59 protein-coding genes (1 of these 59 running past the window's edge) are annotated in these 56,700 nt (G+C 39.7%); 30 read left to right on the top strand and 29 right to left on the bottom strand.

The genetic code is table 11. From position 1 onward, the window contains the following. The first annotated feature begins 79 nt into the window (after nucleotides 1-79). The 5 genes from B1C82_RS02820 (at nucleotide 80) to B1C82_RS02800 (ending at nucleotide 4,965) form a co-directional block, all read left to right on the top strand. Nucleotides 80-1,267 (top strand): NAD(P)/FAD-dependent oxidoreductase, encoded by a 1,188-nt coding sequence (locus B1C82_RS02820; protein ID WP_086446101.1) that lies wholly within the window; start codon nucleotides 80-82, stop codon nucleotides 1,265-1,267. Next, entirely contained in the window at nucleotides 1,264-2,259 is a 996-nt protein-coding gene (gene sigJ / locus B1C82_RS02815) for an RNA polymerase sigma factor SigJ (RefSeq protein ID WP_086446100.1), read from the top strand. Before B1C82_RS02820 ends, sigJ begins: the two co-directional genes overlap by 4 nt. Before the next feature lie 218 nt (nucleotides 2,260-2,477). Continuing rightward, the gene (locus B1C82_RS02810; RefSeq protein WP_086446332.1) at nucleotides 2,478-3,314 is read left to right on the top strand and encodes an alpha/beta fold hydrolase; all 837 of its coding nucleotides are present in this window, start codon (nucleotides 2,478-2,480) and stop codon (nucleotides 3,312-3,314) included. Between the two features lie 103 nt (nucleotides 3,315-3,417). Next, entirely contained in the window at nucleotides 3,418-4,014 is a 597-nt protein-coding gene (locus tag B1C82_RS02805) for a Crp/Fnr family transcriptional regulator (protein ID WP_086446099.1), read from the top strand. Nucleotides 4,015-4,314: 300 nt separating this feature from the next. Continuing rightward, complete coding sequence (locus tag B1C82_RS02800) at nucleotides 4,315-4,965, top strand: SH3 domain-containing protein (RefSeq protein WP_157894092.1); 651 nt, start codon at nucleotides 4,315-4,317, stop codon at nucleotides 4,963-4,965. A 220-nt stretch (nucleotides 4,966-5,185) separates the two neighbouring features. Here the strand turns inward: B1C82_RS02800 and B1C82_RS02795 are convergent, their stop codons facing one another. The 3 genes from B1C82_RS02795 to B1C82_RS02785 all read right to left on the bottom strand — a co-directional run bounded on the left by B1C82_RS02795 (nucleotide 5,186) and on the right by B1C82_RS02785 (nucleotide 8,632). After that, nucleotides 5,186-6,349, bottom strand: a complete 1,164-nt coding sequence (locus B1C82_RS02795) for an acyl-CoA dehydrogenase family protein (protein ID WP_086446097.1) — start codon at nucleotides 6,347-6,349, stop codon at nucleotides 5,186-5,188. A 193-nt stretch (nucleotides 6,350-6,542) separates the two neighbouring features. Beyond that, complete coding sequence (locus tag B1C82_RS02790) at nucleotides 6,543-8,081, bottom strand: FAD-dependent monooxygenase (protein WP_086446096.1); 1,539 nt, start codon at nucleotides 8,079-8,081, stop codon at nucleotides 6,543-6,545. Next, nucleotides 8,078-8,632 (bottom strand): TetR/AcrR family transcriptional regulator, encoded by a 555-nt coding sequence (locus B1C82_RS02785; protein ID WP_086446095.1) that lies wholly within the window; start codon nucleotides 8,630-8,632, stop codon nucleotides 8,078-8,080. The genes B1C82_RS02790 and B1C82_RS02785 overlap by 4 nt, the downstream gene beginning before the upstream one ends. A gap of 376 nt (nucleotides 8,633-9,008) precedes the next feature. Here B1C82_RS02785 and B1C82_RS02780 point away from each other — a divergent pair, with 376 nt between their 5' ends. Both B1C82_RS02780 and B1C82_RS02775 read left to right on the top strand, forming a co-directional pair. Next, on the top strand, nucleotides 9,009-9,404 hold the full coding sequence (locus tag B1C82_RS02780) for a DUF1761 family protein (RefSeq protein WP_086446094.1): 396 nt from the start codon (nucleotides 9,009-9,011) through the stop codon (nucleotides 9,402-9,404). After that, nucleotides 9,401-9,817 carry a hypothetical protein gene (locus B1C82_RS02775; protein WP_086446093.1) on the top strand — a complete coding sequence of 139 codons (417 nt, stop codon included), beginning with the start codon at nucleotides 9,401-9,403 and terminating at the stop codon, nucleotides 9,815-9,817. Before B1C82_RS02780 ends, B1C82_RS02775 begins: the two co-directional genes overlap by 4 nt. Here the strand turns inward: B1C82_RS02775 and B1C82_RS02770 are convergent. The 4 genes from B1C82_RS02770 to B1C82_RS02755 form a co-directional block, all read right to left on the bottom strand. Beyond that, nucleotides 9,810-10,751, bottom strand: coding sequence for an MBL fold metallo-hydrolase (locus B1C82_RS02770; RefSeq protein ID WP_086446092.1), 942 nt, complete (start codon nucleotides 10,749-10,751; stop codon nucleotides 9,810-9,812). The genes B1C82_RS02775 and B1C82_RS02770 overlap by 8 nt on opposite strands. Nucleotides 10,752-10,816: 65 nt before the next feature. Then, nucleotides 10,817-11,989: a CaiB/BaiF CoA transferase family protein gene (locus tag B1C82_RS02765; RefSeq protein WP_086446091.1), complete on the bottom strand. Its 1,173-nt coding sequence runs from the start codon at nucleotides 11,987-11,989 to the stop codon at nucleotides 10,817-10,819. A gap of 87 nt (nucleotides 11,990-12,076) precedes the next feature. Beyond that, nucleotides 12,077-12,940 carry a polysaccharide deacetylase family protein gene (locus B1C82_RS02760; RefSeq protein ID WP_086446090.1) on the bottom strand — a complete coding sequence of 288 codons (864 nt, stop codon included), beginning with the start codon at nucleotides 12,938-12,940 and terminating at the stop codon, nucleotides 12,077-12,079. A gap of 197 nt (nucleotides 12,941-13,137) precedes the next feature. Beyond that, nucleotides 13,138-13,515, bottom strand: a complete 378-nt coding sequence (locus tag B1C82_RS02755) for a DMT family transporter (RefSeq protein ID WP_086446089.1) — start codon at nucleotides 13,513-13,515, stop codon at nucleotides 13,138-13,140. Nucleotides 13,516-13,659: 144 nt separating this feature from the next. Between B1C82_RS02755 and B1C82_RS02750 the strand changes: the two genes are divergently transcribed. Continuing rightward, nucleotides 13,660-14,487 (top strand): alpha/beta fold hydrolase, encoded by an 828-nt coding sequence (locus tag B1C82_RS02750; RefSeq protein ID WP_086446088.1) that lies wholly within the window; start codon nucleotides 13,660-13,662, stop codon nucleotides 14,485-14,487. Nucleotides 14,488-14,502: 15 nt separating this feature from the next. Next, nucleotides 14,503-15,285 (top strand): helix-turn-helix transcriptional regulator, encoded by a 783-nt coding sequence (locus tag B1C82_RS02745; protein WP_086446087.1) that lies wholly within the window; start codon nucleotides 14,503-14,505, stop codon nucleotides 15,283-15,285. Between the two features lie 72 nt (nucleotides 15,286-15,357). On the opposite strand, the gene B1C82_RS02740 is transcribed toward B1C82_RS02745, so the two are convergent. After that, nucleotides 15,358-15,894, bottom strand: a complete 537-nt coding sequence (locus B1C82_RS02740) for an Mpo1 family 2-hydroxy fatty acid dioxygenase (RefSeq protein ID WP_086446086.1) — start codon at nucleotides 15,892-15,894, stop codon at nucleotides 15,358-15,360. A gap of 155 nt (nucleotides 15,895-16,049) precedes the next feature. On the opposite strand from B1C82_RS02740, the gene B1C82_RS02735 reads away from it, so the two are divergent. Genes B1C82_RS02735 through B1C82_RS02710 form a run of 6 tightly spaced genes read left to right on the top strand, consistent with a single transcriptional unit; the run spans nucleotide 16,050 to nucleotide 20,629 of the window. Then, on the top strand, nucleotides 16,050-16,229 hold the full coding sequence (locus tag B1C82_RS02735; protein WP_020771166.1) for a tautomerase family protein: 180 nt from the start codon (nucleotides 16,050-16,052) through the stop codon (nucleotides 16,227-16,229). Between the two features lie 2 nt (nucleotides 16,230-16,231). Then, nucleotides 16,232-17,056 carry a YdcF family protein gene (locus B1C82_RS02730; protein ID WP_086446085.1) on the top strand — a complete coding sequence of 275 codons (825 nt, stop codon included), beginning with the start codon at nucleotides 16,232-16,234 and terminating at the stop codon, nucleotides 17,054-17,056. 6 nt (nucleotides 17,057-17,062) lie between these two features. After that, nucleotides 17,063-17,461, top strand: a complete 399-nt coding sequence (locus B1C82_RS02725; protein WP_086446084.1) for a cytochrome c maturation protein CcmE domain-containing protein — start codon at nucleotides 17,063-17,065, stop codon at nucleotides 17,459-17,461. Continuing rightward, nucleotides 17,458-19,641, top strand: coding sequence for a heme lyase CcmF/NrfE family subunit (locus tag B1C82_RS02720; protein WP_086446083.1), 2,184 nt, complete (start codon nucleotides 17,458-17,460; stop codon nucleotides 19,639-19,641). The genes B1C82_RS02725 and B1C82_RS02720 overlap by 4 nt, the downstream gene beginning before the upstream one ends. Beyond that, on the top strand, nucleotides 19,638-20,222 hold the full coding sequence (locus B1C82_RS02715) for a cytochrome c-type biogenesis protein CcmH (RefSeq protein WP_086446082.1): 585 nt from the start codon (nucleotides 19,638-19,640) through the stop codon (nucleotides 20,220-20,222). The genes B1C82_RS02720 and B1C82_RS02715 overlap by 4 nt, the downstream gene beginning before the upstream one ends. After that, nucleotides 20,222-20,629: a zinc ribbon domain-containing protein gene (locus tag B1C82_RS02710; RefSeq protein ID WP_086446081.1), complete on the top strand. Its 408-nt coding sequence runs from the start codon at nucleotides 20,222-20,224 to the stop codon at nucleotides 20,627-20,629. Before B1C82_RS02715 ends, B1C82_RS02710 begins: the two co-directional genes overlap by 1 nt. An 8-nt stretch (nucleotides 20,630-20,637) precedes the next feature. Here B1C82_RS02710 and hisE read toward each other — a convergent pair whose 3' ends face one another. Beyond that, on the bottom strand, nucleotides 20,638-20,916 hold the full coding sequence (gene hisE / locus B1C82_RS02705; protein ID WP_008593771.1) for a phosphoribosyl-ATP diphosphatase: 279 nt from the start codon (nucleotides 20,914-20,916) through the stop codon (nucleotides 20,638-20,640). Nucleotides 20,917-21,036: 120 nt separating this feature from the next. Between hisE and B1C82_RS02700 the strand changes: the two genes are divergently transcribed. After that, nucleotides 21,037-21,858, top strand: coding sequence for a thioredoxin family protein (locus tag B1C82_RS02700; RefSeq protein WP_086446080.1), 822 nt, complete (start codon nucleotides 21,037-21,039; stop codon nucleotides 21,856-21,858). 1 nt (nucleotide 21,859) lies between these two features. Here B1C82_RS02700 and B1C82_RS02695 read toward each other — a convergent pair whose 3' ends face one another. Genes B1C82_RS02695 through B1C82_RS02675 form a run of 5 tightly spaced genes read right to left on the bottom strand, consistent with a single transcriptional unit; the run spans nucleotide 21,860 to nucleotide 26,119 of the window. Continuing rightward, entirely contained in the window at nucleotides 21,860-23,170 is a 1,311-nt protein-coding gene (locus B1C82_RS02695; RefSeq protein WP_086446079.1) for a UDP-glucose dehydrogenase family protein, read from the bottom strand. A 42-nt stretch (nucleotides 23,171-23,212) separates the two neighbouring features. Beyond that, nucleotides 23,213-24,415: an ABC transporter ATP-binding protein gene (locus B1C82_RS02690; protein WP_086446078.1), complete on the bottom strand. Its 1,203-nt coding sequence runs from the start codon at nucleotides 24,413-24,415 to the stop codon at nucleotides 23,213-23,215. After that, nucleotides 24,412-25,182, bottom strand: a complete 771-nt coding sequence (locus B1C82_RS02685) for an ABC transporter permease (RefSeq protein ID WP_086446077.1) — start codon at nucleotides 25,180-25,182, stop codon at nucleotides 24,412-24,414. Before B1C82_RS02685 ends, B1C82_RS02690 begins: the two co-directional genes overlap by 4 nt. 38 nt (nucleotides 25,183-25,220) lie before the next feature. After that, entirely contained in the window at nucleotides 25,221-25,892 is a 672-nt protein-coding gene (locus B1C82_RS02680) for a JAB domain-containing protein (protein WP_086446076.1), read from the bottom strand. Nucleotides 25,893-25,894: 2 nt separating this feature from the next. Then, on the bottom strand, nucleotides 25,895-26,119 hold the full coding sequence (locus tag B1C82_RS02675; RefSeq protein WP_086446075.1) for an LIC12298 family protein: 225 nt from the start codon (nucleotides 26,117-26,119) through the stop codon (nucleotides 25,895-25,897). Between the two features lie 287 nt (nucleotides 26,120-26,406). On the opposite strand from B1C82_RS02675, the gene B1C82_RS02670 reads away from it, so the two are divergent. After that, nucleotides 26,407-27,273: a hypothetical protein gene (locus B1C82_RS02670; RefSeq protein WP_086446074.1), complete on the top strand. Its 867-nt coding sequence runs from the start codon at nucleotides 26,407-26,409 to the stop codon at nucleotides 27,271-27,273. Then, nucleotides 27,274-28,572 carry a hypothetical protein gene (locus B1C82_RS02665; RefSeq protein WP_086446073.1) on the top strand — a complete coding sequence of 433 codons (1,299 nt, stop codon included), beginning with the start codon at nucleotides 27,274-27,276 and terminating at the stop codon, nucleotides 28,570-28,572. A 78-nt stretch (nucleotides 28,573-28,650) separates the two neighbouring features. Here the strand turns inward: B1C82_RS02665 and pssA are convergent, their stop codons facing one another. The 9 genes from pssA to B1C82_RS02620 form a co-directional block, all read right to left on the bottom strand. Then, the gene (gene pssA, locus B1C82_RS02660; protein WP_086446072.1) at nucleotides 28,651-29,409 is read right to left on the bottom strand and encodes a CDP-diacylglycerol--serine O-phosphatidyltransferase; all 759 of its coding nucleotides are present in this window, start codon (nucleotides 29,407-29,409) and stop codon (nucleotides 28,651-28,653) included. Further along, nucleotides 29,406-30,422: a tRNA (adenosine(37)-N6)-threonylcarbamoyltransferase complex transferase subunit TsaD gene (gene tsaD, locus B1C82_RS02655; protein ID WP_086446071.1), complete on the bottom strand. Its 1,017-nt coding sequence runs from the start codon at nucleotides 30,420-30,422 to the stop codon at nucleotides 29,406-29,408. Before tsaD ends, pssA begins: the two co-directional genes overlap by 4 nt. Before the next feature lie 2 nt (nucleotides 30,423-30,424). Continuing rightward, nucleotides 30,425-31,792: a S41 family peptidase gene (locus tag B1C82_RS02650; protein WP_086446070.1), complete on the bottom strand. Its 1,368-nt coding sequence runs from the start codon at nucleotides 31,790-31,792 to the stop codon at nucleotides 30,425-30,427. Beyond that, the gene (locus B1C82_RS02645) at nucleotides 31,782-32,084 is read right to left on the bottom strand and encodes an LA_1448 family UV-C exposure upregulated protein (protein WP_086446069.1); all 303 of its coding nucleotides are present in this window, start codon (nucleotides 32,082-32,084) and stop codon (nucleotides 31,782-31,784) included. Before B1C82_RS02645 ends, B1C82_RS02650 begins: the two co-directional genes overlap by 11 nt. Before the next feature lie 59 nt (nucleotides 32,085-32,143). Continuing rightward, the gene (gene lexA / locus B1C82_RS02640; protein WP_086446331.1) at nucleotides 32,144-32,752 is read right to left on the bottom strand and encodes a transcriptional repressor LexA; all 609 of its coding nucleotides are present in this window, start codon (nucleotides 32,750-32,752) and stop codon (nucleotides 32,144-32,146) included. Between the two features lie 64 nt (nucleotides 32,753-32,816). Further along, complete coding sequence (locus B1C82_RS02635; RefSeq protein ID WP_086446068.1) at nucleotides 32,817-33,998, bottom strand: efflux RND transporter periplasmic adaptor subunit; 1,182 nt, start codon at nucleotides 33,996-33,998, stop codon at nucleotides 32,817-32,819. Between the two features lie 2 nt (nucleotides 33,999-34,000). After that, the gene (locus B1C82_RS02630; protein ID WP_086446067.1) at nucleotides 34,001-35,461 is read right to left on the bottom strand and encodes a TolC family protein; all 1,461 of its coding nucleotides are present in this window, start codon (nucleotides 35,459-35,461) and stop codon (nucleotides 34,001-34,003) included. A gap of 74 nt (nucleotides 35,462-35,535) precedes the next feature. Then, on the bottom strand, nucleotides 35,536-36,129 hold the full coding sequence (locus B1C82_RS02625; RefSeq protein ID WP_086446066.1) for a hypothetical protein: 594 nt from the start codon (nucleotides 36,127-36,129) through the stop codon (nucleotides 35,536-35,538). Nucleotides 36,130-36,162: 33 nt separating this feature from the next. Continuing rightward, entirely contained in the window at nucleotides 36,163-37,725 is a 1,563-nt protein-coding gene (locus B1C82_RS02620; protein ID WP_086446065.1) for a tetratricopeptide repeat protein, read from the bottom strand. Between the two features lie 292 nt (nucleotides 37,726-38,017). Here B1C82_RS02620 and B1C82_RS20785 point away from each other — a divergent pair, with 292 nt between their 5' ends. Genes B1C82_RS20785 through B1C82_RS02595 form a run of 5 tightly spaced genes read left to right on the top strand, consistent with a single transcriptional unit; the run spans nucleotide 38,018 to nucleotide 41,189 of the window. Beyond that, nucleotides 38,018-38,320: a hypothetical protein gene (locus B1C82_RS20785; RefSeq protein WP_234008453.1), complete on the top strand. Its 303-nt coding sequence runs from the start codon at nucleotides 38,018-38,020 to the stop codon at nucleotides 38,318-38,320. Further along, nucleotides 38,317-38,982: an ABC transporter ATP-binding protein gene (locus tag B1C82_RS02610; protein ID WP_086446064.1), complete on the top strand. Its 666-nt coding sequence runs from the start codon at nucleotides 38,317-38,319 to the stop codon at nucleotides 38,980-38,982. Before B1C82_RS20785 ends, B1C82_RS02610 begins: the two co-directional genes overlap by 4 nt. Then, a complete protein-coding gene (locus tag B1C82_RS02605; RefSeq protein WP_086446063.1) occupies nucleotides 38,979-39,884 on the top strand; it encodes an ROK family protein in 906 nt (301 codons plus the stop codon). Before B1C82_RS02610 ends, B1C82_RS02605 begins: the two co-directional genes overlap by 4 nt. Then, nucleotides 39,881-40,228, top strand: a complete 348-nt coding sequence (locus B1C82_RS02600; RefSeq protein WP_086446062.1) for a histidine triad nucleotide-binding protein — start codon at nucleotides 39,881-39,883, stop codon at nucleotides 40,226-40,228. The genes B1C82_RS02605 and B1C82_RS02600 overlap by 4 nt, the downstream gene beginning before the upstream one ends. A 19-nt stretch (nucleotides 40,229-40,247) precedes the next feature. After that, nucleotides 40,248-41,189, top strand: coding sequence for a lysylphosphatidylglycerol synthase transmembrane domain-containing protein (locus B1C82_RS02595; RefSeq protein WP_086446061.1), 942 nt, complete (start codon nucleotides 40,248-40,250; stop codon nucleotides 41,187-41,189). Nucleotides 41,190-41,193: 4 nt separating this feature from the next. Here the strand turns inward: B1C82_RS02595 and B1C82_RS02590 are convergent, their stop codons facing one another. Beyond that, nucleotides 41,194-41,712, bottom strand: a complete 519-nt coding sequence (locus B1C82_RS02590; protein ID WP_086446060.1) for an OsmC family protein — start codon at nucleotides 41,710-41,712, stop codon at nucleotides 41,194-41,196. Nucleotides 41,713-41,785: 73 nt separating this feature from the next. Next, nucleotides 41,786-42,214, bottom strand: coding sequence for an LA_2478/LA_2722/LA_4182 family protein (locus tag B1C82_RS02585; RefSeq protein WP_086446059.1), 429 nt, complete (start codon nucleotides 42,212-42,214; stop codon nucleotides 41,786-41,788). Between the two features lie 268 nt (nucleotides 42,215-42,482). Here B1C82_RS02585 and B1C82_RS02580 point away from each other — a divergent pair, with 268 nt between their 5' ends. Beyond that, complete coding sequence (locus tag B1C82_RS02580; protein WP_086446058.1) at nucleotides 42,483-43,769, top strand: beta-ketoacyl-[acyl-carrier-protein] synthase family protein; 1,287 nt, start codon at nucleotides 42,483-42,485, stop codon at nucleotides 43,767-43,769. A gap of 7 nt (nucleotides 43,770-43,776) precedes the next feature. Further along, nucleotides 43,777-44,316, top strand: a complete 540-nt coding sequence (locus B1C82_RS02575) for a SiaB family protein kinase (RefSeq protein WP_086446057.1) — start codon at nucleotides 43,777-43,779, stop codon at nucleotides 44,314-44,316. Nucleotides 44,317-44,326: 10 nt separating this feature from the next. Here B1C82_RS02575 and B1C82_RS02570 read toward each other — a convergent pair whose 3' ends face one another. The 4 genes from B1C82_RS02570 to B1C82_RS02555 form a co-directional block, all read right to left on the bottom strand. Then, the gene (locus B1C82_RS02570; RefSeq protein ID WP_086446056.1) at nucleotides 44,327-45,091 is read right to left on the bottom strand and encodes a PP2C family protein-serine/threonine phosphatase; all 765 of its coding nucleotides are present in this window, start codon (nucleotides 45,089-45,091) and stop codon (nucleotides 44,327-44,329) included. Nucleotides 45,092-45,187: 96 nt separating this feature from the next. Beyond that, on the bottom strand, nucleotides 45,188-45,949 hold the full coding sequence (locus tag B1C82_RS02565) for an SDR family NAD(P)-dependent oxidoreductase (protein WP_086446055.1): 762 nt from the start codon (nucleotides 45,947-45,949) through the stop codon (nucleotides 45,188-45,190). Continuing rightward, nucleotides 45,946-46,824, bottom strand: coding sequence for a four helix bundle protein (locus B1C82_RS02560; RefSeq protein ID WP_086446054.1), 879 nt, complete (start codon nucleotides 46,822-46,824; stop codon nucleotides 45,946-45,948). The genes B1C82_RS02565 and B1C82_RS02560 overlap by 4 nt, the downstream gene beginning before the upstream one ends. Then, nucleotides 46,821-47,291 carry an acyl-CoA thioesterase gene (locus B1C82_RS02555; RefSeq protein WP_234008452.1) on the bottom strand — a complete coding sequence of 157 codons (471 nt, stop codon included), beginning with the start codon at nucleotides 47,289-47,291 and terminating at the stop codon, nucleotides 46,821-46,823. The genes B1C82_RS02560 and B1C82_RS02555 overlap by 4 nt, the downstream gene beginning before the upstream one ends. Before the next feature lie 301 nt (nucleotides 47,292-47,592). On the opposite strand from B1C82_RS02555, the gene B1C82_RS02550 reads away from it, so the two are divergent. From B1C82_RS02550 to B1C82_RS02530, 5 genes are all read left to right on the top strand, one after another. Beyond that, nucleotides 47,593-49,404, top strand: a complete 1,812-nt coding sequence (locus B1C82_RS02550; RefSeq protein ID WP_086446053.1) for a CoA-transferase — start codon at nucleotides 47,593-47,595, stop codon at nucleotides 49,402-49,404. Between the two features lie 72 nt (nucleotides 49,405-49,476). Further along, nucleotides 49,477-50,454: a ketoacyl-ACP synthase III gene (locus tag B1C82_RS02545; protein WP_086446052.1), complete on the top strand. Its 978-nt coding sequence runs from the start codon at nucleotides 49,477-49,479 to the stop codon at nucleotides 50,452-50,454. 130 nt (nucleotides 50,455-50,584) lie between these two features. Next, the gene (locus B1C82_RS02540) at nucleotides 50,585-55,963 is read left to right on the top strand and encodes a protein kinase domain-containing protein (protein WP_086446051.1); all 5,379 of its coding nucleotides are present in this window, start codon (nucleotides 50,585-50,587) and stop codon (nucleotides 55,961-55,963) included. Between the two features lie 32 nt (nucleotides 55,964-55,995). After that, nucleotides 55,996-56,547, top strand: a complete 552-nt coding sequence (locus B1C82_RS02535; protein WP_086446328.1) for a SiaB family protein kinase — start codon at nucleotides 55,996-55,998, stop codon at nucleotides 56,545-56,547. A gap of 2 nt (nucleotides 56,548-56,549) precedes the next feature. Next, nucleotides 56,550-56,700, top strand: the 5' end (the start) of a protein-coding gene (locus tag B1C82_RS02530; protein ID WP_086446050.1) for a DUF1987 domain-containing protein. The gene runs 224 nt beyond the window's last position; only the first 151 of its 375 coding nucleotides appear in the window; it begins with the start codon at nucleotides 56,550-56,552; its stop codon lies off the right edge, out of view.

Here is a 56,700-nt window from a genome sequence, read left to right as displayed (position 1 = left end):
ACCATATCTCAAAGAAAATTCAAAACAATGTCACAAGCTATGCCTAAGGCGCGTCTTCCTTTTAGAACCGGAGGCAAGAATGTCAAAGAAGAAGGTATTGATCGTAGGTGGAGGTTATGCAGGGATTGCTGCGGCAAACAGATTAGCGCGCAAAAGCTCCGAGGTAGAAATTACCCTAATTACTGCAGAACCGATCTTTAGAGAAAAGATCAGAAATCACCAGGTGATCGCAGGAACCAAAGGAAAAGATTTTAAGATCCGAAATTTATTAAACTCTAAGGTAGATCTGATCATCCAAAGAGTAGAAAATATATTTCCAAATGAGAACAAAGTTCTCTTAAACGACGGGACTTATTTTGAATACGACTACCTGGGTTATACTGCAGGAATGAGGGCTGGAGATCCAGGCACAAAAGGAATCAATTATTTCTCAGTCGCAAGTTTCCAAGATTCGGAACGATTGAGAAGAGAATTAAACAATCATCCTGACGCAAAAATTACTGTATTAGGCGGAGGACTTTCCGGAATAGAAGTAGCAACGGAACTCGCAGAAAATTATCCAAAAGCAAAAATTACACTTTTGGATTCGGATAAGATCGGAAAAAATTTCTCTTCAGGAGCTGTTCTTTATATGAAAGAAGTTCTGAAAAATCTGCATGTGAATCTTATCGAAGGAGAAAGAGGAGAATATCTATTAGAAGATAAGATCAAAACCACAAGCGGAACTCAGGTTCTTCACGATTATTGTGTGCTTTCTGCTGGGTTAGTTGCTTCTGATCTGGGAAAAAACTCAGGATTAGAATCCAATAAGATCGGCCAAGTATATTTGAATGAATATATGCAAGTTCCTGAATATTCAAATATCATAGGAGCGGGAGACGCAGTAAAAATTCCGGGTGAAGAATTTTCTTATTTGCGGATGGCATGTGCCACAGCTCTTCCAATGGGAATTTATTTAGGAGAAAGAATTTCTACCCTAATAGGAAATAAATCTGAAATAGGACAAAAACCTTTCGAACTAGCGTATGTAGGACGTTGTGTAAGTTTAGGAAGAAAAGAAGGATTATTCCAATTCCTGAACTACGATGACAGCCCTAAGGAAAAATTTTGGACGGGAAGAATAGGAGCTTTCGTGAAAGAGCTTATTTGCAAATTTACTGTCTTCTCCTTTAAAGCAGAAAAATATTTCGATTTTTATGCGATCCCTAAACCTAAAGAAAAAACTTTAGTTAAACAAAACGAAAGATTAGCGACGGCTGAAAAATGAACACCCAAGAAAGACTAGATCAATTTATACAAAACAAAGGTTTGGTCTTTGGGATCGCCTATAAGATGACAGGGAGTGTGGTAGAAGCCGAAGATATAGTGCAGGAAACTTTTCTAAGATGGGAAAAATCCAAAGAAGAGAAGATAAGATCTCCAAAGGCATTTCTATCTACGGTTGCGGCAAGACTCTCCTTGGATTCTTTAAGAAAGGCAAAAAGAAAAAGAGAAACCTATATAGGTCCTTGGTTACCGGAGCCTTTGGCTCCGGGACCTATGGAAGAAGAGCCTGACCAAGAAACATTAGACCTCGCATTTCTGCATTTATTAGAAAAACTGAATCCGATTGAAAGGGCAGTGTTTTTACTCAGAGAAAGTTTTGAGATGGATTATGACTCAATATCCAAAGTGGTCGGAAAAAATCAGGAGAATTGCAGACAAATCCTAAAAAGAGCCAAAGAATCACTCAAATCTGATCGTAAAAAATACGATGCACCTTCCGAAAAAAGAAAAAAGATCTTCCGTGATTTTTTACTCGCTTCTTCCAAAGGAAAACCGGAACTGCTTGTCCCTTTTCTAAAAGAAGAGATAGTCCTTTGGTCAGATGGCGGTGGAAAAGTAAATGCTGCTAGAATTCCGATCATCGGAAAAGAAAGGGCTTCTCATTTTTTCATCCGGACTGGAAGCAACAAACTCAAATATACTCTGGATTTTTATTTTGGAATGGTAAATGGTGCAGAAACATTAATCGGCTATTATAATGATCAACCTGCATACTTACAAAATTTCCTCATAGACGAAGACGGTATTTCCAAAATTTATTCTGTTCTCAATCCGGATAAATTAAAATCGATGGAGAACAAAGATAAGCTGGTAGAAGAAGGACTGATCTTTCCGCTCGAGAACTTCTTATTATTCCCGCATACATATCGGAAGAAGGTAGCAAAATGGTTAAATCCAGTGGCTAAATTAGTAAAATGGGCAATCGTAAGATAATCGCTTCACTCCTGAAACCCGCATAGGGGGCTATAGTCGCCCGGCTCTTGTAGCCCGCATTTAAAACGATTAACATAGGATAATTCACTTATCTATGATACCCTTCTCCCTTTCTTGACTTTGGATCTTTCCTAAGAGAAGATTCGAGTATGAAACGAATATTAACAGCAAACTTACTTTTAGGTTTGTTACTCATTCAATGCAGTGGAGGAGAGAAGATGGAAGCAGTTTTAGAAAACAAAACCACATCACCGAAGTTACCAAGCGGATATTATACTTCTAAGTTAGGAAAGATCGCATATTGGATAGAAGGAAAAGGAAAGCCGATTTTTTTACTACATTCGGCAGGCCATGACCATAACGATTTTGAATCTATTTTGCCGAGTTTATCAGAAAAATATAAAGTGATCTCCTTGGATTGGCCGGGGCACGGATTATCTGAAAACCCACAGCCTGCGACTTCTGCTTCTGCGGTAGAATATGCGGAAATATTACCTGACCTGGTTACGCAGCTTTCCCCGGAAGGCGGGATCTTTATAGGGAACTCTCTCGGAGGTTTTGCCTCTATGGATCTTGCTCTAAAAAAACCGGAACTAGTAAAAGGTCTCGTGATTGTGGACTCAGGCGGACTAAACGATCCGGATTGGATTACTAAAAGTTTTGCCGGATTAAAATCCAAGGTTTGGTTTACTAGCTTTGTTTGGAATTTCTTTCCGAATCATTATATAAAGGTCAGGAATAAATATACAGAGTCTATTCTATCCCGTATCAAAGAAAGAGAAAATGTAGAAGGTGCGAAAGAAGTGAATGCTTCCATCTGGAAAAGTTTTTTGGATGAAAGACATGATCTAAGAGAAAAAGTCTCCCAAATCCAAGTGCCAACATTGATCGTATGGGGAGAATATGACCCAGTCATAGATCCTAAACTTGCTCTCAGACTTCATGAAAAAGTAAAAGGTTCCAAGTTGGCCTATCTAAAAACAGGTCATGTGCCCTTTGCGGAAAACCCAAAGGAATTCTTAAAAGTCACATTGCCATTTCTAAATTCTATATAGGAACCGAGTCGCAGACTTAGAATGTTTTTGGATTTTTCCAATAATTAGATTTGTAAAATTTCCGTTTGCGGACTTTCTTTAGAAATCCGCTAACGGGAATTGTATGGATCAAAAAGACCGTCCCTGGGAAAAAATTTATCAAACCGTGAACCAGGTCTCTCCCATCCCAAAAGAAGTCTGGAAAAAATCGGAAGCACTATATACTCTTCGCAAGTTAGAATATGGGGATTTTCTGATCAAACAAGGGGCCCAACCAACTGAGTTTGCATTCGTATTCTCAGGTGTGTTGAGAGAATATTATCTAACAGACCAAGGAAACGAATATATCAAAAGTTTCAATTTCCCGGGAGACTTTACCGGATCTTATTTTGATCTACTTACGGAACAACCTTCTACCTGTAATATCAGAGCAATTACAGATTGCGAACTTGCAGTAGCAAAATTCTCAGAATTCAGAAAACTATTCTCACAAGACATTGCCTGGGAGAGATTAGGTAGAATATTTGCAGAGAACTTATTCTTAAAAAAGGCCAGAAGAGAATATGAGCTCTTAGCCTTAAGCGCAGAAGAAAGATACGATTTATTATTAGAATCAAGACCTGATATAGAAGAACTTATTCCTCAATATCATATCGCATCTTATTTGGGGATTACGCCTGTTTCCTTAAGTAGGATCCGAGCGAAGAGAAAAAAAGATTAGAGAATTGCAATGTAGGAGTTCCTACATCACCTTCAAAAGTCCGCCCCCACCCTGCATTGGGATTGGGGGGAGTGGCCTGTGGGAAAGCTGCACTCTCCTACCTCAAAATTCCTCTTTTAGCAAATCATTTTCTAACAGTGAATTTTGTTGGAACTCCTACAGAATATTAGTGAATAAATAAAAAAGCGCCGAAGAAACCAGGTTTTGAGCAAGTGCACTAAGAATACTTTAGATTGTCCTTAATGAATCATTTCGAGATACAATAAAAGAAAGAGTTATATGCAATTTAGGAATAAATCAATGAACCAGATTTTGAAAATATCTTTAATAAGTATTTTTCTCATTATAAATATCTCCTTATATTCTGATCCGAGTGAGGGTCTAATTTCTGGGACAAATGTTCGGCTTAGATCCGAGCCATCCTCATCTGGCAAGGTTATCAAATCCTTGAACACAGGACAAAAGATCAAATTTATTTCCTATAAATCTGAGTACATGTTTGAAGATATCTATTTAGGAAGATGGATTGAAGTCGTAACGGATGATTCCGTTAAAGGATATATGTTCGACGCGTTTGTTACTTACGGAAAGGATGAGGAAAAATTTCACGTATTCTTCAAAAGATTTTATAGTTCCGTTTACAATAATCGACAAAAGAAGATCGAAAATTTGAGTGATGATTTCTTTCTCGAATACTGCTACCCAAGTTCAGAAGAGGGTAAAGAGATTGATTGCTCTAGAAAAAATAGTAAGTCCGGTAAATTAACAAATAATGATATAATAGCTTCGGATGGAGGGAGCAATAGCGATTTTTTTCCGGATAAGTTTAAATTGCAGGATATGACTGCGATAGTGATTATCGATTCAGGAGGATCATCTACTTATAAATGGCATTTCAAATTCATCGAAGGAAAGTGGAAACTCATACGCGTAGATGCCTTTTCCTGTTAATTTCAATTAGAACGACAAATTATTAATCCTAATTACAAACCGGGAATCATCACACTTTCTCGCGGCAGCGATGCGTAGATCTTTAGTCCGGGCTTGCCCGGATGAGCGCTAGCGAAATTGAAGCAGCGCGGCCCGAACGAAGAGAGGGAGCCGCCCAGAAAATAAAAAAGGCGCCGGGGAAACCGACGCCTTCTCCAGGCTTTGCAATATTAGAAAATTCTTATTTTGCGGAAGCTGCTTCACGGATCACATAAGCTGCGATCTCGTTTTTCTGAATTTGAGTAGTTCCTTCGAAGATACAAAGGATTTTCGCGTCTCTCATCAGTTTTTCAACAGGATACTCTTTAGTGTAACCGTATCCACCGAAAATTTGAACCGCGTCAGTAGCTGCTTTCATTGCAGTTTCAGAGCAATAAGCTTTAGCGATAGCGGAATATTTCGGAAGACGAGGATCCTCAGCATCAGACATACGAGCAGAAAGGTAGCAGATCTGACGTGCAGTTTCTACACCGATAGACATATCAGCAAGCATGTGTTGAACAGCTTGGAAGCTGGAGATTTTAGAACCGAATTGCTCTCTTTGACGAGCGTATTTAGATGCGTGATCTAAAGCAGCTTGAGCAACACCTACTCCCATAGCAGCAACGTATGGACGAGAAGCGTTCAAAGTTTGAAGAGCGTAAATGAATCCAAGGTTTTCTTTCCCGATCATGTTCACTTCTTCAACTGCACAGTCTTCGAAGATGATTTGGCGAGTGTCAGATGCACGAATACCAAGTTTATCTTCTTTTTTACCAACGATCAGACCTGGAGTGTCGCGTTTAACATAAAAGCAGGAAACTCCACGAGTTCCACGGCCTTTGTCAGTATAAGCAAAAACTGTATAAGCTCCTGCGCTACCACCGCCGGTGATCCATTGTTTGGTTCCGTTGATGACCCATTTGTCACCTTTTTTAACTGCAGTAGTGCTCATACCAGGAACGTCTGAACCTGCGCCAGGCTCGGAAAGACAGAAAGAAACTCCGTATTCTCCGTCGATAACTGGTTGTAGCCATTTTTTCTTTTGTTCGTGGCTTGCACCTTTCATGATCGGAAGGATACCAAGACCGGTATATCCGAAACAAAGGCTGATACCGAGACATCCTCTAGAAAGTTCTTCGGTAACTAAACACTGCTCTACGGAACCAAGACCCCATCCGCCGTATTCTTCGGGGATAGTGAGTCCGTTGACTCCTAACTCAGTTCTCATTCTATTGATAAGTTCTTCTGGATGTTTGTTTTCTTCGTCCCAGTGGATAGCAACTTCATGCGTGATTTCTTTTTTAACGAAAGCACGAATCGTGTCCCTGATCTCGATCTGCTGCTCAGTCAGTTCCTGATACATTTTTTCCCTTCTTGCGAGAGTTTCTAGTCCTAATTTTTCGCCATAGTCGATTCGATCAAGAAAAACATGGCTGATTAAACGTTCATTTTAGCCCTAATGGGACAGAATTCCTGGAAATCTCGTTATTTTCCTAGATTTTGGCAATCCTAAAGCATATAAAAAACAGAACGTTCGTTCTGTTGCGATTTCTAATTCACAAAGTCCAGGAAATAAATTGAGTAAACCAAAGAGAGGCTGCTTTTCTGATAGATTGTTCATCGGGTTCGTCATCCGTAGCCCAAGCGATAATTCCGTCCGGACGTACTAATAAAGTGTTCAAACCTAGCTGCTCTTTTGCTCTGCCTGTAACATACTTCACTTGATCTTTGTATTCGTCTGCCAAGGTTTTAAGAGAAGGTTTACCCCCAAAATCAAGAAGTATCCCTTGGCCATCTTGCATAAGTTCACCGATCCTTCTGCCATCCTCAAACTCAAAGTTCGGAACACTATAACCTACTAATGGATGAGCTTTACCTAAATTATAATGAGTAAAAATTCCCCATACTCTTGAGGCCATATAGGTAGAAGTATCACGAGTCTCCATAAGATCTCGAATAATTGAGTTCAACGCACGAGCCTCTGGACTAGGTTTCATGATCATCACCTGAGCTCGGGACCAATCTAGAACCTGGGCCCCAATTGGATGTCTCTCCATATAATAACTATCCAATAACCCTTCAGGCGCCTTTTTATGAATAGTTGCAGCAAGCTTCCATCCTAGGTTCATAGCATCACCCAATCCAAGATTTAGACCTTGCCCTCCCAAAGGAGAATGAATATGTGCTGCATCTCCAGCTAAAAGAATCCTTCCGTTTCGATAGTTCGTTGCTTGCCTTGCACGATCAGTCCAAGTGGTTGCATAATGAAGAGCATTGATAGTAATATCTGTATTCGAGATGCGGCGTAGAACTGACTGCACATGTTCTAAAGTGACTGGCTTCTCTGAATTATGAAATTCTCCACCATCAAAATCCTGAATTACGATGAATCCAGGTTGAGATTGTAAGTACATTCCTCTTTCAGTTAGATTCCGCCCCGGACTTAACTTTTCCGGATCAGCAAGATCAACCTTAGTAGAATAACCTGTAAATTCAGGTTCGGTACCTGCAAATTCGAAACCTCCAGATTTACGAACTACACTACGAGCACCATCACAACCCACAAGCCATTGCCCTTGAAAAGATTGATCACCAGATTGAACTATTACCCCATCATCCGTTTGATTAAAAGAAGTTAATGCACACCCTCTTTTAATCTCCACTCCTAAATATTCTGCACGACGAGTCAGAATGGTTTCCATCTCCTCCATTTCAGAGATCAAATTAGTCACTGTAGAACTTTCTAAACGATGTTTCCATTGCGAAGTATCAATATTACCTTCCAAGAATGGAATGCCTGCGAAATGGCCTACCTGACGACGAGGCCCTTCTTGAATCGAATTTGCATGAGGATTTTTAAGACGTTTATGTATTTCAAGTTCTTCTAATAATCCTCTGCGATAAAGAGCTTCAATGCTGGGAGCAGAGAGTCCACGTACACCAAAAGGAAGTCGCTTGAATGGAGACTGAGGATTTTCATATTTTTCTAATATAAGAATTTTACATTTAGATAAAGCAAGTTCGCTGGCTAAAAAAAGTCCTACTGGGCCTGCTCCAGAAATAATAACATCATAAGTCGGTTGGTTTTCTTTCATTTATTCCACCCATTCTTCAAAACTTTAAAAGTAAGATTTAATACATCTTTAGGAGAAGTTGAATTACACGCAAAACTTACCCCCTCCAAGATCAACTTTGCGACACATTCCGCTTCTATTTTACTCACACCAGAATCGTTTTGGATTTCTTTAGCCAAAGAATTTTCGTAACGAGCCCATAACCCGCGTAAATAGGAAGTAAGTTCAGGCGAAGACCTGATCAGCTTTCCGAATCCTGAGAAAATCTTTTTATCAGGTGGATTGAATAACTTGCTCGAAAAAAAATACTGGTAGAGAGCATCCAGAATGGATTGACCCTTTTTTCTCTCTTTAATGGCCTTCAAGATATCTGCATCGATCTCATCTTCAAGATCGAAAATGAGCGACTCTTTAGTCGGGAAATAATTAAAAAGTGTAGTAACAGCAACTTCCGCTTTTTCGGCTATTTCAACAATTGTAACAGCGTCATACCCCTTTTCTATGAATAGATCACGAGCAATATCTGAGATAATTTTTCGAGTTTTAGCCTTCTTAGTTTCACGTAATCCCATTATTGAACCTTTCCTCTGATCTATATCTGTATTGAGCGTGAGTGATCATAAAACAATATCAAGTATAATTTTGTAGTAACTACATTTTTATATTAAGTGCAAGAATGTGAAATGACACGAAATTAGGCCTTCAAGGGATATTGGGCGACTCTTCGCTCACGCTCAGACCGCGCTGCTACGGGCTACGCTAACGCTTCGGTCTCTTCGAGACTAAACCCTGCGCATCGCTGTCGCAGGAGGGAGGTTTGTTGCAAAAGGGTATGCCACTCTGTTTGTTGGAATTCTTACAACGGAATTTAGATTAAGAAATTCCTTTACTTCCACCCGTATAGATGAATAAATATTTGTCTAAGTCGGTTTCATCAGGAGAAACTTCATGATACAAAGTATCGTAGCGCCGATTATTGCAGGAGTTGCTGGATTTATCTGCGCTTTTCTTTTCAGTGGTCCTCTTTATTTCGGCCTTTCCAAATTTCTAAATTTGCCTTCACAAGAAGAAAAGAAAAATCTTGGGATCCGAATATTTTTGAATTTCTGCGTTTTCGTTGCTACTGCGTTTTCTATTTCATTGATCTTACAATATATGAGCCTTCAAAATAAAGCTCATGGTCAATCCATTGCTTTCATTTTATGGTTCGGATTTATATTTACTTCCAGTTCTATCGATGTGATTTGGAAGGGTAAACATCTGAAGTTATGGATTTTTGAATCTATATCTTCCTTAATTACAATCCAAGTTTTGATGTTCGTTTTATTACTATTTTATAAATGAAACAAGCTCGATTCTTTCTCACATTAGATTCTTCCGGTGCGTTAATCGTAGGACTATTCGTCCTTCTTTTTTCTTCTTTCATCTCAAACTTAACCGGCTGGACCGAAAGTTTCACTCGCATGGAAGGTTTTGCAAATTTAATCTATGGTTCTTATTCCGGAACACTTCTATTACGTTTCAAAAAAGGAAATCTTAAGCGTGGATTTGTTTTTATACTAATTATAGCAAATTCATTTTGGGGTTTGCAATGTTTTGCACAAGCATGGAGATTAAAGGAAGATGCCACTAGCATCGGGACAGTGCTACTATTACTTGAAGGTGTTTATTTAGTAGCGCTATCCTATTTTGAAGCGAGATTCGTTTTACCTCAATGCGTTTCTCGCTCTTCTCAAATATCGAAAAAATCTATTTAGTGGGAGCAGGAATACTTTGATGCCCTGGATGGACCTGAATTTTTGGGAATTTAGCCGCAACGGATTGTAGCAAGTCTAGACTCACTTTATTCCTTTCAATATCCTTAGTAAAATCTCCTGGAGTTACATTATTCAGCCAACCCCAGCTTGTATGACAAGTATCTCCAGTAATCAGCTGAACCCCGTTAGTAGATTTTATTAAAAATGCAATACTACCTTCCGTATGTCCAGGAACCGAGACTACATAAAGTGATTGGTCTCCGAAAAAATCTAGAAATCTAATTGGAGCAGCTTCTTTTCTAAAGAAGTTTAATTCAGAAAGAATAGTATCTAGTCCGAGTATCTTGTCCGTACTTCCTTGAACAAAAAGATGAAGGAATCGAGTATCCCCCGGTTCGTTCTGACCAGTATAAACTGAAGTCCCAATTGGAAAATCTTGAGTACCCAAAATATGATCTAAATGCAAATGAGTAATAAAGATACCTTCTACTTTCTTTGGTTCTTTTTGCAGCCACTCTTTAATCGTTGTATGAATCTTCAAAGCTCCCAAATTCATCTGAGAAGTAACTATTCCGGACACAGGCCATTCTTTTGTGTCCTTACGAAATACGTCCCCGAGCCCGGTATCCACCACATATCTTCCAAATTTAGGATGATCTATTACGTAAAAATAAATTTGAATCGGTTCCTGACCGGACTGCAAACCTGCAGTAATTGCTTTTTGATCCTTTAAATTGATCAGACCAGCACGTTCCGTTGCCCAGTCCGCAGCGATAATCTTTTTAAAAACAATCGGGCCTTTATCTGAAGGATTGATATCCTTGATATCGACTGGAGTTCCTTTATTCACTAGGACTGAGCGATTGGAAGTAACTGCACAATTGGTTAAAATTCCGATCGCGACTAATAAAATAATGATTCGTTGGATTTTCACGAAGAATAGACCTTATACCTTTAAGATAATTCGAAAAGAATTCTGAATTCTAAATAATCTTTCAATTAAATTACTTTATCTTTCTTCAACTCTTCTATCTCTGAATCGCTATAACCCAAAGATTTTAAGATTTCCTGGTTATGCTCCCCATGATTAGGAGGATCCATTCTATAAGTCACTTTACTTTCCGAAAAAGGAAAAGGTGAACCGAATTGTATATAATCCCCATATTGTTTGTGGGTGCGATCCAGGATCATTCCCTTCTCTTTTAATACCGGGTCTTTGGATACCTCATCCAGAGTTTTGACAGGAGTAAGACAAGAATCAGGATTTTGGAATATAGGCTCTAAGTCCGCAAGAGTTTTAGAGGAGAAGTATTCCGTGAGGATCTTTTTCCATTCTGCAAAATGTGTCTCTGCAATCGGAACTGTTTCCAAATGTGTATCAAGACCGGATTGTCTTAAAAATGTTTTAAAAAACATTTCTTCCAGAGCACCTAATGCAACCCAACGACCCTCTTTTGTTTTGTAAGTGGAATAATTAGGAAGTTTTCCGGATAATAATTCATTTCCACCTTCCGGATTTTGACCTGTTGCGGAATATATTCCTCCATATAGGGAAATAAATTGCAGAGAAGCCTCCATCATGGATATCGCGATTTTCTGTCCACGTCCCGTTTTTTCCCTATAGTACAAAGCTGCCAAAATAGAAGAAAGAGCAGTTAACGTTCCACCCCCGATATCCGCCAATTGGAATCCCGGAGCCTGGGGATTTTTTCCCGTTTGGTCCAATACTCCCGATAGAGAAAGATAATTTAAGTCATGTCCTGCAAAATCTTTATATGCACCTGAATCTCCATAACCGTAGATACCACAATAGATCAATCTCGGGAATTTTTCTTTTAGGTCATCATAGCCAAGTCCCATTTTGGAAAGTCCGTCAGGACGAAATCCTTCCAATAGTATATCAGCATCTTCTAATAGTTTGAATAATATCTCTTTGGATTTTTCTCTCTTGAGATTGAGTGTGATCGCTTTTTTATTTCTATTTAACATCAGATATAAAGAAGGAGCACCATTTGCTTTTTTGAACATTACTCTGGTTGCATCCATCGCTCTTGGATTTTCTATCTTGATGATCTCGGCTCCCATATCTCCCAAATACATGGAGCATAAAGGACCAGGTAACAATAAGCTTAAATCTACTACCTTAACTCCTGAAAGTGGACCTTTGTTCATTTTTATAATTTCCTGATAATAAACTTCCGACCTGTTTAGATCCAGAAGGTAGGAAGAAAAGTGTTTTTTGTTTATAAAAAACGCCGTTCAATCTGAGGCTTCGTCACTTAACACTTCGCTAGTTTTTCCCCAACGCCATTTAGTATAATCTTCCGCTGTAGCAAAAGAATATCCTTCTGATTTCAATTTTTCTATTACGAATGGTAAGACTTCTTTTGTAGTAGGATGTGTATCATGGAATAGGATCACCACTCCTTGCCCTTCCGTTTTATATATGAGTGAGTTATAGATTCGATCCATCTTTCTTCTGAATTTCTCGTCGTCAGGGTTGATCTTCGGTCCCTTTTCATACCATTCTCCTTTCACCCATTCCTTGGAATCCGTAGAATCGAACTCTTTGGTCCACATGAACACAAGGCCTTTACCTTGGAGGGCAGAACTTACTTTCTTTCTAATTGTTGCATTCTTGGTTTTTATATATGGAGAACCGAAAGGGGGGCGAATCCATATTAACTTTCCAGAATATTCTCCGAGTTCATTCTCATACAATTTTTGGTTTTCGTCCAATTGTCTTTCGATTCTTTTCGGAGACATATATGCGAAGTTTTGATGACCAAGCGTGTGATTTCCGATCGTATGACCTTCTTCTTTCATTCGGATGAGTGTTGTTCTGTATTTTCGGAAACTATTTCCTCTTGTGCTTGCCTTTGGCAACCAAGCTCCGCATACGAAGAACGTAGCTTTTACATTCTCTTTTTTGAGCACATCTAATACATCTGAGGTCCAGTCGGAAGGTCCGTCATCGAATGTTAGAAATGCAGTTTTAGGAGGAAGCGGATCTCCTTCATAGTATCCGATTGGATTACGGGGATCTGTTTGGATATTTGGAGAAGTCCCGAAGCTGGAACAATGGGTTAGAAATACTAAAGATACTAGAAAGGTGGTTTTCATAAAACTCATACCATCCTATAAAGTTAAAAAACTTTAAGCTTGGACCGGTTTGAATTTTAGCTTATAGTCCGGCTACCCGGGCTTCAGGAGCGAAGCGACTATCCTCTTGTAGTTAGACTCCAGGAGTAATGATCTCAGTCACAAAATGAATTCGAGACCACTACTCTATTCGGTTTATTAATTCTTAACTTAATGGCTTAAACAAACATTTCTGCAGAGGTCAACCATACTCCAGCGAGTATCAAACCTATTCCTGTCCATTGAGTCCAGTTTAGTTCTTCTTTAAAAAATATCGCGGAAGCTACGAGTACTATAATAAATCCAGCAGATGTGAAGAGTGGATAAGCCAACGATAATTTTAATCCGTTACCTAATACCCATCTATAACCCAATAACGCGATCCCGAAAGAAGCAAGTCCTGCAAAGAAAACCGGATGTAAAAATGCTTTAATCAATCCTTCGATTCCGGAAGCCGTATTTGTTTTATCTCCTAAAGAACTTGCCTTAATCAAAATGTTTGCTAAGGCATTGAAGAATAATGCGACTACGAAAATGATTATCACCGTAAATTTCATCTATCTCTCTCAAGAATTCGATTATTGTTTTCTTGTAATCTCCCCTTAGGAAGAGTGTATTATCCCTCTTTCGGGAATCGGTCGAAACTCCGAATTCCTGTCCATCGAAAGCAAAGGGAAAGAAATAGCAAGGGCAAATCTTGAATGGATAGAAAAACATTTAACTTCCGTGGGATCAAACTATCTTATATAGATTCTGGAAATAAATCCTCGGAACCAATCTTGATTGCTCACGCTAATGGATTTTCTGCGGGTTGTTATTCTTATTTAATACAAAAACTTTCTGAAACGCATAGAGTTCTTGCTTTAGATTTTTGTGGTCATGGTCAATCAGAACCAAACTTAGAATGGAAAGATTGGTTTTTCTTTAGAGATCAAATTTTAGCACTGATAGAAACAGAAAATCTGAAAAATGTTGTGGGGATTGGACATTCTTTGGGAGGAGCAAGCATCCTTCTTTCTTCCTACAAAAGGCCGGACCACTTTCGGAAAATTTTTGCAATGGATCCTGTGATATTAAATTTTGCTTACCTTCTTCTAGCCTTAGCTTTCGATACTCCTTTAGCAAAAGGTGCTATAAAAAGAAGAAGAGAATTTAAAAATCTGGAGTTTGTCAAAAAAGCATTCAGAAAGACTCCCACATTTGCAAATTGGTCCGACAAGGTATTTGAAGATTATTTAAAGTCTTGTTTCAAAAAAGAAGAAGATAAATGGGTCTTATGTTGTCCTCCTGAACTAGAGGCCAAAATTTTTAATTCAGTCAGTTTTTTAAGTTTGCTGCAATATAGAAGGATCAAAACAGAAACTCATATTACAATTCCCAGAAAATACGAAGTATGTTCTCCTTCTGCTGCTAAAAAGATTATCAAAGGAAATCCAAACTCAAGCTTGGAGCAATGGGATGATGTTTCCCATTTTTTTCCATTCGAACGTCCTGAAAAAACCCTGGAAAGAATCATTCAAAAATTATAATCCGGTATTCGGGAAATGGAAGAATCTCAAATAGGAACATTATTTTATTTCGGAGCCAGGGTATTCTTGGCCCAAAAAGGACTAACCACGGATCCCCACTCTCACTATGCAGTTTCCATTCTAATCTCGTTAACCTCTAAATTCAAAGTGATCGAAGAATCTGGCCATGTACTCGAATTCCAAGCGGTAGTTTTGGCTCCGAATACTTACCATACTCTTTCTGCAGAAAATTCAGATATGATCGTTTTACAAATCGATCCTTATGGTATCGATTACGCTTCCGTTGCTGCCAGGTTCGGAAGAAAGGGAATCTCTGAGATCCCTTTTGAGAACTTAGAACCCGTTCTTTCCAGATGCAAAAACCTATTTCATGAAAATATAAACTGCCAAGCTGCTAAGGAACTTTTCGAAGATATACTTGCTTGTGTTGGAACGGAAAAACCTTCCAGAGTTTCTTTGGATCCCAGAATCCTATCAGCTACTCTTCGAATGAAATCCGCTCTTCCAGGCTCTATCTCTGTTCCAGAACTCGCAAAGGAAGCGGGATTTTCAGAAACAAGATTCATGCATGTTTTCAAATTGCAGATGGGATTACCTGTAAGACAATACCAACTTTGGCTAAGACTTCATGAAGCTGCTAAACTTTTGAAAGAAGGTGGGAATCTAACTGAGGCTTCTCATGCTGCCGGTTTTGCAGATCAAGCGCATCTAAGTAGGACTTTTAAAAGAATGTTTGGCGTGCAACCTTCTAAGTTTTTAGGTGCAAACACAAACGTAGTTGTCCATTTTTGCGTTTAATAATTACTTAATATTATAAAAAGAAAATCGCCCGCTTGATAGCGGGCGTTTGCGTAAAAGCAAGAGAGAATGTTAATGAGCAGTGCTGAAGTTTTTGAGTTTGCCTTGTGCTGCTAATTCTTTACGAACTGCTTCTTGCACATCTTTTCTATATCCCAATTCGAAGAATACATCTGCAATTACGAATATCGGAGCAGATACTATTGCTTGGAATAAATTGTCGAATAAAGCAGGACGGCTTTTTTCAAAAATAAAATGTCCGTAGAATTGAGCTCCCCAACCTATTAGTTGAGCAACAGCAAAGATACTCCATGCAGTTGTGGCAGTCAGTGACAGCGTAATGTACTGAGCTAGGAACATCAAAGATCCAAAGACCACAGTAGTTGCAGCTGCAAAAATAAAATCCAGGGTGAAGTAGTAAGCAAGCACAGCGATCCCGAATACGGTCGCAGCTGTTACTGTATAACCGAAAACATTAACTAACTCTAATCTATTAAGCACCAAAAATAAGGTGAAGGTGATGGTAGGAACTCCTAATACGTGAATCCACACGTTTCTTTTTTCTTGGTGGTACGCAGAATAGAAGGCCATTTCCTTAGCGAATTTCATGGATAAAACTCCTCACAATTTCAGGTCCAGTATATACCCGAATCCATGATTCCGGCTTGAACGAACCTGCCATTTTTAGAAAAAAATCCGTTGCATAATACCCGTTCGAAATAAACCATTGAGTCACCTCAAAAACCTATTTACACCAGGAACTTATGCCTTACATCAATCTCAAAGTTGCCGGACCACTTACAAAAGAGCAAAAACAACAGATAACAAAAGAATTTACCGAAACTCTTACGAAAGTTGCCGCAAAACCTCCTGAATCCACCTATATCGTAATCGATGAAGTCTCCAGAGAAAATTGGGCGGTAGGTGGAAAACTTCTAGAATAAAGATGGATACGATCTTCTTTGCGGCCTCCAAACTTGCGGGGGCCTTCTTATTCCCTTTACCTGCTTGCCTACTTTTGCTGGTATTTTTCGGTCTTCGACTTCCGAAATTCAAACAGAAGCTCTGGGTTTTACTTCCTACTCTCATTATCTGGGTAGCGTCCACGGACAGTTTTTCCCAATGGATCATCAGAGGATTGGAAGAAAAACATCCTCCAGTTCATTTGGAAACTTTGGAGAATGCAGATGCAATTTTAGTATTGGGGGGCGCTGTTGACAACCTTGCTTTATATGAACAACAGGTACAGTTGACTTCTGCCGCAGAACGAATGACTGACGCTGTTCTATTATTTCAAAAAAGAAAGGCACCTCGTATTGTTTTCACCGGAGGTTCCGGGAACTTATTCTTCCAAACTAGAAAGGAATCGGACTTTGCACTCCAATTTTTCCAATCTTTAGGTGTTCCAAGTAAGTCGGTTTTTCTGGAGAATGAAAGCAGGAACACTAAGGAGAATGCAGAAAAAACGGCAGAACTTTTCCATAAAAACAAATGGAAGTCCGCGATCCTAATTACTTCTGCATTTCATATGGAAAGATCTCTCTTGGTATTTGCGAACACGGGAATCAAGATCCATCCTTGGCCAACAGACTATAGATCCAGGGTCAAAATTCTGACCATAGACGATTTTATACCTTCCTCCCAAAGTCTGGAAAATACAAGCATCGCCTGGAAAGAGAGAATAGGCCTATTCGTTTACAGGTTTAGAGAGAGTATTTCCACTTTTCTTCCCCTCCGTATCCGATATCCTTGGTCTAAGGACTGGAATTAAACACAAATGAACGTGAAATTTACCGTGCTTGCGAGTATCATCGCACTTTCCTTAGGAACAATTGCATTCTTCTCCTCTAAAGAAACTTCTTACACATTATTGGATGCTTCTGATTTAGCTGCGAATACTACAAAATACGAAGCAGATGATCTCTTAAGAGTAAGAGGATTCGTAAAATTAGGTTCTCTTATCCGGGAAGGAAAAACTGCCAAGTTTGTCCTTCAACTAAACGAAAAAGAAGTTCCTGTTTTTTTTACGGGAGCTACATTATTACCCGACGCATTTAAAGAAGGTGCTAGAGCCAGAGTGGACGGAGTTTGGAAAAACGGAGTCCTAGTCGCTGATAAGGTAGAAGCAAAATGTGCATCCAAATACGAAGCCGGTTATAAAGAAGAAGAACAATGAATGATTTAGGCGCAGTTTGTCTCATCACCTCCTTCTCCATATTATTATTTTCCATAATCCAAACCAGTTACGGAATTTTTAAAAACGATTCTAGAGCTTTAGAATTAGGCCGTTATACTTTGATGGCCAATTTTGCTGTTGTTCTACTCGCTTTTATAGTGTTGGTTGTCCAACTTATGAGAACGGATCTATCCAACTATTATGTTGCGATGCATTCCAGTGAACATCTTCCTTTATTCTATAAGATGACATCTGTTTGGTCTGGATCTTCTGGTTCACTCTTATTCTGGAATTTATTACTCTCCGGATTTACTTTCATTGTTCTTTGGCAAACAAAAGATCTTTTGAACGAAAGAATCCCAGTAATGCATCTTTCCTTAGCAGTGATCACCTGCTTCTTCTCTTTTTTAGCGATCTTCTTTCCGGATGCTCAACCTTTCAGAGAATTCCAACCAGCTGCAGTCGCAGGTAGAGGATTAAATCCACTCTTACAACATTGGGCAATGATCATCCACCCTCCGATTCTATATATTGGTTATGTGAGTTTTGCGATCCCATTTGCAATTGCTTCTTCCGCATTGATCACGGGGCAACTTTCAGAGAACTGGTTTAGGTTTGTAAGAAGATGGAGTATCTTCTCCTGGTTCTTCTTGGGAACCGGAATACTTTTAGGATCAAAATGGGCTTATGAAGAACTAGGTTGGGGCGGTTATTGGGCATGGGATCCAGTAGAAAATGCAAGCTTGATGCCTTGGCTTCTGTCTACAGCATTCTTACATTCCATGATCATCCAAGAAAGAAGAGGAATGTTAAAATTTTGGAATATGCTTTTGATCATTTTAGCATTCCATTTTTGTTTACTCGGGACCTGGATCACTCGAAGCGGAGTTTTAGAAGGACCACATTCTTTTTCCAAATCAAGTATAGGAACCCCATTTATAGTTTTTATAGGAGTAAGTTTCCTATTCTATCTCGGAATTTTAATATATAGAAAAGACAGACTCAAACCGGAAAGAAACCTAGAAGCAATTACTTCCAAAGAAGGTAGTTTTCTTCTAAACAATTTTCTTTTGGTGATCGCGACACTCTCTATTCTTTTGGGAGTATTCTCTCCTTTATTATCGGGAGTAGAGTATAAGGCTCCTTGGTTCAATTCTTGGGGAGTTCCTGCAGGAATTCTACTCATTCTACTCATGGGAGCAGCGCCATTACTCGCTTGGAGAAAAGGTGCGGATCAGATATTTTTCACCACATTATTAAAACCTTTGATCGCTGGATTTATTGGAGCAGGGATCTATATCCTGTATTACAGAAGCAATTTCTCCATCAGCGATTATAGTTTAGGCGATGTATTGGGAGAAGTTTACAGTGTCCTAACAGTAGGACTTGGGATCTTTACCATAGCAGGTATCGCGCAAGAATATCATAACGGTATAAAGGCGAGAAGAGCCGCTATCCACGGAGAGAACTATCTTCAAGCTGGATTCAGAATGCTTCTTAAAAACAAAAGAAGATACGGCGGATATTTAGTTCACCTGTCCATGGTGATCTTATTTATTGGATTAGCTGGAAACGCGTTCAAGCAGAACACCTCAGTTAAGTTTTTCTACTTCCTGAGATTTTCTCCAACAAATGAGCTTATATATACAAGTGATGATACTGCGATCTTAGGTGACTATACTATAGGTGCGACCACTCTTAAGATCAAACCGATTGTGAACGGAGACCCGGAGTCCGGAGTCAACCATAGAAACGTAATCGTTTCTCACGAGGCTACCTTCGAAGTCAAAAAACAACTCAAAAGTTTTGATACTATGGTGACGGAGAGAAGATATTACCCTCAAATCTCTCATTTGAGCGGGGACTTCGAGACACATATCCCTACAAGTGAACCTTCTATCTCTTCTACTCCTAAAGAAGATCTTTATATACAATTGGGAGCAATAGAACATGCGGATCTTTCTGACGAGAATCCGGATCTGCCTGGAATGTTCTTGGACTTCTTCTTTACAAGAGATCCGGCGATCAAGGCAGGAAAATACTTAAAATTCCCGAACCAGATCGTAGCAAATTTAGAAGTCTGGGTAAACCCAATGGTGAAATTTATCTGGGCAGGATCTTTGATGTTCTTCTTATCCGGATTGCTGATCCTATTACCAATAGGAGAAGATAAAAAATGAAGTTTTTTGTCTCTTCTGATCTACATAAGAAAATTCTAATTCTACTTTTTGGATTTTTCATTTGGGCCAGTGCGGCAAACGCAGATTCCACTTTTACAAATTTGACTGATCCCGAGCATATTCGCACATTCCATAATGTAACCGAAAGGATCCGCTGTATTTGTATCCCTTCTATTGCGATCAAAAGTTGTTCCTTCAATAATTGTACTGTTTCCGCAAAACTCAAAGTGTTCATAGAGAACAGGATAAGAGCTGGAGAATCAGCTGATGTGATCGTAGACAAAATGATCCACGGGTTCGGTCAAGACGTGGTTTCCGATCCTGTAATTGCTAAGTTTATAGAAAATGGAAACCAGGGAATGGCTCAAGGAGTCATCATGGGTTTTGGTCCTGATATTCTGGCGAAACCAGATTCTTCCTGGATCGATTTTAGTATCGCAGCTGCTGCAGCATTCGGAATACTTCTGATCTATTTGTATCTAAAAAGAAGAACCGCTCCCAAAGCGGCAATCGCAACAGAATCTGAAAACCATTCCTCATTTGATAAATACATCTCCGAAATTGAGGAGAAACAGAAATAATGGATTTTTTATTAATTTTCTTTTATATAGTTTTAGTCGCCATCATAGGGGCACCCTTCGTTTACGTGAGTATGTTTGCCAAACATATTCCTTACGAAACGGATCCCAAAAGTTCCGAGTTATTTGATAGAAGGGACGTTCTTCTGGATAACCTGAAAGATCTGAAAATCGAATTCGATACCGGAAAATTGACCGAGACTGAATTCAAATCCATCTCTTCTGGTTTAGTAAAAGAATTAGAAGAGCAGGATAAAAGGATCAGTCAAGGTGCGGCTGCAACTCTTTCCAAAATGGGAACTTCTGCAAAACCACAGTTAGGTGGAAAGTTCTGTCATAACTGTGGATTTAAGATAGAAATTTTCGGAGCGAAATTTTGTCCTGAATGCGGGACAAAACTCCAAGTCTGAACTGATTATTAAGAATGTCTTTTTTTAAGTTCTTCTACAATGTCGGAAAGGGAAAGACCTCTTTCCACAAGAAGAACCTGCAGATGAAAGAGTAAATCCGCGGATTCGTGAGTGAGTTCTTTTTTGTCCGCGTTTTTTGCCGCGATAATCACTTCTCCTGCCTCTTCCCCTACTTTCTTAAGGATACGATCTACGCCGCCTCGGAAGAGGTCCGCAGTATAGGATTTTTCGGGAAGTTCTTCTTTTCTTTTTTTAAGGATTTGCTCTAACTGAAGCAGGAAGTCCATCATTACCACCGGAGATACTTCGAATATCCGGACCTATTCTTGACGGTAAACAAAAAATTCCGTATTTCTGCGTTTCCTTAAAAACGAAACGGAGAAAAAAAGGTCGAAGAGATGAGACCAATGCTTCCCTTTTCAAAAATCCAATCCATCCTTCTCTTGATCTGCCTCGTATTCACATCCGAAGTTCACTCCGAGGTTTGGGAGACTTCCGTTGAGACAGCTTTTAATAAAGCGAAGAAGGACGGGAAGCCCATCTTTATAGATGTATACGCGGATTGGTGCGGTTACTGTAAGACTCTCAAAAAGGAAATTTACCCTAAAAAAGAGGTTAAGGCAGAATTATCTAAATTCGTACTTCTTTCGCTGGACGGAGATAGATTTCCAAACTTAAAGAAAAAGTATGATGTAACAGGCTACCCTACACTTCTATTTTTAGATAAAAATGGAAGCCTAACAGAGAAGATCGCTGGAATGCCGGATCACAAAATGGTAATCAAAACCTTAAGATCAGCATATTCAAAAAGGGACAAAGAAGTTAGTCTTCTAGCAGAATTAACAAAAGATCCGGATAATAATCTTCTTCTTTTAAAAGTGGGAGAGTATTATTTCGAAGCAAAAGAATATAAAAAGGCAGCCGACTATTTTTATAAATCATTCGCATCTGAAGACCCAAGAATGCCGGAGAACAAACATAAGGCATTATTCAATTTAGGACTTAGTTTTTCAGAATTAAAAAATTGGGAGAAAACAATCAAAACGTTTTCTTTATATTTGGACAAATTCCCGACGGGACATTCGAAAGCAGCTTTGTATTATAGAGGAGGAGCTTATTCTTCTCTCGGCCAAAAAACAGAAGCGAAAGAAGATCTAAAAAAAGCCCTGGAACTCAGTTCTGATCCGGACGAAAAGAAAGAGATCCAGGACTTATTGAATCGACTTTGATTTAAACGGATTGTTTACCGATGGAGAAGTATTTGAATCCTTCTTTTTTCATATGATCCGGACGATATTGGTTTCTACCGTCAAAGATCACATGACCTTTCATTAATTTTTTAATTCTAGAAAAATCAGGTTCTCTGAATTCTCTCCATTCTGTAAGTAGAAGTAGAGCATCCGCACCTTCTAATGCATCATACGCATCTTTTGCATATTCTATCTTATCTTTGAAATAGTATTCAGAAGTTTCTTTAGAGACAGGATCGAAAGCCTTGATCTTTGCTCCTTCTTCATGCAATTTTAATAATAAAGGAATAGAAGGTGCCTCTCTCATATCGTCTGTGCCCGGCTTGAATGCCAGTCCCCAAACTGCCAGAGTTTTTCCTTTGATTTGGCCTTTCCCAAAAAAGTTCTCTATCTTAGTGTACAAACGAACTTTTTGATCCTCGTTCACTCTCTCCACTTCTCTAATGATACGGAGAGAAGAAGAAAAATTCTCAGAAGTGCGGATCAATGCACGAACGTCTTTAGGGAAACAAGAACCACCGTAGCCGATACCGGCATACAAGAATTGACGGCCGATCCTGGAATCGGTTCCCATTCCTTTTCTTACGTCTTCGTAATCTGCACCAACGGTTTCGCATAAGTTTGCAATCTCGTTCGCAAATGAGATCTTAGTAGCTAAAAATGCATTACATGCGTATTTAGTTAACTCCGCAGAAACAGTTCCCATTTTAATGATAGGGTTTCCATTTAATACGAATGGAGCGTAAAGTTGAGCAACAAGTTCTCCTGCTCTTTCACTATCTGCACCGATCACAACTCTTTCTGGTTTCATGAAATCATCAATCGCGGCTCCTTCTTTCAGGAACTCTGGATTGGATACCACGTCGAATTCGTGTTTGGTGTTTTTAGAAATGATTTCTTTTACTTTAGCCGCAGTTCCTACTGGAACAGTGGATTTATCTACGATAACTTTATAACCGTTAATTGATTTCCCGATCTGTTCTGCGACGGCGAAGACCGCACTTAGATCCGCGGATCCGTCATCGGATGTTGGAGTTCCAACAGCGATAAAAATGATTTCTGAGCCTTCTACTCCTTCTTGGATGGAAGTGCTGAAACCCAGTCGATTCTCCTTATGGTTACTCAAAACCAATTCGGACAGACCAGGTTCATAAATAGGTATGATTCCTTTTTTCAAGTCCTCTATTTTTTTAGAGTCCTTATCCACGCAGATCACATGATTTCCATATTCCGCAAAGCAAGCTCCAGCCACAAGGCCAACATAGCCGCTTCCAATTACGCAAACTTTCATACGAAAACCAGAATCCTTTCAAAGAGAAGGCTGGGAAGGAATTTATCCCGAAAAATCCCCTTTTTTCGCCTCTACCTGGACCGGGATCCAAGCGGCGCCTTCAAATTTGGGAATATCCAATCTTTCCAGCTCGAATTGCAAAACTCCATCCTTCCAAAGATAGGAACCTTCTGCATGACTTTCACCTGAATGTAATGCGATCCCTAAAGAATATTTACCGGGAGAAAGATTTAATGGAAAACGAAAATCAACCTGAACAGTCTGCTTGGGTTTCAGATTCTTTTGGCGACCGCCTATGTGGAATGTATTCGTTCCGAAAACTCGAATCCCTCTATGATCATCAATATGGAATCCAACGGTTAGATCATCTAGAGGAGAGCGAAACGATGCACTTACCCTTAACAAAACTTCTGCACCTACTGGCAGGATAGAAGGATTTGACTTTCCCGCGTATTGGATCTCTACATCCAAAGATTCCACTAAAGAATCCCTATCTTGGATCTTAGTATTTCCATCCAAGGACGATGATGCAATGATCTGCATGTATTCTCTGAAACCGTCTATCGGATCTCCATCGAATACCAATTTACCTTTTTCTAAAACAAGAAGTCGAGTACATACAGATTTTAAAAGTTCTAGATCATGACTAACGATTAAAGTAAGAGTCCCTTCTTCCGAGAACTTACGGAACCTGTTTAAACTTTTCTGTTGAAAGCTTGCATCGCCCACAGCCAAAGCCTCATCCACGATCAAGATATCAGGACGTTTTGCAGTAGCTAGAGCAAATCCCAATCTCATAGTCATTCCGGAAGAATAATTCTTTAGAGGGCTTTTACGAAATTCAGACAAACCGGAAAACTTAAAAATTTCCTCAGAAGATTTAATCAGCTCTTCTGGGTCTAATCCCCAGACCAAACCGTTATAGTATAAGTTTTCTTCCCCAGAAAGTTCCGGATTAAAACCAACGCCCAATTCTAAGATAGAACGAACAGTTCCCTTCTTCTCTAATTTTCCGGAATCTTCTTTAGAAACTCCAGTAAGCAATTTAAGTAAGGTGGATTTTCCAGCTCCGTTGCGACCGATGATTCCGATTACTTCTCCCTTTTCTGCCGAAAAAGAGATCCCATCTAGTGCCTTGTATTTTACATCCAAGCCAAAATAACCGAAGGTGATCGCGCTCAAGAGTCGGTTCCAAGGTTTACTATAACCCTGGTAGGTTTTAGAAATATTCTCTATCCTGATCAAAGGTGATCCAACACTATCTGATTTAATTTAGTACGACTTAATAGAAAGATCCCCAGAAAAAGTCCAAGAAAAGGAAGAAAGTCCAAAAACCCAGCCTGAGGTAAATAACCTACCAGCAAGGCAGATCTGAAAACTTCTAAAGGAAAAAAGAACGGATTAAACACATTCAATTTTCCTAAAATACCTTTTGATTCGTAAAGGATCGGCAAACCCCAAAACAAAAACTGGGTCAATAATCTAACCAAAGGAGAAATATCCCTAAGAATAATATTCACACGAGCCAAATAACTTTGGAGGCAGGCCAGAAATAATCCGGTACAAAACATGGAAATAAAAGAAAGAGGTAAACTCCAAATCCCAAGCTTTCCTGCCCAAGCCAAAAAGATAAATATAGGAATAGAAGTCACAATCCAATGCAGTAAAAACTGCACGAAAGGGATCCAAAGAAAAATTTCGGGACCAAGAGGAGATCTTTTGATTAATTGTCTGTTATCAGTGAGAATTCCTGTGCCCCTAATCAGATATTCTTGTAGAGGGATCCAGAACAAAAGTCCACTAAGTACATTAGAAAAATATTCTATTGAGTTTTCACCTTGGGGTCTGAGCCCAATGAAATAAAATACGATCGTATAAATTAAGATCAAACTTACGTTTTGTAGGAACATCCAGGCCAGACCCAACGCGGAGCCAGCGTACTGCAATGCATAATCCCTTCTGACAAGCACCGATAAAATTCTGAGATTACGCAAAAAAACGAAAGAGGTCACTCTAAAACCTAGGATTGGAATTTAAGAGGAGAAATAGATCAGTTCTCTTCTAGTCGAGTAGATTGTTTACAAGAAAAGATCCCGTCAATTCCAAAAATCCAATGGTCTAAGAGCTCCACATCCAAATTAGCAAGTAAGTTCTTTAAGTTGAAATAAACTTCCCAGTCTTCTTGGCTTGGATAACAGATCATGCCGGGATGATTATGGGCCAGTATCGCCTGGGATGCCTCGTCATTGAGCACGATCCGGACCAGGTCTCTTGGGAGAACTCCCACTTCTTCCAAACTACCCTTGGAGACAATCTCCGCTCTTAAAAGATCTCCCGCCGGAGAAATAGTAGCTAAAACAAAACATTCTCTTTTTAAAGGGGTGAATAAACCCTGCAAATAAGAGGAAAGAGTTTTCGGATTATAACCCGACATTCGGATCGATTCGTATTTGAGTCTTTTAGCAAGTTCTAAAGCGGCTAGTAAGGAAGTGAGTTTTGCCTTACCCAAACCGTTGATATGAAAATTTCTAGGAATATTGGATGAGAGAAGTCCCCCCAATCCTCGGGACATTTTTAGAATATCTCGGCTGAGATCTTCGACAGGAAGGCCCCTGCTCCCTTTGCCTAAAAGAACGGCAATCAGCTCCCAATCTTCTAGATCATCCGCATCATGAAGGATACGAGATCTAGGATCTAAGCCTGAGCCCCAGCGCTCAGCCAAGTTTAGATTTTTCTCAGGTTCTTCTTACTCAGCTCGGAAAGTGTTTCAGAGAACCAATTTCCATCCTGGACCAAGTCCCCTTGGAAAGATTCTTCCAAATAGTCCGCGAAGGTCTTAGAGTTCGGTTCAGAAGAACGAACTTTTTCCCTCCAATCGAATCCCGCTCCAGCGAGACCTTTACGGCTTCTTTCGTAAGCACCTGAATCTTGTAGAGATCGAATCATCATAACTTTCTTTCCCTCGTCTATTTAGACGACATAAATTGAAATTTTCACACCAATAATCTACTAAACGGTTATTAATATACTATACGCATTTATAGTTACCGTCAAGCGTTTACTGTGATTTTTTAGAGAAATTTCCGAATATCTGCCCGGCACCTTCTCATTCACAAGATCCATTCTATTCGCAGCCCGGACAAATCCTGAGTTCAGTAGGGTTAACAATCTGGAAAAAATCACCTAATTCCGTAAAAACCGCAATCGCCTCCCATTGAGTTTGACCCGTCTCGGGAATGAGGTTCCTACATTTAGCCATCCTTCTTCTTCCCAGCGCTTTTATATTCGGATTCGATCGAAATATACCCGCGGAGGTTTGGTTTCGTCCTTGGTGGAAAGGCGGGGAAATATCCCTTTTTGGAATATATGAAAAAGAAGAAGTTCCGCTGTCAGGAATTTCTCTACAGCTCCCATTCTCATTCGGCTCAAAAGAGGAATATAGACTCTCTTATGTTAGAAGTAGCCGAAACAAAGAAGGGAAATTTTTCGAAACAGTTTCCTTAGGTTACCAAGCAGAACTGTATCGCGACTTCGGTTTTAGGTTTAAATTCGGAGCAGAAGGTTCGGAACCTTCTTCTTATTTTACTTCTTTAGGTATCTATAATTCTAAACTCAGTTGGGATCTTTTTGGAAGAAAGAACCAGGAAGAAAATTCTGTAGGTGTACTACTTGGCTCCTCCCAAAACTCGGAATTCAGGATAAGCCTAGGTTACGAAAGGATCCGAAGTCGCTCATTCGATCCTGAAGATAGAATCTCAATTGTAGTTTATGGGAACTGGGAGGGATTTTTAGGTCAGGTAGAAGGTTTCGAATCAGAGAAAGATCCAATCGGATTTATAGGATTCGGATTTTCTCCATTTTATAAAAAAGAAGAAGATCCCAAACTTACAGCTCCACCGCAAGCCCAGGCTGAAAGAACGAATATTTATCCTTCCTTAGAAGCAGAAGAGTTACTAAGACTTGGATTTTCCTTACAAGAATCCATTTCTATTTCTTCCTATTCCAAAGGCCCCGCCGAAAAATTCGAAACATATCTGGATTCAATTCCCGAACTCAAAAGAAGAAAAATTAACAAACTGATCCGAACCAAAAGGGGTTTCTAAATGAAAAAATCCCTTTTCGTATTATTCTTTTTTTCGAATATTCTAGCAGCGGAAAACCTACCCGCTCCTTTTTCTATAGGAGTTTCCTTTTCAGGATATGATTCCAGGTATAATACCAAAAGACAAGAGACGGTTTGGTTCAGGGGAGAAGTTTGTTTCAGAAATTTTATTTTGATCCTTCCTGATGAAGAATGTTCTAAACACAAAGTATTCTTGGAAAAAAGAGGAGAAACAACCTTAGGCTCTTATCTATTCGAAAATAAACATGTTTATCTTTCTTATGGGAATCGATTCAGACCCTTAAATCATTTTTTCTTTTTAAGAGAGAAATTCGATTTTTCCTCCTTCTGGTTTTTAGAACAACCAACCGTTAGAACGGGATTTTTAGGATTAAAATTCGGAGAAAGTACATTAGGAACTTATTATGCAGAGGCTTCCGCGAATAAGCGGCCAGGCTTCTTCTTCAAACCATATAAAAACTATTTAGAGTTAGCATACTCTCCCCAAACAAAGGAAGGATTCATACTTTTAGAATTCCCTTCTTCCGAGGAAAGAAAATCAGAGAAAAGACCATATTGGTTCAGGACCGAAATATTCGGGACTAAAGGCGATCCTCAAGGAATTGTATCGGCTGCTTGGTCGGATAAAGAAAAAGACAAAAGGATATTCGCTTCTGGATTTAGAGGAAGATCGGGACAACTCTTCCAGCTCTCGGAAAGAACCGATCCGGAAGAAAAAGCAGAATTATTCAGATTCGTTTGGGAACCAGGTCCTTATAGAAGATTACAATTCGCCGAATCGAGTCGATATTCTTCCGAAGGAAAAGAGATCTACACTGCTCAATCCATTTTAGGCAGGATGGAAATTTTGGAATTTCCTTGGTTCGCGATCCTTGCTCAAGCCAGAGCCTATTCTTTTTCGGATCATACTTCTTGGATTTTTGCGAAGGGGGTCTATGTATCTTACCAGAGAAAGTTTTGGAGATGGGAACTAGGCCAAGAGTGGAGAAAAAACGGAGATAAACTTACCGAAGCAGGATTACAAATTTCTATAGGTAAAAATTGGAAAATCTACTCGAGCCTTATATATGCAGAAGAGAAAAATTTATATCCAGCATTCGCAGAGGAATCCATCACTCCGGAGGAAACTGGATTGGTTGTGACGGACAAATCCTTTTATTCTTTTTTACGGATATTTCATCCTTACTTCTCAATTCATATACGCCATACAAGAGAGAAGGAAGGTAGTGGTGACGGTGTAAGTATGCGATTCCAGGTGTATATTCCTCTATTCGATTAAAAGGCGACGGATATAAAAAAGAGAAGCGGCCTTTCGACTACTTCTCTTTATAAAAATCTAAAGTTTAGAGGAAAACTTTTAGTCTAGTTTTACTCTTAGTTCCTGGATAATATGGATTAAGAAAGTTAATAATCCGGAGAAGATATACAAACAAATCAGCCCGTAAACAAGCCAAGGCCAACGAGCAATTCCAATAAAGAATAGAGCGATCAAAGCTGCACCGAGCATCAAACTAGCACGTAATGGAGTAAGCTTGGAGCGGATTGCCACCTGAGGCTTTCCATAACGAACATTAGAAACCATTAAAAAAGCGATTAGGATAAACAGAGGTATTCCCAACCAATGAGGAAGAGTATGGTCTTTTCCTAAAAAAATCGGAAGAAAACCGATAGTAATTCCCGCAATAGGAGATGGCAAACCTGTAAAGGAAGAAGGATCATGAGCAACATTAAATCTTGCTAATCTATATGCGGCACAAGCAGGAAAGATCGCAGCGATCAGCATTCCAATCGGGAAAAGGTCTTCTTTTCCGAAAACATCAATCTTGTATTCTCCAAGAACCATATTATAAAAAAGGAATCCAGGTGCGATACCGAATGCAGTTAGATCTGCAAGACTATCAAGATCAGCACCTAGTTCGCTAGTTGCATCCAAAGCTCTTGCCACCATTCCATCTAACCCATCGCAGATTGCTGCGAGTAAGATAAAAAATCCGGAGAGTATATAGGATTGAGGTCCGTTACCTGTTGCCTCAGAAGCAATAAGAATGGAAACAAATCCCATACTCAAGTTCCCGAGGGTGATCATATTTGGAATCCAATGTATCCTGCGATTCATATATAGGTCTCCTGCCTTACCGGACTTACTGTAAAGTCCAAACTCTTAGAATATCCCTGTTTAAATAGATAGTAGCCGAGGGCAGCTACCATCGCGCCGTTATCCGTGCAGTAGATCTTTTTTTGGGGAGAAAAAAATTCCAGGGAATTTTTTTCCGCGAATTGAGATAATCTGTTACGAAGTGTAGAATTCGCTAAGACCCCTCCACCCGCTACGATTCTTTTAATCCCAGTAATGGAGACTGCGCGTTTTAAATTTCTTTCCACAAGTTCAAACGCAGTCTTTTGGAAATGATAACATACAGCCTGAGTGGACAGATCCGGTCGTTTTGCGATCAAATGAGAAACCGCCGTTTTTAAACCTGAAAAAGAGAAAGCTACACGATCCTGCTCCAGATTCCTAAGAAGTGGAGGTAAAAGATCTTTTTCCTTAGGCTCAGGAACATACTTTGATGCTTCCTTTTCAATAGGAGGTCCACCTGGATAAGGTAGAGACAATAAACCGGCCACCTTATCAAATGCTTCTCCCAAAGCATCATCCATTGTATCTCCCACCACTTCCATTTTGCCAAAATGAGGGATTTTATAGATAGCAGAGTTCCCACCGGAAAGAAGTAAACCTAATACCGGAAAGACTGGCTCCACTTCTTCTAAATGTAACACTGCGAAATGGGCCTGTAAATGACAAAGTGGAACGATAGGTGTTCCATACACTGCATGAATGGATCTTGCTAATTGTGCGCCTATCATAAGCGAACCAGTAAGCCCTGGAGATCTGGTCACAGCCACATAATTCAAATCGGAAAGTTTAAGTTTAGATTCTTCTAAAACTTCAGAGAGAAGAGGATTGATTTTCTCTAAGTGAGCGCGGGAAGCGATCTCCGGAACAATCCCTCTAAAAGGTTTATGTAGATCTATTTGGCTGAAAATTTTCAGGGAAAGTAATTCTTTCCCATCTTTCACAATAGCTAGACTGGTTTCATCGCAGCTAGTCTCTATTCCAAGACCGATCATAATTAAGATTTGGAAGAAAGTAGATCCACTGCCTTTTTCAATTGAGGATCTAATTCCAAATCAGTCATAGTTCTGTCTTTTTCCGCCTGAGTTTTATTTTTATACACTGCTCTGGCAACATCAGAGCTAAGTTTGATCCCTTGCTCTTTAAGTGCTTTTTCGAAATTTAAAAAGTTCTGCTCATTATACTCAGGATATTTTGAAGCAAGTTGATCGAGTAACTTTTTCTCGGTCATCTTTCTAAGATAAAAACGATCGTCTTCGTTAGGTTCAATTCCTTTTACAATCACATCCGGCTGTATACCTTTTCCATGAAGTGATTTGCCAGAAGGAGTATAATACTTTTGGACTGTAAGTTTAACTGCCATTCCAAAAGAAAGTGGATAAACAATCTGAACGGAACCTTTTCCGAAAGAAGTAACCCCTACAATTTTCCCTCGCTTATGATCCTGTATAGCCCCGGCAAAAATTTCAGAAGCAGAAGCAGAACCTTCGTTGATCAGAACAACCAATGGTATTGTGGTATATTTATCCCCACTACCAGTTGACTTGGAAACGTCTGCAAGCTCTCCTCCTCTCCCTTTAACGGAAACTATATCTAATCCTTCCGGAAGAAAAATATCAGATAATGCTACAGACAAAGGCAGTAACCCGCCTGGATTCATTCTTAAATCCACAATCAGGCCTTCTGATTTTTTATCCGCGAGTAGTTTTAGATGTTTTTTAAATTCTTCTAATGTGTTTTCTCCCATGAATTGGTTCAAACGGAGATAACCCACTTTTTCTTTTTCAAAGAAGTAGGAACGAACATATCGTATCTTGATGTTTTCTCGCACTAAGGTGAATTGCAAAGGCTCTTTGATATTTTTCCTTTCAACCTTAATACTTACGGAACTTCCAGGCTTTCCACGCATTAGTTTGATCCCTTCTGCATAGCCCAAGTTTGCTGTACTTTTTCCGTCTATTTCTATAATCCTATCTTGAGGTAAGATACCTGCTTTCATTGCAGGCGTGTCTTCAATTGGAGAAACAACCACAATTGCTCCATCCGTATAAGCCACTTCCATACCGACTCCGCCGAAAGATCCACGAGTTTCTTCCCGCATTTGTCTGTATTCTTCCTCTTCCAAGAAAGAAGAATGAGGATCTCCTAGAGACCCCAACATTCCTTTGATCGCACCTAAAAATACTTTTTCTTCGTCTATGGTTTCTACATAACCATTTTGCATGAGTCCGAAAACCTCATGGAATAATTGCAGATATTTTTCGGCAGTTTCGGAAACCGCTTTTGCATGGACTGGACGAAATACGAGTGTTGTAAATAGGATCAGAACCAAACTGATCCAGGCAAATCTTTCCTTACTCTTCATCTTTGCCGACCAATGCGAAGTATGTCTTCGGATATTTGATTCGAATTTGTTCCATTACGGAATCCTTATCTAGTTGATATCTTTCGCAGGCAGCTTCCAAAATTTCGGAATCCTTTCGAATGATTTGTTCGGAAGTATAATTCAATCTTTCCGCAAGACGAGCTTCGGTAAGATATTCTAGGACTAGTTTTAAATCCTTATCTCCGATCTCTTTTTTTCGGGAGGCGCAATCGAATAATAGAAGTAATAAAAGGAATGCCGCGAATACGCGGAAAAAGGAAAGATAGTTCACTCTTTCAAAATCTTTCCTCTCTCAACGGTTAATGTCAACTCCGAAATCCGGAGTGCCTATCAATAGGAACGATAAAGGCCGATCAGTTTTCCTACAATGGTAACTTTTTTACTACGAATTGGTTTGTATTTTGGATTTCTAGCTTCCAAACGAATATGATCTGCTTCTTTAAAATATACTTTTAGAGTAGCTTCGTCTTCGATCAGTGCGACTACGATCTCTCCATTTCGAGCTATATCCTTTTTCTGGATAATCGCCACATCTCCATCATTGATCCCTGCCTCTATCATAGAATCTCCTTGCACTTTAAGCGCAAAGGTAATCCCTTTAGAGGCCATCTCTTCCGGAACTGGGATATAAGCTTCGATATTTTCTTCGGCCAGGATAGGGAGTCCAGCGGCTACTCTACCTAGAAGAGGAATGCTTGGAGTTGGAACTGGTAAACTTTCGAATGGACTTTGGCGGGTAAGCTCTATGGCTCTGGATTGGTTCTTGGAGGTTTTGAGATATCCTTTCTTCTCGATGGCTTTTAGGTGATCGTAGGCACCCTTTGCCGTAATCCCAAACTCATCTCCAATCTCTCGGATCGTTGGCGGAAAGCCCCTTTCTTTAATTACATTGGTAATAAACTGCAAAACAGCGAGTTGCTTTTCCGTTAGATCTTTCATGCTTAACAAGTTATTAGTGAATAAATGTTGCGCAAGTACTTTTTTGGTATAGATATTTTAAATATTAAAACTTAAGGTATTCACTCTTAAGGACAAAGGAGCCCTTTGAAACTACTTCCGAGCCATCAGGAAGCCCGCCTAAGATGATGATATCGTCTTCGATCGTGTCTCCTACGATTACGTTAACCGCTTCGAAACTACCTTCTCCATGAGGAACGAATACGAAAAATTTCCCTTCTATCTCGTGAACTGCTTCTAGAGGGACCATCTTACGTTTTCCACCTCCAGCGCTCACCACAAGACCGGCAACTTTTGCTGTCACAGTTTGACCTGGCTTTAATTTGTTTCCTTTATTAGAAACCATGATCCTGAGTTTTGCGGTACGTTTTACGTTATCTAAAACCGTTCCTACATAACCCACTTTCCCTTGGATTTGGACGCTACTATTTTCATCCCCTAAAGGAAAGATAGTCGCCTGTGCTCCTTCTCTCACTCCACCTAGATCTTTTTCATATACATCTAACAAAACCCAAAGATGACTTAAGTTAGCGATTGTGAATAATTCTTCGTTACGAGTTACTTGTTGCCCCAGGATTGCTTTTCTTTCGGTAACTTCTCCATTGATAGGACTTCTTAGGATTAGGTTAGATGAAACATAAATCCCTCTTTCAATTCCTTCTATTTCAGAAGGAGTCAGACCGTAATTGTCCAACTTGATACGAGTGGTCTCCACTTCGGTTCTTGCAGTTTTATACTGCATTGTAGCGAACTCGTATTCTTTTGCAGAAGTAACTTTCATTTCAAAAAGTTCCTTAGCACGATCCGCTTGCATCTTTAATGCGTCCAAAGAGGCTCTCGCTTTTACATAAGCTGCTTCGACCTCTCCCAATTGGATGGAAGATAAAATTGCTAATGGAGATCCTTGGCTGACTCTGTCTCCTTCTTTGACCAAAACTTTTTTTATCCTGGCTTCGACTTGTGAGCCTACCTTTGCCATACTTTCCGGATCGTAAGTAATCCTACCAGGCAATGCAAGTTCTTCGAATTGAGAGACTTCTTTTAAACCAACATAAGTAAGCGGATGCCTTCTGATTACATCTTCCGGAACTGTGAATACATTTTTGTTTTCTTCAGTGATCTTTTTTTCAGGTTTCTTTTTTGAAAGGTATTTGAACCCGAAAAACGCGATCGTGATCCCCAAGGCTAAGACGATAAGCACTTTATATTTTTGGAATAATAGTTTCATTGTTATTCTCCCTGCGCCTTGTTTGCCGAAGAAATTTCCGCGATTTTTCCGGTTGCGGCCTTATAGTTTTCTACCGCATTAAAATATAAATATAGTAGGTCGTAATATTCTCTGAGGATGGTGAGGTAGTTTTTTTCTGCTTGGAGGAAGGTTACTTGATCTGAGGCGCCGCGGACATATGCAATTCTGGATTTCTCTTCTAATTGTTTGTTCTTTTGAAGAAGATTGATCCTTTCGTATTTGGTTAAGAGTTCCTCTCTCGCTAAGAGTTCTTTTTTAGCGGCTTCTATCTCAGCCATTATTTCTCTTTTTTTTGCATCCAAGGCCAATTCGAATTTTCTATATTCTTCTTTAGCAGAATATACCTTTCCTTGGCCTCTATCGTTCAAAGGAATTGGAATGGAAGCAAATACTCCTCCATAATTTTCCCCACCTTTGACCCTCCATTCTCCACCTAACTGCAACCAGCCGTAAGATTCCCTTCTTTGCAGTTCTATGTTCATCTTCTTCTCTTGAAGTCTTTGCTCCAAGGCGGTTAGATCTGGACGTTCTATAGAAGGAAAATCTTCTTTTAGATGAAGCCCCATTTCTTCCAAAGGTCTGAACTTCATGGAATCGACTTTGAATGCGAATACGCCCTCTTCTTCAGATAATCCGGAAAGGATACGTAGATCTTTTTCGATCACTTGTCTGCGCACGATCGCGTCACGGTAGAATTTTTCTACCTGTATCCTTTCTAATTCAAGGCGTTCGAATTCTAAAGGAGAGATGTCTCCCTTCTGTACTCTAAACTTTGTAAGTTCTAAAAGGTCACTATAGTTTTCGTAGAATTCTTTGTTTGTATCTACTAGAAGAGTAAGAAATACGAATGCCCAATAATTCTGACGAAGTCTCATTCTAAAGATCCGATCAAAATTTCGGAAGTCTTGGATGGAGGCTTCGAATGATTTTTTAGCTACTCTAGTTCTTAGAGGAACAACTCCATATACGTCCACTTCTTGGTACATACCAGGCGCCGTTTCCGGACTTCCACCTTGTGAGTTAGGAGTTCCTCCAATGAACTGTTGTTGGAATTGAATGACTGGATTTCGGTATAAGGAAGCGGTGATCACCCGCCCTCTCTCGATCCCCATATTTTGTTTTTCGGATAAATACAAAGGGTTGTTTGAGATCGCATATTCGGTCAGACGATCCACATCCCAGTCTATGACCTTGCCAGCAGTTGGACTTACACTTGCGGAAGTATTAGTTAATGGAGTCGTTTGGTTCGGTTTATTAACCGTGCTTCCCTTTTTATCTTCGCTAGTTGTTTCGAAAGGGATCGTTTCCGGAAATACGAGTGTCCCGAAAGGAAATAAGAAGGAAGAAGCAGCGAAAACAGAAAGAAGGATCCAACTTCTTTTCTTACTATAGGAAGTCTTATCGAGTAGATCTTGTTCGTGTCCCGATTGGAAGTCTTGCATCCTCTTTCCTTATGACTATTTCAATATCAAGCCCTGATACCGCAAGTCCGTTTGCCTTTTTAGAAGATTTCATTTTAGAAAAGCCGGAATAAGTACCATTTCCCGTCTTGCTTTATGAAATATGGATTGATCAGTTCCCTTTCTAGTTTCTGGTTCTCTTTAAATTTGAGTTTTAACTCACAAGCGTTCTTGCTCTCGTAATAAAAATCGACCTCGATCCCTCCGGAGGATAGTAACAAATCACGGACTGTTCTCACATCCTTAGAGTTTTTCTGTTTTTCTAGTAGATCTCGATCGAAAAAGTATATGCGAAAATAATTATCTGCAGTCGCAATTTCTTGTATAAGTTGTTCTCTGGTCCAATTCCCTTTTATGTCCAGGTAGATCCCGTCTTTCTTGGATACTATCTCAGGTAAAAAATTCAGATCTCTTGAGATCGTCCCTGAAACAAGACGTTGTACTAGTTTTAGGATCTCTTCTGTGTCATTAGAATGTTCTCCTGTATGTCCTGCGAGGAAAACTTTTCCTTTAGTAACAACTGGAGCAATTTCAGGACTTCGCTTAGCAAAAAGAGAAGTTTCGCCTTTCGTAACGCAAGAAATTTGTAATAATATTAGAAGTAATAGTCCTCTGAACAAAACAGATCCGCAAAAAGATAGATGGAACATGATTAGGACCCCTAATAAAACTGAAGGTTCCCTTTAGCCTTGGGATTTCAGTGCCTTTTTTAAAAGTTCTTCTAAGTCTTTTCCGTAGAGCACAGAAAGTCTGGACGGATTATCCGCTAAAAATCGGCGAGCGCCTTCTGTGAAGTCCGCATCTCCAATAATGAATGCCTTGTCCAATGCCATATCTTTTACCTGGCCCAAGGTATCCCTTAAGAATATATCAGAAATTTTAGCGTCCTTCCATTTTCTGAATTTGAAAAGTGCTCTGGTCTCTTTGTCAGTTTTGTTCAAACCTTGGAAATTGACCCCGTCACCTTCCTTGTTCGGGATCTCTCTACTCACTGTATAATTCAGGGCAAGAACTACCTTCACGCATAAGTTTTTGAAATCTACACCTTTCAAGGACCTATAATGGTCCATGGCACTGATCCCGATCTTATTCACGTCGATTACGATCTTATTACCTTCTTCATCTATGATTCCTTTGATATGGAAGGACTTGGAAGATTTTAAACCTGAGATCTCATAATAACGTTCTACCGGAAATAGTTCCGCGAATAATTTTCCAAGCTCTTGCTCTGGAAGAAATCCACTCTTGGAAACTTTTCCAAGTTCCAATCTTTTGGTTTCTACTTGGTATTTATAATTTGCGAGTTCAATGATACGATCGTCATCCACTCTTTCAGATTCCGCTTCGATCAGATATTCGCTGGCGTCTTCTAATCTTCCCATATGAACGGCTACTAGAGCGAAGTGAAAATCAGAGTCTATCATCTCCTGTTTCCATCCGTTATTCCGAGCTATCTCCATACAAAGCCTGGCATGTTTTAGAGCTTCGTTCCAATTTCCTTTTAATATAAATTCCAACATGATGAATTGGAATAATGTGTAACGAACATACTCATCTGTGACAACATCTACCACAGAGTTTGCTACACGGATCGCCTCATCGTGTTCTCCCGCTCTAGACAAAGAAACCGCGTATAAAAATCCACCTACGGAAGATGTTGGATCTTCTTCGAATGCTTTTTGGAAATAGAACTTCGGATCCCCTTTTCTTAAGATCCCTGCGACCACACCTTTTCCTAAAAGTAAGGCAGGCATTTTGATCTTCTCATCGGGGATTCTGGAGAGGAATTTATCTGCGATCCCAAATTCTTTCTGACCGATTGCCATAAAACCAATTCTGATACAAGCCTCTAGGTTATCCGGGTCTACTGAAAGGGTATCCGAATAATGGAATACCGCTTCTTCATATAAATCTTGTTGGTAATATATATCTGCGAGACGATTGGAAACTGCTACTTCTGAAATTTCCTTATCGAAGCTTCCAATCTTTTTGATCCGATCTAAATGTTTTGCTTCGTTATTATAATCGCCCTCCATGGCGTAAATTTTCGCCATGATAAAATGAGCCCTGGTGTTAGATGGATTGGAATCTAAAATATCTCGGATGAGGATTCGAGAGTCGACGTAATTTCCCATGGCCGCCAAAGCTAGAGCTTTCTCAAATGAATCCTTTTTGGATTGAATGAGAAAGGAACCTGCTGCGACTATCAGGATGATTCCAGCTGCTACGAGAATTACAAAGATCATTTTTCGGAATTTCTGCTATTAACTAAATAAATGTTGGATAAAATCAAACGTTTTCAATATCCTGCTCCCGATGGGAAGAATCACTTACCTGAGGTTTGCATTTTCCCTTTTTCTCCGGGACTGGATCACCAGTGTATTGCACGTCGTATTCTCGACGTTTTTCGCCTACGGATTTTTATTCGGATTTTTCTCCCTTCGTACGGAAAAAAGACCCACGGACGTTTCTAGTATCGATCTATTTCTGAATTCTCCGTACTTGGTTTTATCTCTTTGCGGCCTTGCTTTAATTTTTATGAGCATAGTCCGGGTGATGACTCGTTCCGGGGATAACGGTATTATGATGGCCGTTGGCGGAAATAGACAGGGAGTCGTGCTCTTACAAACAGTGGAACTATGGATCATACACGGGATCGGGTTCTTATTCTCCTTAATTTTAAGCGTTTTTATCCCTATCGGGAAGTCAGAGTTGGTCTCCCCTCTCGATTATTTAGCAAGTTTGGGTTCGGAAGCCTTACTGATCGGTGGAATTAGCGCACTCGTTGCCTATTTATACACCTTGGTTGATCCTTATAGATCAATTCGGAGGGGAAAATGATCCTAAGGATTAATAATCTCTCCAGGCATTATGGTTCCACCAAGGCAGTCAACGCGATCTCCTTCGATATCAATCAATCCGACTATGTCGCGATCGTAGGACCCTCCGGTTCCGGAAAAACCACATTACTTTCCATGATCACTGGTATGTTATCCAGTAGTTCCGGAGAAATTTACTTCGACACTTTAAAACTTTCCTCCATGACTAAAGGGGAACTCGCCAGATTCAGAGCAAAAAACATAGGATTGATCTTCCAATTTTCAGAATTGGTTTCTCACCTAACTGTAGAAGAAAATATTCTTCTTCCTGCATTACTCGTTGGAAAATTCGAAGAACAAGAATACAGAGAAAAATGTGAATATCTAATCTCCAGTTTGAATCTTCATACGATAAGAAACCAACTTCCGAGCAGTCTTTCCGGAGGACAGATCCAGATGACTGCAATCGCCAGAGCACTTATCAATGAACCTGAAATGCTTCTTGCTGACGAACCTTCCGGTGACTTGGATCCAGAAAATAGTGAATTAGTACGTAAACTTCTCTCAGACTTTAATTCCAGAGGACTCACAATCCTGCTTGTGACCCACGATATGAATCTTGCATTCGATGCTAAGACGATCTACGAAATGAGAGAAGGAAGTTTTACCAGAGTCGTTAAATGAGTTCTATTATAGGCGTGGATATCGGCGCCCAAAGTATAAAAGCCTGTCTTACAAATCCATCCGGCAAGATCATTTCTCATTCAGATCGAAAGACCGGACCAGAAATGGATTCTAAACACTTTTTGTCCATATTGGAAGAACAGATCTCTGAACTCATTTCAAGTTCCACAGATCAAGTAAAAGGTATTGGAATAGGAAGTCCGGGGCCAATAGATAAAGAAAATGGAATATTGATCTCTTCCGCAAATCTTCCCTTATTAAAAAATGTCCCCTTAGTCGATTTTTTAAAGAAGAAGTTCGGTATTCCAGTTTATTATGATAATGATGCAAACTGTGCGGCCCTGGGAGAGTATTGGTTTGGAGAAGGCAAAACTTCTTCCAATCTGATCGTTCTTACACTAGGAACCGGACTAGGCGGCGGATGGGTTTTCCAAGGTAAACTATTCGATGGTTATCTTGGGAATTCAATGGAAGTAGGACATACTACGATTCACCCAGGAGGAGCACTTTGCGGATGCGGCCAACGAGGATGTGCAGAAGCCTACTTCAGTGCCAGCGGATTCTCTTCTCGGTTCTTAGAAAAGACAGGTTCCAAACTTACTGATATAGAAACCCTTTTCGATCTAGCTTCTAAACATCATAAAGAAGCAAACGAGATCTTGGAAGAAGGGATAGAATGTTTAGCGCAACTCATTCGTAATCTAATCCATTTACTAAATCCGGAACATATTGTATTATCTGGAGGTATAGCTAAGTCCTATTCCTTTTTCGGAAAACGACTTGAAAACAGGGTGAGAGAAATCATATTTCCCATATTCAAAGAATACGTAAAGATCCTTCCGGGAGAATCAGTCACTGGCGCCCTGGGAGCAGCAAGTTTATGTTTGGATAGTAAAACATGACAGATTCCTGTATATTTTGCAAACTTATCAATAAAGAAATCCCAGCTAAGATCATCTTTGAGGATGAGAATCTATTAGCTTTTCATGATATTTCCCCTCAGGCTCCCACTCATGTTTTAGTTATTCCTAAAAAACATATCGTGGACATAGATAAAACTAACGCAGAGGACAAGGCTCTTCTCGGGGAAATTTTATATAGAGCCACAGAAATCGCAAGATCTCTAGGACTCAATAAAGAAGGTTTCCGAATTGTGAACAATATGGGCCTACTAGGTGGCCAAACGGTATTCCATCTTCATTTTCATATACTCGGTGGAAGACAAATGAAATGGCCTCCTGGCTGATCTGCAACGAGGATCTATTTTGAAAAAATTATTACTCGGATTCGGGATCAGTGTTTTATCTCTGGGTTTTCTATTTTGGAACCTAGATCTCTCGGGTTTTACTTCTATTTTAGAAAGATGGAAACCTATCTTCTTAATTCCATTCTTCGTGGCTATTCTTTGGGGATTATATTTATTCTCTTGGAGATGGTATTTATTATTAAATAAAAAAGTTCCTTTCAAGACTGCACTTCTCTCCGCTTATATTGGAGTGGGAGCAAATCAATTCTTACCTGCAAGAGGAGGAGATATTTTTCGTCTCTATCTTTGTAAAAAAGGTGAGAGTATTGGTTATGGAAATTTAGTCAGCGGGATCTTTTTAGAAAAGGTCTTAGACTTCTCCTTTATTTTCTGCGCGGGATTAGGTGCCCTTTTTATTTTAGGAGTAAACGGTTCCGAAACAAAAATTCTATTTCCATTACTTGGGATATTCGGGATCTTCTCCGCACTTGTAATCGTTCGACTATTTCATAAAGATCTCATCACTTTCGGAGAATTTCTATTTTCTAAAATTGGAAAGAAGGAATTCTTTACGGAAAAATTAGCACCTCAAGTAACCGAACTCGGAAGTTTTTTAACTTTTCGTAATGTTTCCAGCTACGGAATTTTGACTGCCTGTACCTGGCTTTTAGGATATGCCATCCATTATACTCTTTTACAATACTTAGTAGGGATCCATTTAAGTCCGTTAGAAACTGTATTTATTATGTTCTGTGGAGCTGTGGGAGTGATGGTACCTTCTGCACCATCAGGTGCGGGGGTATATCACGCATCTATAACATCCGGTTTTGTATTATTAGGCAGAGAAAGTTCAGAAGGTTTGGTATATGCAACCACTGTTCATTTAGGACAGATGGTTGCACTCGGTATCTTAACTGCTATACTCTATGTGTATTGGTCTTTTACAGAAAAAGAAAAATAAAATCTCACACAAGAGTAGAACTATTTTTGATCTCTGTATTGATCTTTGTTCCAGAAACAATCGTTTGGTAAACCACACAATATCTCTCAGTAAGTTTTAATAATGTTTGGATCTTTTCTTGATCAGCATCCGAATTTAATTCGAAATACAATCTAATATCTTTAAAACCGACAGGGACTTCTTTAGAAACTCCTAACGTTCCCCTAAAATCCAAATCTCCTTCGGCTCTTACAGACGCTTCTTTGATATTTATCCCGATAGAAGTGGCGACCGCGCCTAATGTTACACCAGCACAGGCGACCAAAGCTTCTAAAAGTAAATCCCCTGAACAAGCAAGCATACCAGTTCCACCAGTAGCGGGATGTAGTCCTGCGTCTGCCAAGGCCCGACCCGTCTCTACTTTACAAGAGATACCTTCGCCTAATTTACCTTTTGCTTTTAATGTATAAACCGCTGAGTCCGGAGCTTCGCGATATTTGTCTTTTAAAGGAGTTTGTATTTTTTTTAAATCTTCGGAGTTCATGTACCTGACCTGGTCGGAATCTTTGTCCCGACACAGATCTAACAATCAACCGAAGAGTAAAAATCGGAAAATTTTAAGGGCTTTCCGGTTGGGCAATTTTAGGAAGACCTTCGCAGCCAGGAATTCCGACATGTTTTGTTTCCTTTTTCTGGAACACCTCACAGGTCGATTTTTCTAAGGCAGAAACACATTTCTCAAATTCTTGGGCCATTTCAGGCGTTGCTTCTTCTTTTTTTAATTTCCTTTGTTCCCTTGCCTGATCAAAGTTTTCTTTAAAATAAGTAACACATGCTTCTTGGGACTGTAGAAATGCAGGAAGAGTATTTCTATATTTAGGAGGGATCTTTTCGATCTCTTCTTTTCCGCATTCTATTACCTTAGAACAAAATGCTAATTGGAATCTGGGTCCTAATTCTAGGATTTTCTGTTCAGGGGATTTGGAACAATTAGCGAAAGCAAGACCTGCAAAAGATAATAACATTATAATTTTTATATATTTCATACGAGAACCTTTGGAAATTTTTTAGCAATAGATTATTATCCCAGGTAGAACAGAAAACCGTTTTTCATAAAACTATAATTATTTAGGCCTAACAATTGCTCGGGGAAACCATATAGATTTTCGTAAACGAGCGGAACTTCTGCGCATTTTGCCCGTCTATTTCCGGTTTTATGAGATTTTTCACCCTTTTTTGCGTCTTATACGTTTCGGAATGATTTTTTTATTTCCAAATCTAATCCACATAGGTAATTTCTAAACCCGCTATTCTATGGATAAATCTAAAAACGGAAAAAACTCCCGAGTAGTGATCACCGGTATCGGGGTCATTCTTCCGAACACTTTTTCAGTAGAAGACTTTTGGACCAATCTTTCAGAGGGAAGATCCCAACTCGATTTTATCACACGTTTTCCTACAGAAAACTTCCCCATCAAGGTTGCAGGGGAGATGAATACTTTCGATTACAAAAAACATCTACCCGATCTGAGCGATAAATACTCTAAAAACTATAATACAGAAACTCTCGCATTAATGTCAGCAATGGAAGAAGCCAATAAGGATGCAGGCATCACTAAAGGTGATCTTCATCCTAGCAAAGTTGGTTTTATAGATTCTTCTTCCAGAGCTTCTATGGCCTGGTGGGATTTTGCCTGGAGAAAATATTTGGAAGAAAAGGATCATAACGTGTTTGATCGCTATTCTGTCCTCACTTCTATGGCTTCCAATCCCACGAACCTGACCGCGATTAATGCAAATATCCAAGGTTTTGTAACAACTGTATCGGCCGCCTGTGTGGGAGGCCATCATGCCATCAGTTTGTGTTATCAAGCTATCCGTAAAGGTAGAGCAGAAGTAATGTATGCTGGCGGTCATGAATTTCCCATACTGCAACCTTTAATGATGATGTACTCTGATCCTATGAGCAGGGTAATGTCTTTGGAAAAAGATAATCCTAAAAAAGGGATTCGTCCTTATGATATAAACAGAGACGGATTTTTATTGGGGGAAGGTGCGGTCGTTCTTGTAATGGAAAGGTTAGACAGAGCATTACAAAGAGGCGCCAAAATTTATTCAGAAGTTTTGGGAACTTATAGTTATAACGAAGCAGATCACGCCATGAGAATGGACTTAACCGGCAAAAAAGCCACCACTGGTCTCAGGCATTTGATGAAAATCAGTGGGCTTCGTTTAGGAGATATTGATTATTTCTGTGGGCATGGAACAGCAACACATAATAATGATTTAGCGGAAAGTCGTGCGATCGGTCACTTGTATGAGGGTCGTCCTAAATTTCATTGGGCACCTGTTGGTTCTATCAAACCTATATTCGGTCATACATTCGGAGCAGCGGGAATTATCAATGTCGCTGCAACCTCTCTTATGTTGAAAAATCAGACCCTATGTCCAACAATCAATCTGGAGAATCCAGATCCTGAATGCGATCATGATCATGTGGCAGAAGGGGCGAGAAAGGCAAAAATCAGATATGCAATTTCCATGGCGTTTGCGATCGGAAGCCAATCTTCATTCGTAAGTTTGGCAGCTCCGGAGTTTTGAGGAGTATATGCAGTTATCAAAACAATATAATATTCTTAAAAGGACTGGAGTGGCTCTTCTTTATAAAGGGCCTTTTTCTGAGACTACCATTTCTTCTCTAAATGATCTTCTCAAAGAAAAGTTGGAAGGAGAAAAGAAGAAGAACCGCATCCTCACTGTATTCGTGGAAATGGCACAGAACGTCGCACATTACTCAATAGAAAGAGACGAAAAAAGCGGGATTGGTATTCTAGTTTTAAGAAGAAAGGCCCATAACTGGGAACTCAACTGCGGGAACGCGATCACTCCAGAGCAGGCTATATTCTTAAAAAGTAAAATAGAAGAAGTTAAAAAACTTTCTCCAGAAGAACTCAAACAAAGATATAATGAACAAATCCGCTCTGATAGACCTGAAAAAAGTAAGGGCGCTGGTTTAGGATTTTTCGAGATAGCAAGAAAGTCGGATTTACCTTTGGTATACCAATTAGAGGAGGCGGACAACGGAGATCTTTTCTTCCGATTGACCGCCCGATTTCTGTTAGAAGGCGCCTACTCTTCCGGACTTTAAAACAAATAACTTAAATCGAATCTATTTTGATGATCACAATTGTGTGATTGTCTCTTGTCAGCCTTAGATTCGCCTCTTCAGAAAGGATCCTACAAGTTTCTCTTAGATCCTCATGGTCTCTCATAATCTTTTCGATTTGGTCTATGTTTAGGACTTCAGTAAGACCATCTGTGCAAATCAGTATAAAATCTCCCGGAGATAATTTTCCAGAATAATCAAATGTATCAACTTCTATACTTTTAGTCCCGCCACCTATACAACTTGTCAGAAGGTTTCGGCCATAACTGGAACCGAGCTCTTCTCCAATATTATGATCTACTGTTACTTTACTAAGTCCATTTTTAGTAAGATGATAAAGACGGCTGTCCCCTACATTGAAGATCCAGGATTTTCTTTTTCCCAAAAGACAACCGACCAAGGTGGTTCCCATTTTTGGTTTTCCTATGGATTCTCCGTAAGCGTTTACTTCATTATTAATTTTGCGGATTAAATTTTTCCAGCCGGAAGAAGGTAACTCTTCGATAGGGCGAATCGCTTTCTCCATCCAAGCAAGTTTTTCTAATGCAACTCTACTTGCGATCTCGCCGGCTTCATGTCCGCCTAAACCATCTGCCAAAGCGAACAGCCCGGAAAATTCCTCGGTGTCTAATTCGCGGACTGTTTCTGATTCTCCATGAGTTTGGCCGCATACCAAACTATCTACGGATAAAAAAGAATCTTCGTTATGAGAGCGAAAGTTTCCTTTGTCCGTGATTGCATAATACCGGAGTTTCATATTTTTTTTGACCGGAAAAACCGATTATAATTCTCGAAACGGAATTACGCATATTTGACTCATCCAAACTTTCCTTCAAGAAAAAATATTACGTTTTTATTTAGCAGTGTAGCCGCCGTCCACAGGAAGCGCAACACCAGTAATAAAGGAAGCCTCTTCGGAACATAACCAAACTGCCGCCTTAGCGACTTCACTCGGTTCAGAAAGTCGATTTACAGGATGTAATCTGGTAATTCTTTTCTCCGCCTCTTTTGGATCAGACGAAGAATGAAACAGTCCTTCTAACATTTCTGTCCTAATAAATCCAGGACAAACTGCGTTCACTCGTATCTTTTTTTCTGCATATTCTAAGGCCGCAGATTTCGTAAGCCCGACGACTCCATGTTTTGCTGCAGAATATGGAGCAACTTTCCAATCCGCACCGACTAGTCCCGCGATAGAAGAAACATTTACGATAGAACCCCCTCCTCTTTTTAAAAGAAGTTCTATTTCATGTTTCATACAAAGCCAAGTACCTTTTAGGTCCACTGCGATCACTTTGTCCCAAACTTTTTCCGGGTATTGATGTAGATCAGTTGAGAGCCCACCAACCGCAGCATTATTCACTGCATAATCCAGGCCTCCAAATTCTGACTCGGCTTTCTGTACTAATTCTTTAACTTGGGAATCATCAGACACATCACATCGGAAAAACTTTACATTTCCACCTAGTTTGGAAATTTCCTCTTCGGTTTTTTTTCCTTCTTCTTCTCTTCTACCGCAGAATATCACCTTCGCACCTCTGGAAACAAATTCCTGTACGATTGCTTTTCCGATACCTGCGTTCCCGCCTGTGACTAATGCGACCTTATCTTTCATCGGATCTTTCTAGTTTCTCCGGTCCTGACTTTATTCAGATATTTTTTTAGATGGGAATTGATTGTCTGAAGATCATCTAACTCTTGAGAAGGATCTACTTTTCCTAAATCTGCGACTAATATGAGAAGATATCTAAGTTCTTCTAAATGAACTTTTGCTCTTAATATATTTTTTACTTTTTCCGCACGAATCCGAGTTCCCCAAGCTCCTGCGATCCTAACAGGCAATAAGGAAGATATAGATCTGATATGTTCTAAAAGACTTGGCTCTACTTTTCCTTTCCAGCTCTCGCAAAGTTCATATAGATGGAGAAGGAAAACATGTGATAGATTCCATACTTCTAGTTTACGAAATCCGAATACAAATCCATCAGGGCCGACTGCATTTGAGGCCTCTTTTCCGATCTCAGGACTTTGCATCTTGATGTATTTTCCAGTATCAAATTTATTTTTGAACTCAGAAGGGATCGGAACTACCTTTCTAAGTTTATAATCAAAGAATAAAACTCTGATCTTTACGACGGAGACCTTCTCTGCTCGATTCCTTTTAGAAAGCCTAAAGTATAGATCAAAAGACTTTTCCCCGAAATTGTCCAAGGAAACGTCTATAATCACTTTATCCTTATATAATAATTCTCCCTGGTATTGTATGGAAGCATTAGCAAATATGATGCTATTCCCATGTATGTCTGTGACGGAATATCCAAGGTATTGGAAGAACTGGAGGTGAGCCTCCATCACAAGGTCCAGTACACTTGCAAAAGAAACATGTATGTCCAAACTCAGATCGATCTTACGGATCGGAATCTCAGTCGAAAAATAATATTCCGAAGGGAACTCAGCTTCCGCCTGAGAAGTTTGGGCTTTGGAATTCATACTTCGAATTTCGCCCTAAATGCGGACGGGATCTCCAAAGTTTTTTTAGAAACATAGTCAAAGAATACTAGAGAAATTTTTGCAAGTCCCACTTCTTCTTTAGAAACTTTTTGAGAAGCAGAGATATACAACTCGCAGGACTTCTTCCCTAAATTAAAAACTCCAGCCGAAAATTCTAAAACGTCTCCAGCTTTTGCTTCGGATTTATATTCCACCTCCATTTTAGGAATAATGATATTGGCTCCTGCTATATTTGCCTTGGACCATGAGTTGGATTCTAAGAATGCATCAAATACTTCGTTTACGAGAGGGATAAATGTTTCATAAGTTAGGTGAGAAACAAAAAGTCCACCTACTACGGTGGCACTTCTAGTGTCCGATCTGCGGACAACTAGTTCTGTCTTGAAGTGAAAAGACTCTTTTGGGGCATCTGACATTTCAGCTTCTCTTTCTCGGAAGGGTTCCATCTTAGTATCGGAGCCTGGAAATCCGATCTTAAAGCCTGGGTCTCTGTATCAGCGGGAATGAAGGGAAGATCTGAAATTTTTTATACCAAAGTCTGGTAAAAAAGAGAGACCTAATCCCTCTTACTTAGTAAACGCTCGCATTAAACGATGTTAGTCTTTGGATACAAAATGTCACAGGATTTAAACTTACGATTTGGCTGTATTTTCACCTTGATTTCGTATGAATCTGGCCTTTTTTCCGTCAAAAATCTAACCTTTGGTGAAAACGCCTTTTGTCCGGGCTTTTTTACAAAATAAACGAATGCCACAAGAATCGAAACATCAAACTACTAAGATTCTTTCTGATCCTGATTCTCTTGTACGGGAATTCGTTAAGCCAGGCATGTACTTACATTTAGCCACAACGATGTCTAGGCCAAATGCACTTATCTATTCTCTCTCTCGAGTTTTTGAAGAAACAAATCCTGAGTTCACTATCAGTGTTGCAGGTATTCATTCCAGCGCTCATTGCCTCGCTCTTTCCGGCATAGTAAAGAAGATGATCACAGGTTTTGCTGGAGATAATTATCCTAAACCAAGTCCAAATAGTTTGTATAAAGACTTGATGAAAGGAAAACCTTTCGAGTTGGAACTTTGGTCCCTTCTCACTTTAGTACAAAGATTGATGGCAGGAGCCATGAAACTTCCAGGATTTGTTTCTAACTCCTTAGTAGGGTCTGACCTAATTACGGACAAATTAGGAAAGACCGCTTTTTTATATCATAAGCTTACCGAAGGAAAACCTTACGGAGAAGCTGCAAGCCCTCATCTAGTTTCTGAAAGTAGAGGAACAAAGGAAAAGGACATGGTAGTCCTTTTACCATTATGCCCGGAGATCACATTGGTTCACGGAGTAGTAGCGGACGAAGATGGAAATATTGTTCTTTCTCAACCAGGCGGAGAAGGAGCCTGGGGTGCACTTGCAGCTACAAAAGGTGTGATCGCTACAGTTGAGAAGATCGTACCAAGAGGAACAGTCCCTCCTGAATTAGTGCATATACCAAGTACAAAAGTTTTGGGAATCGCTCCAGCAAGATTTGGAGCTCATCCTCAGTCGTTAAGAGTGCAAGGTTTTCCTGATATCCCAGCATTCGAAGGTGTGGAATCTTATCTGGATGATTACGAATTCCAAATGGAAGCTAATAAGGCGGCAGGCATTCCCGCTAAGGCTGAAAAATGGTATAAAGAAAATGTAATATTATCCGGAGGGCATGAAGACTATCTGGATCTGATCGGAGAAGTAAGACTTAGGCGTTTAAAGATGACTCCTCCGGAACATTCTCTTTCTTCTCCTGAAAATCCTAAAACTGTAAATGATTCAGAGCAGATGATCATTCTTGCAGCAAGGGCGATCATTGAGAAGGTCAAAACAAAAGGATACAAAACAATTCTAGCAGGGATTGGAGCCGCACATATGGCTGCATGGACAGCAGCCAAACTTCTAGAAAAAGAAGGGATCCATATCAAGATTGTCGCTGAGCTTGGATTTTATGGAATGAAACCTTTTGCTGGAGATGTTTTTCTCTTCAGCCAACTTCATACCCAACACTGCTCCATGTTATCTGATATAGTAAGTATATTAGGAACAATTGTACCTGATGATTGTTTGGGAGTGATTGGAGCTGCAGAAGTAGACTGGTTCGGAAATATCAACTCTGTCTTAGATGGAAAAGGAAACTTCTTAGTAGGCTCCGGAGGAGCGAATGATATCGTCTCTACTGCGGATACAATCGTTGTAGCAAAAGCGAATCGTTTTCGTTTCGTAAGAAAAGTAAAACATATCACTTCACCTGGAGACAGAGTGGTAGAAGCAGTTTGTCAATTCGGTAGATTCCAAAGATCTTCTTTTTCTGATCATCCTTTCGAACTGAGCTCTTGGTTAGCACCTGCATCCGACGATGAAATGGAATCAGAAGAAGCTGTTCTAAGATATACACTTTGGCTTCCACCTGATGAAGATCTTCCGATTGCCCAAGAGCCTGCAATCAATTCGGATGAATTGACTGTTCTTAGGGAATTGGATCCGGAAAGAATTTATACCGAACAATTTATGGTGTATACCCGTTTGCCTTAAGTATGATAAAGATGAAGCAAAAGATTGGAATTATGACTGGAAATTTATTATGGACCAAAGGAGTATTGATCCATGGCGAATTCTAAAAACCTAGTTTCGAACGGGGTTCGAATCACCGGGATTGGGCATTATCTCCCGGAGAGGATCGTCACTAACGATGAAATTCGACCTAGATTAAAATATCCTGAAATGCATCCTGCCGAAAAAGCTGTGATTGGCGACATAGGAGTAACTGAAAGAAGAAGGGCAAACGAAAAAGAGACTGCCCAGTTCATGGCTGCAGAAACCTCTAAAATGATCCTAAAAGACGCAGGAAAAAAACCGGAGGATGTGGACTTATTCATTCTAGCTAACTGGACAGATCGTCTTTATTTACCTGATCTTGCTCCTCAGGCTTCTAAACTTGCGGGAACTTCCAACTCATTAGCATTCGATATCTGTACCGCTTGTACCGGCTTCGTTCATGGAGTCCAAATGGGATCCGCGTTCCTAAGCAGCGGAAAATATAAGAACGCACTTGTAATCGGCAGCGAAAGATTTTCTGTCAGAACAAGGATGGGGGGCTACGGAGAATTCACAGCAGGTGACGCAGCAGCCGGAGTTTTGCTTGAATATACCGGAAACAAAGAATTCGGAATTATAGATTCTTTCTTAAAGGATGATGGAGATCTTGCTAGTATAATCGAAACAGGACCAGGCCCTAATTTTTATGTAAAAAGTTATCCGGAACTTGTGACCAACGCAGCGGATCTCACACTTTCCTCTATGGATGATCTATTAAAAAAGAATAATGTCTCATTGGAAGAAATAGATTGGGTAATCCCTCATCCCGGAACTGATGTTGTAGTGCAGGATGTTCTAAAAAGAACAAAATTTCCAAGAGAAAAAATACTTTTGAATTTTGAAAGAGTAGGAAATACTTCCGCTGCATCTATTCCAATTGCTTTATCCGAATATTATTATAAAGGGACCGTGAAAAAAGGTGATTTAATTCTTTCTCCTGCGGTTGGAGCAGGATTTTATTGGGGCGGACTTTTATATCGTCTCTAATAATTCGATATTTGGAATATAATATAAGAGCCTGTCCCGAAAGGTCCAGGCTTTTGAAGCCCAGGGCTAAATTCTTATTGATGGCCTTGGCTTTTTAGATGGAATATAAAAATAAAGGTGAAGTAGAAGGATGATCGTAACAGGGTTCGAACTAAAAGAAAGACTCAATGCCGAATCTGCGTCCGAAGTTTATAAAGCTGTTCGTAAAGAGGACAATAGGTCCGTCATCATCAAATTTCTTCCTGTTTTGGACGAACTACATCCTTCGGTGGTAAATCTTAGAAATGAATTCGAGATCCTAAATTTACTTTCTTCTGGTTATTTTGTTAAACCTATCAAGTTCGAAAAGTTGCAGGATGGATTTGCACTTTTTATGGACTTCGTGCCTGGAGGTTCCCTAAAGGATTTTATCTCCAAAAAGCCGATGACTCTTTCGGACTTCTTCCCTATTGCTATCCAACTTGCAGAAAGACTAAGTGAGATCCATTCCAAAAAGATCATACACAAAGACTTAAAACCGGAAAACATAATATTCAACAAAGATGAAAAACAAATACGGATCATAGACTTCGGGATTTCCACTAAACTAAATAAGGAAGAAACTTCCTGGTCAGCACCGAATATTTTAGAAGGTTCCATCCATTATGTTTCGCCAGAGCAAACCGGAAGAATGAACCGATCCGTAGATTATAGAAGTGATTTTTACTCTTTAGGAATTACTTACTACGAGATGTTGCTCGGGAAACTTCCATTTGATGGGGATGACCTTTTACAATTAGTACATTCTCATTTAGCTAAGATCCCAGCTTCTCCAAAAGAAGCAAGATCCGAGGTTCCTACAGTACTTTCAGAAATCATAATGAAACTTCTGGCAAAAAATGCAGAAGACAGATACCAAACCGCAAGAGGACTCCAAGGAGATTTGGAGAAGGCTTACGCACTCTGGAAAGAAAAGACAGACTTCCCTTCTTTCCCTCTTGCCCAAACAGATTTTTCTACTGAATTCAAGATCCCCCAAAAACTTTACGGAAGGGACGAGTATATCAAAACACTTTTGGAAGAATTCAAATCCGTTGCGACAAACGGAAGATCCAGAATGGTTTTGATCGGAGGATATTCCGGTGTGGGAAAATCTTCCTTAGTGAAGGAAATCAATAAGCCTCTCACAGAATCAAAAGGTTACTTTATTTCAGGAAAGTTCGATCAGTATAATCGCAACCTTCCTTTCTCAGCAATCATTCAAGTATTCTCCAGTTTGGTGGAATTGATACTGACCGAGTCTCCGGAAAGGATCGAAGCTTGGAAGAGTAAGATCAAAAAGGCAGTAGGTGCAAACGGAAAGGTGGTCACAGATGTGATCCCGGAACTCGAGATCATTATCGGGAAACAAGATCCTGTTCCGGAACTTGGGCCCCAAGAGAATGCGAACCGTTTTTATATAGTATTCCAAAACTTCATTAAGGTTTTTGCAAGTCCAGAACATCCACTCGCGATCTTTCTGGATGATATGCAATGGGCGGATACAGCTTCCTTAGAACTTCTCAAAAACCTGATGGAAGATGTAACCGTAAATTATCTTTTCATCATATTAGCTTATAGAGACAATGAGGTAGATTCTTCTCATCCTTTCCAAGTATTATTAGATACTCTGGAAAAAGAAGGCCTGGATCCGTATAAGATTGTTCTCCAACCTCTGGCATTAAAAGACGTAAGACAATTACTCTCAGACAGTCTTTATATTTCGGAAGATAAAACCTCCGAACTCGCGGAAATCATCCATTCCAAAACAGGAGGAAACCCATTCTTTATCGGGGAACTTCTGAAACAACTCGCTAAGGAAGACTCGGTCTATTTCGATCAGGGTTCCGGAAAACCTGGAGAAGGTCTCTGGAAATGGGATATCGCCAAGATTAGAAACACTAAGATTTCGGATAATGTTGTAGAACTTTTAGTAAACAGGATCCGTAAACTTTCTCCTAAGATCCAGGAGACCCTGGAGATGGCTGCATGTATTGGAAGTAGTTTCGACCTGGCACTTCTCACTCGGATTTTGGAAACTGATTACAAAACAGCGCTCGGCTCTTTACAAGAAACAATCGCGGAAGAATTGATCGTCCCAATCGGAGAGAATTATCGTCTTGCAGAATCTTTCGAGGAAACCGCAGCGAATAAGGATAAAAATTACCAAACTGCAAAAACAGTAACTTTCCGATTCCAACATGATAGGGTCCAACAAGCCGCTTACGAAATTATAGAAGAAGAAAAGAAAAAGAAGATCCGCCTGCAATTAGGAAGATTCCTGATAGAAGGAGCAGATTCAAAGCAGATCGAAGACAATATTTTCGATATTGCAAATCACATGAATATTGGCTCTGGATTGATTACAGAGTCCTCAGAAAAATTAAAATTAGCTCAGTTAGATTTAATCGCGGGAAAAAAGGCTAAAAATTCTACAGCTTATAAACCTGCGCTTTCTTATATCGCAAAGGCAAGAGAATTACTCTTCCTTCTTCCGGAAGCATCTCAAGGAGATGATGCTCTTTGGAATACTAAGTATGATCTTTGTTATTCTATTTTTAGAGAGTTGGGCGAAACCCAATATCTAACAGGAAACTTCGAAGATTCTCAGAAGACGATAGACACACTATTAAAATACGCAAGATCTCCGATCGAAAAAGCAGATGCTTGTAACCTATTAATCATCCAATACTCTGCTCTTGGAAAATTTGACTTAGCTCTTCCAATGATCATCAAGGCACTCCAACCATTAGGTGTGGATATTCCTGAAAAAGATCACGAAAAGGTAACGAATGAAGAAATAGAGATCGTAAACAAGGCCCTAGAAGAAAAGACAGTGGATTCCTTGTTGGACCTCCCACTGATCCAAAAACAAGAACAGATCATGGCAGTGAATCTACTTATCAGTGCTATTCCTACTGTTTATAATTTTGCATTATCCCTCTTCCCTATTGTTTCATTGAAGATGGTAAACCTATTCTTGAAGTATGGAAACCTTTCCGATCCTTATGGCTATTCTATGTATGCGATCCTTCTTACTTCAGGATTCCAACAATATAGAAAAGGTTACGAATTCGCAGAACTTGCCATAAAGGTAAGTGAAAAGTATAAAAATCCGAGCGGGATCACCAAGGCAGCGAATATTCTCGCGAACTACACAACTCCTTTCGTAAGACATTTAAAATATTCGGAAGAGATTAACCATAGAGGTATCCAAGCCAGTTTAGAATCAGGGGAATTCCTACATGGCGGTTACTGTGCAATGAACGACGCAGTAAACGTAGTTTTACAATCCAAGAATTTAGAATTAGTAAAACCTAAAATAGATGGTCTCTTAAAATTTACTCGCAAAGTAAAAAACAACTTAGCGATAGACACTGTTCTTGCATCTGCGTTGGTAGTTTCCAATCTAAGAGGAAAAACTTCCTCTCATTTAGAATTCTCCATCGATGATATGAGTGAGCAGGATTATATTGAATTATGTAATTCTCACCAAAGCCCTTTCCCTGTTTGTCTTTTCAAGATAATGAAAGCTAGAACCCTTCTTAGTTATGGAGAGTCAGAGAGTGCATTAAAAGAATTAGAAGAATCCGAAAGTATGCTTGGATTCATTTCTGGTCAGATCGCCGTAGAGGAACATGCTTATCTATATTCTTTAGCGATGGCCGCGAACTATAAACTTTCTACACAAGAACAAAAGGCTAAGTTCTTAGAAAGGATCAAGAAGAACCAAGAAAAGTTAAAACTTCTTTCTACAAATGCTCCAGAAAACTTCGAACATAAATTTCTTTTAGTAGAAGCTGAACTTGCAAGACTAGAATATAAGAACTGGAAAGCGGCTAAAACATACGAACAAGCAGTTCAACTTGCAGGCAAAAATGAATATTATAATGACGAGGCTTTAGCCGCAGAACTCGCATCCAAATTTTGGTTCTCCAAAGGAAGCGCTAAGATCGGGTCCCAGTACATCGCAGAAGCATACCAAAAATATGGAAGATGGGGAGCTACCAAAAAGCAGGAACTTCTCAAAGCCAAATTCCCTGAATTCATCCGAGACAAGGGCGGAAGGGACACCTTCCGCACTACCCGCACAATCGGGACCTTAAGCACAAGAACTGCTTCTGCTACGGAAGTATATTCCGGTCAGACTTTGGATTTCCAATCCATTCTCAAAAGTTCCACCGCAATCTCCGGAGAGATCAAACTAGAATCCTTATTGGATACTTTGATGCAGATCTCCATCGAGAACGTGGGAGCGGAAAAAGGAGTCATGATCTTAAGAAGGGACGGCAAACTTTTCGTAGAAGCGGAAGGTAGCACAACCGACGATGAGATCAGAGTTCTCCAGGGGATCCCGATCCAAGAAAGCAAAAATATACCTATCAGCGTTATCTACTATGTGGAGAGAACCAAAGAAGATCTGGTGCTGCGTAACGCATTCGCGGATGAGAAGTTCAACAAAGATCCGTATATTAGAGAAAGGAAAACAAAATCCGTTCTATGTTCTCCAATTATCAAGCAGGGAGAGCTGATTGGTATATTATATTTGGAGAATAATCTTTCCGAGGCTGCTTTCACTTCGGATAGACTGCAGACTATCTCCATTCTATCTTCTCAAGCAGCAATTTCCATCGACAACGCATTACTCTATGCGAATTTGGAAAGTAAAGTAGCAGAAAGGACCAAAGAGTTGGCTCAAGCCAACGACGATCTGGCATTAAAAAACCAGCATATTACGGATAGTATTACATATTCATTGAATATCCAGCAGGCTATTTTACCTTCTCCTGAAGTGTTAGGAAGCGCGCTTTCCGATTATTTTGTAGTATTCCGTCCAAAAGATATAGTATCAGGTGATTTTTACTGGTTTTCAAAACAGGAAGATACAATATATATCGCATCGGTAGATTGTACTGGCCACGGAGTTCCTGGAGCTCTTATGTCCATGATAGGAAATACTTTGCTCAATCAAATCGTGAACGAAATTGGCATTACTGATCCAGGTTCTATTTTAGAACAATTGCATAAAAAAGTAAGACAGGCCCTTAAACAGGACATGGACCAAACAAATTCCAGAGACGGAATGGATCTTTGTCTATTAAAGATTGAGGGAAATAATTTATACTTTGCGGGAGCAAAACGGCCTATTTTTATAGGAAAAGGCGGAGTCTTGACCGAAATTAAAGGTGATAGATTCTCGATCGGCGGCAGGCAAAAAGAAGAAACGCGAAAATTTACTACACACTCCATTCCCTTAGAAAAAGGAATACGTACGAGTGTTTACTTAACCACGGACGGCTTTATGGACCAGCCGAATCCGGACCGACAAAAAATTGGTACAAAAGGATTATTAAACTTCTTAAGCGGGATAGAACATCTTTCCTGTGAAGAACAAAAAGAACGTTTAGAATCCTTCCTATTAGCTCACCAAAATGGAGAAGCTCAACGGGACGACATAACACTAGTCGGTGTGATATTGGGGGGAAGATGAGGAGATGTTTCTGAAAAAGGAAGATGCTGAAGATGGAAAATGAAGTCGTAAATCTATTTAAGACTTATCAGGAAACTAGCGAGTTTAATCTACTCGTATCCTTTAAGGGCAGACTGTCTCAGGAAGTTCTAACTGAGTTAGGATCTATGATCCGGACTTCTTTGAGCACAGAATCAAAAATAAAGAAAATTTTCGCGGTATTTATTGAACTAGCGCAAAATATGCTGCACTACTCCGCTGAGCGAAAAATTAACGAAGAGCAGAAAGATGCAGGCGTAGGGATCCTTATAGTAAGGGAAAATTCGGTTGGCTACCATGTTGCTTCGGGAAATTTGGTACTAAACGAGAAGATCGAATTTTTGACCGAAAGGATCCAAAAAATCAACTCCATGAGTAAGGACGAATTAAAGTCCTTCTACCAACAGCAACTTAGATCGGAGAGACCGGAAGATAGCAAAGGAGCAGGTGTGGGATTAATCGATATTGCCAGGAAGTCAGATGGACCTCTGGTGTTTCGTTTCGACAAATTGGATGGCAAACTATCCTTTTTTACGATCTCCGCATTCTTTACGAAGGAAAACTAATCATGGAATCCTTACATATACAACAGACTAAAACTTCACCGGAAATCATCTTAGAATCGGACAAGGGGCTCGCTGAAATTATCGGAGAATCTTATCCAGAAAACGCAATGGCGTTTTATAAACCAGTTTTTGACTGGTTGTCTGCAATCCAAA

It is taken from the genome of Leptospira venezuelensis, from assembly GCF_002150035.1.
In the GTDB taxonomy this organism is placed as follows: Bacteria; Spirochaetota; Leptospiria; order Leptospirales; family Leptospiraceae; genus Leptospira_B; species Leptospira_B venezuelensis.
The sequence above is the reverse complement of the archived record's forward strand: the minus strand, read 5'-3'. Positions and strand labels throughout refer to the sequence as shown.

Bases quoted from the DNA above. Each gene is read 5' to 3' on its own strand.
- B1C82_RS02735 (WP_020771166.1), top strand. From the start codon at position 16,050: ATGCCTTACATCAATCTCAAAGTTGCCGGACCACTTACAAAAGAGCAA.
- B1C82_RS02715 (WP_086446082.1), top strand. From the start codon at position 19,638: ATGAAGTTTTTTGTCTCTTCTGATCTACATAAGAAAATTCTAATTCTA.
- B1C82_RS02545 (WP_086446052.1), top strand. From the start codon at position 49,477: ATGGCGAATTCTAAAAACCTAGTTTCGAACGGGGTTCGAATCACCGGG.
- B1C82_RS02760 (WP_086446090.1), bottom strand. From the start codon at position 12,940: ATGAAAACCACCTTTCTAGTATCTTTAGTATTTCTAACCCATTGTTCC.
- lexA (WP_086446331.1), bottom strand. From the start codon at position 32,752: ATGAAAGATCTAACGGAAAAGCAACTCGCTGTTTTGCAGTTTATTACC.
- B1C82_RS02750 (WP_086446088.1), top strand. From the start codon at position 13,660: ATGGATAGAAAAACATTTAACTTCCGTGGGATCAAACTATCTTATATA.
- B1C82_RS02775 (WP_086446093.1), top strand. From the start codon at position 9,401: ATGAAACAAGCTCGATTCTTTCTCACATTAGATTCTTCCGGTGCGTTA.
- B1C82_RS02800 (WP_157894092.1), top strand. From the start codon at position 4,315: ATGAACCAGATTTTGAAAATATCTTTAATAAGTATTTTTCTCATTATA.
- B1C82_RS02625 (WP_086446066.1), bottom strand. From the start codon at position 36,129: ATGTTCCATCTATCTTTTTGCGGATCTGTTTTGTTCAGAGGACTATTA.
- B1C82_RS02535 (WP_086446328.1), top strand. From the start codon at position 55,996: ATGGAAAATGAAGTCGTAAATCTATTTAAGACTTATCAGGAAACTAGC.
- B1C82_RS02620 (WP_086446065.1), bottom strand. From the start codon at position 37,725: ATGATCTTTGTAATTCTCGTAGCAGCTGGAATCATCCTGATAGTCGCA.
- B1C82_RS02810 (WP_086446332.1), top strand. From the start codon at position 2,478: ATGGAAGCAGTTTTAGAAAACAAAACCACATCACCGAAGTTACCAAGC.
- B1C82_RS02790 (WP_086446096.1), bottom strand. From the start codon at position 8,081: ATGAAAGAAAACCAACCGACTTATGATGTTATTATTTCTGGAGCAGGC.
- B1C82_RS02630 (WP_086446067.1), bottom strand. From the start codon at position 35,461: ATGCAAGACTTCCAATCGGGACACGAACAAGATCTACTCGATAAGACT.
- B1C82_RS02580 (WP_086446058.1), top strand. From the start codon at position 42,483: ATGGATAAATCTAAAAACGGAAAAAACTCCCGAGTAGTGATCACCGGT.
- B1C82_RS02700 (WP_086446080.1), top strand. From the start codon at position 21,037: ATGCTTCCCTTTTCAAAAATCCAATCCATCCTTCTCTTGATCTGCCTC.
- B1C82_RS02710 (WP_086446081.1), top strand. From the start codon at position 20,222: ATGGATTTTTTATTAATTTTCTTTTATATAGTTTTAGTCGCCATCATA.
- B1C82_RS02555 (WP_234008452.1), bottom strand. From the start codon at position 47,291: ATGGAACCCTTCCGAGAAAGAGAAGCTGAAATGTCAGATGCCCCAAAA.
- B1C82_RS02730 (WP_086446085.1), top strand. From the start codon at position 16,232: ATGGATACGATCTTCTTTGCGGCCTCCAAACTTGCGGGGGCCTTCTTA.
- B1C82_RS02740 (WP_086446086.1), bottom strand. From the start codon at position 15,894: ATGAAATTCGCTAAGGAAATGGCCTTCTATTCTGCGTACCACCAAGAA.
- B1C82_RS02600 (WP_086446062.1), top strand. From the start codon at position 39,881: ATGACAGATTCCTGTATATTTTGCAAACTTATCAATAAAGAAATCCCA.
- B1C82_RS02805 (WP_086446099.1), top strand. From the start codon at position 3,418: ATGGATCAAAAAGACCGTCCCTGGGAAAAAATTTATCAAACCGTGAAC.
- B1C82_RS02540 (WP_086446051.1), top strand. From the start codon at position 50,585: ATGATCGTAACAGGGTTCGAACTAAAAGAAAGACTCAATGCCGAATCT.
- B1C82_RS02635 (WP_086446068.1), bottom strand. From the start codon at position 33,998: ATGAAACTATTATTCCAAAAATATAAAGTGCTTATCGTCTTAGCCTTG.
- B1C82_RS02695 (WP_086446079.1), bottom strand. From the start codon at position 23,170: ATGAAAGTTTGCGTAATTGGAAGCGGCTATGTTGGCCTTGTGGCTGGA.
- B1C82_RS02610 (WP_086446064.1), top strand. From the start codon at position 38,317: ATGATCCTAAGGATTAATAATCTCTCCAGGCATTATGGTTCCACCAAG.
- B1C82_RS02570 (WP_086446056.1), bottom strand. From the start codon at position 45,091: ATGAAACTCCGGTATTATGCAATCACGGACAAAGGAAACTTTCGCTCT.
- B1C82_RS02590 (WP_086446060.1), bottom strand. From the start codon at position 41,712: ATGAACTCCGAAGATTTAAAAAAAATACAAACTCCTTTAAAAGACAAA.
- sigJ (WP_086446100.1), top strand. From the start codon at position 1,264: ATGAACACCCAAGAAAGACTAGATCAATTTATACAAAACAAAGGTTTG.
- B1C82_RS02650 (WP_086446070.1), bottom strand. From the start codon at position 31,792: ATGAAGAGTAAGGAAAGATTTGCCTGGATCAGTTTGGTTCTGATCCTA.
- B1C82_RS02820 (WP_086446101.1), top strand. From the start codon at position 80: ATGTCAAAGAAGAAGGTATTGATCGTAGGTGGAGGTTATGCAGGGATT.
- B1C82_RS02605 (WP_086446063.1), top strand. From the start codon at position 38,979: ATGAGTTCTATTATAGGCGTGGATATCGGCGCCCAAAGTATAAAAGCC.
- B1C82_RS02725 (WP_086446084.1), top strand. From the start codon at position 17,063: ATGAACGTGAAATTTACCGTGCTTGCGAGTATCATCGCACTTTCCTTA.
- hisE (WP_008593771.1), bottom strand. From the start codon at position 20,916: ATGGACTTCCTGCTTCAGTTAGAGCAAATCCTTAAAAAAAGAAAAGAA.
- B1C82_RS02665 (WP_086446073.1), top strand. From the start codon at position 27,274: ATGAAAAAATCCCTTTTCGTATTATTCTTTTTTTCGAATATTCTAGCA.
- B1C82_RS02585 (WP_086446059.1), bottom strand. From the start codon at position 42,214: ATGAAATATATAAAAATTATAATGTTATTATCTTTTGCAGGTCTTGCT.
- B1C82_RS20785 (WP_234008453.1), top strand. From the start codon at position 38,018: ATGAGCATAGTCCGGGTGATGACTCGTTCCGGGGATAACGGTATTATG.
- pssA (WP_086446072.1), bottom strand. From the start codon at position 29,409: ATGAATCGCAGGATACATTGGATTCCAAATATGATCACCCTCGGGAAC.
- B1C82_RS02785 (WP_086446095.1), bottom strand. From the start codon at position 8,632: ATGGGATTACGTGAAACTAAGAAGGCTAAAACTCGAAAAATTATCTCA.
- B1C82_RS02795 (WP_086446097.1), bottom strand. From the start codon at position 6,349: ATGTATCAGGAACTGACTGAGCAGCAGATCGAGATCAGGGACACGATT.
- B1C82_RS02745 (WP_086446087.1), top strand. From the start codon at position 14,503: ATGGAAGAATCTCAAATAGGAACATTATTTTATTTCGGAGCCAGGGTA.
- B1C82_RS02675 (WP_086446075.1), bottom strand. From the start codon at position 26,119: ATGATGATTCGATCTCTACAAGATTCAGGTGCTTACGAAAGAAGCCGT.
- B1C82_RS02565 (WP_086446055.1), bottom strand. From the start codon at position 45,949: ATGAAAGATAAGGTCGCATTAGTCACAGGCGGGAACGCAGGTATCGGA.
- tsaD (WP_086446071.1), bottom strand. From the start codon at position 30,422: ATGATCGGTCTTGGAATAGAGACTAGCTGCGATGAAACCAGTCTAGCT.
- B1C82_RS02550 (WP_086446053.1), top strand. From the start codon at position 47,593: ATGCCACAAGAATCGAAACATCAAACTACTAAGATTCTTTCTGATCCT.
- B1C82_RS02670 (WP_086446074.1), top strand. From the start codon at position 26,407: ATGAGGTTCCTACATTTAGCCATCCTTCTTCTTCCCAGCGCTTTTATA.
- B1C82_RS02755 (WP_086446089.1), bottom strand. From the start codon at position 13,515: ATGAAATTTACGGTGATAATCATTTTCGTAGTCGCATTATTCTTCAAT.
- B1C82_RS02720 (WP_086446083.1), top strand. From the start codon at position 17,458: ATGAATGATTTAGGCGCAGTTTGTCTCATCACCTCCTTCTCCATATTA.
- B1C82_RS02765 (WP_086446091.1), bottom strand. From the start codon at position 11,989: ATGAACAAAGGTCCACTTTCAGGAGTTAAGGTAGTAGATTTAAGCTTA.
- B1C82_RS02560 (WP_086446054.1), bottom strand. From the start codon at position 46,824: ATGAATTCCAAAGCCCAAACTTCTCAGGCGGAAGCTGAGTTCCCTTCG.
- B1C82_RS02575 (WP_086446057.1), top strand. From the start codon at position 43,777: ATGCAGTTATCAAAACAATATAATATTCTTAAAAGGACTGGAGTGGCT.
- B1C82_RS02780 (WP_086446094.1), top strand. From the start codon at position 9,009: ATGATACAAAGTATCGTAGCGCCGATTATTGCAGGAGTTGCTGGATTT.